This is a genomic window from Rahnella woolbedingensis, from assembly GCF_003602095.1.
Classification (GTDB): Bacteria; Pseudomonadota; Gammaproteobacteria; order Enterobacterales; family Enterobacteriaceae; genus Rahnella; species Rahnella woolbedingensis.
This window is the reverse complement of the sequence record NZ_RAHH01000015.1, coordinates 1-57,671: the sequence shown is the minus strand read 5'-3', so window position 1 is coordinate 57,671 and position 57,671 is coordinate 1. Positions and strand designations below refer to the sequence as shown.

Genomic DNA, 57,671 nt, shown 5'->3' with positions numbered 1-57,671 from the left:
ATTGAACCCGACAATGCGGATATCCGGTTACTCCAGCAACTGGTTGAGCAGCGCCGTCAGTTGGTTGAAGATAAACGCCGTTTTGTGAACCGGATAATCAACACGCTTAAACAGTATTATCCCCAGCCCCTGGATCGGGGTAGCTTACTATTGTGTGAGCTGATTATCCGGTGGCCCAGTCTGCAACAACTGCAACGAGCCAGGCGCGACACGGTCCGCAACTTTCTTAATGCCAAAGGTGGCCGCGCAATGGCTCTTACCGAGCAACGTGTTGCGAGTATTGATAACGCGATCCCATTGACGACAGACCCGAGCGTTATTTAGGCTAATGCTTTGATGGCAACAGCACTGGCGACACAAATTAAAGTCGTGAGTGAAATCATCAAAACCTATGACGAACGAATCGAAACGCTGTTTGACACGTTGCCAGATGCGGGGCTGTTCAAATCACTCCCGGGCATGGGGCCGTGTATGGGCCCACGAATGCTTGCTGCACTTGGTGATAACCGTGACCGGTTTAACAGCGCTGAAGAAATTCAAAACTACGCAGGTATTGCCCCGGTGACAGAACGAAGTGGCCAAAAATCCTGGGTACACTGGCGATGGCAGTGTGCCAAGTTCGTCAGGCAGACCTTTGTTGAATGGGCTGCCAAGGCAGTTAATTCATCATACTGGGCCAGACTTTATTACCAGGGGCAGCGAGAAAAAGGGAAATCGCATCAATCAGCCATCCGGGCTTTGGCGTTTAAATGGATAAGGATCATTTACCGCTGCTGGAAGACCAGAACCCAGTACGATGAAGCGAAATATTTGCTGGCTCTCGAAGCGCGACACTCGCCCTTACTGAAGCCATAAAAAGCTTGTCGAATGTCTCAGGGCGTGAAGCGGAAGTTCGCATTTTCGCTCATGCATCGATAAATGAAACATGTTTCCAGTTTACAAAAAAAGAGCGCGGTGTAATCGAACAATATAATCTGCACTCGGATTGGATCGTTTATCGCCCATTCGCTCCTGAATTGCCTGAACAGCAATATCCCGACGCGCAGGTAGCCGTGTTTTTTCCGTTGCGGCAAGCGCTGACTCCATTTCATCATATGTGAGGTCAGTACAGTAGCAAGGTGCACCCGGCTGTTGACGCCATGACTCCTCAACAGTACCTGCATCGAAGGCGTCGAACCCCGTATCACTGACAAGACTCATAACCATTTTCTTGTGTGCTTCGATATTCCCTGCCACCGGAATTGAAATACGTTCCGCCGTGCCTTCTGCAGTACCTTTTGTAGCGAGGGAATCTGAACCTATTGCATTCCAGGCCTTCACCAGCGGACGGTTCAGGAGATGAGCCACCCACGCGCTTTCGACCTGACCATCTGAGAACGCATCAATGTTGCCGTCGCGATGTGGATAATAGTTCGACGTATCAGCGACGATAACATACTCGGGTAATGTCCGGATCAGAGGTGCGATATCCGCAAGCTTTGCCATCGGTATGGACAGGATGACAACCTGTGCATCCTGTATTGCACTGACTGCATCGGCTGCTTCAGCGCCCGTTTCAAGCACGTCGGGGGCTATCGTTTCTGGTCCGCGTGAATTTGCGACCTTAACGGAGTGACCGGCAGAGGCGAGACTGCGAGCAAGCGTTTTACCGATATGGCCTGTTCCCAGAACAGCAATCCGGTACTTTTCATTACTAATCATAATTTTCCCTTTTTGGCTCAGGCCGTTACTGCACGGTTACGTTTGACGATAGCATCATGAGTGAGTTGTTCGCCTGCAGACATAAACTCCCTGATCAACGCATCTCTGTTCAGTGGAGCGCGAGTTTTATCCGCTGCCTTAAGGGCTGCTTCAAGCTCTCCGGTTTTCAGCTCAGTACAGTAGGCTGGCGTGCCGGGCTGTTGCCGCCATGATTCGCTAAGCGTACCGGCATCTACTGCATCGAAACCGGTCTGACTGACCAGTTCAAGCGCAACAGATTTTGCTACCGGACTGTCGCCGGCAACCGGGATAGCGATACGCGACGGTGAACCGGCAGCCAGCCCTTTCTCTTGAAGCGTCTCGGCCAGAACAGCATTCCAGGCTTTGACAAGAGGGCGTTTGACTATTTCACTGGCGTACACGCTTTCAGGTTTGCCTTCATGGATCTCTTCAATGTCCCCGTCGCGGAAGGGGTAGTAATTAGAGGTATCAATGACGACGACGCTTTCCGGAACATCACGCAAGATTTCAGCCAGTTGAGCATGCTTATCAAAGGGCGTAGAGAGGATGATGATATCCACATCTCGTACGGCTTCCTTACGCTCAACCGCCAGTGCCCCTACTCTTCGCGCCAACTCTCCAATTGTTTCCGGTCCCCTTGAATTCGCCAGTTTGACCTCATGGCCCTGCACAGAGAGCTTATGTGCCAGCGTCGCACCAATGTTTCCAGCGCCAATAATGCCTATTTTCATACAAGTACCTTTTGTCTGAGTGGAGGATGATCAGTTATCAGCGGGATGGGCAAAGTCATTGAGGGTATCTCGTAACTCCTCGAGCTTTGCATCCGATAACTGACAGGCTGATTTGATTTTTTCGGTAACGCGCCAAAGCTCGCTTTGCAAAGCGAGCCCGTCATCCGTAAGGGTAATGAGAACTCGCCTTTCGTCAGCGCGATCCCGCATGCGAACTATGCGTCCGGCAGCCTCAAGCCGTTTGAGAAGGGGGGTAATGGTGCCAGTATCCATGCCGAGCTTATTCCCGATATCACCCACGGTGCGTGGGGTTCCGTTACACAACTCCAGCATGACCAGATACTGGGGAAAGGTTAGTCCCAGCGGGTCCAGCAACGGCTTATGTAACCGGTTCATGCGGCTCGCCGCACCATAGAGCGCAAACGAAAGTTGTGTCCCTATTTCCTGTCGTGACTGCATGTTCATATGCTAATCCATTATCTAGTTGATGATTATCTAGCGCACTAGATAAAAGCATATAGCAAACTTTTAGTCAGTTAAAGAGGGATGGATGAGTAATTCGTGCGGTATAACAACAAGTCAGGCTGAGAAGTTTTCAGACCGACAAGTACTATCGTTCTGGGCTATTCAACAGGTCCGCTCCTGGCACAGAGCAGCCTGAGGCAATAGCAGGCAAGACTTGAGGGCGATTTTTGACCTAATAGCAGGCCAAACCCTTCCAGTAATAAGCAGCTTTAAAATTTTCAGACAACCTAAGATGATCTCACTAAATAAGGCGACAGAAAGTCCTCTACTTCTTGTTTTCCAAGACCTAACGTGTAACTGACACCTGCAGTTTTTAAAATATTGAGTCCTGCGCCTCTATTTCCAGGGTGTGGATCTTCTAACGCTACATAGATATGTCGTGGCTTCAACTCAGCAAATGTTAAAGCACAGGAGGGGGTTCTGCCTTGAAAGGAGCAGGGTTCAAGCGTGACAAAGATTTCACATTCACCAATTGGAATCATTAGTCTTGAAATGGCGTCTATCTCAGCGTGATTATGGCCTGGAGATTGTGTGAAACCTTTCGAAACCACATTACCCCGGTGAACAATCACGCATCCTACAGGAGGATTTGGTCTGCATTCCGATAATGCGCGGCGAGAATATTCAAGCGCCAACAACATGAATTCCAATTTTTCACTCATTAACTTTCCGTATTATTGTGTGAGTTATTTACTGTCGTTTTTTAAGATATCTGGCATTAATGTCCACAAATAGTTTACTTGAATAAAAATGATGATTACCCCCCGTTTGTTAACACAATTTAGCGTTAGGTGGGTTCGCCTTTGGCACTTACCTGACCCTGCCGAGGAGCCTGCAGGCGCACCTCACAGAATGCTGGTGCCCTGCTCTTTTTTCCAGTCAGCCAGCGCTTTCTTCGTCACAAAACCGAGCGCCATCGCATTATCACTCCCTGAAATCACTCATGAATAATGCTAATAAACCCTAGTTTATTACCCTGGCTAATCCAATAATCATTCTGCGTTATTCTTTTTCTTAACAACAGATGAAGGATAATGTGATGCAAACAATCAAACTGAACAACGGTATCGAAATGCCCCTTCTGGGCTTTGGTGTTTTCCAGATGACAGACGCCGCCGGGTGCGAGCGCGCGGTGCTCGACGCCATCGAAACGGGTTATCGCCTGATTGACACCGCCGCTTCCTATCAGAATGAAACACAAGTAGGGAATGCGGTCAGGCAAAGCGGTATTGCCCGGGATGAATTGTTTATTACCACAAAACTGTGGTTGCAGGACACTAGTTACGAAGGGGCAAAAGCGCAGTTTGAACGTTCTCTCAACCGGTTGCAGCTCGATTATGTCGATTTATACCTGATTCACCAGCCCTATGGCGACGTGCATGGCGCGTGGCGAGCAATGGAAGAATTGCAGCAGGCGGGTAAAATCCGTGCCATTGGGGTCAGTAACTTCCAGCCGGATCGTCTGGCGGATCTGATGGCCTTTAACAACGTGGTTCCTGCCGTTAATCAGATTGAAGTGAACCCGTTAAACCAGCAATTACATGCGGTGCCGTGGATGCTGTCCCGTGGGATCCAGCCGGAAGCCTGGGCACCATTTGCGGAAGGCAAAAACGGCTTGTTCCAGAATCCGCTGCTGGCTGCTATCGGGGAGAAGCACGGTAAAAGCGTCGGGCAGGTAGTCTTGCGATGGATTTTCCAGCGCGGCATTGTCTCGCTGGCAAAATCTGTGCGCAAAGAACGAATGGAAGAAAATATTCAGGTTCTCGACTTCGAACTGAGCCCTGAGGAGATGAACAAAATCACCGCGATGGACACCGCCACCAGCGCGTTCTTCTCGCATCGTGATCCGGCGATGGTCGAGTGGCTTACCGCCCGCAAACTGGACGTATAATCCCGACAGATTTGCCGTCAGCGACACGGTAAAACATGTCGCTGACCTGTTATCCGGTGTAACGCAATACATCAATCATGAGAGCAAATGCCGGCGGATGTTGTTTTCTGCTCGGATAATACAGGTAATAGCCCGGAAACGTCGGGCACCACGCTTCCAGCACCTGAACCAGTTCTCCGGTTTTCACCAGGCCTTCCACCATATCTTCCGGCACGCAGGCAATTCCAAACCCTGACAGCGCCGCGTCGATTCTTTCTGACAGCAGATTAAAGGTCAGTTGCCCTTCCACGCGCACACGCAGCGGTTTTCCCTCTTTCTCGAATTCCCAGTGATACAGGCCCCCGGCGGTCGGCAGGCGCATATTGATGCACTTGTGATATTGCAGTTCATGCGGGGTCTGGGGAATACTGTTGGCAGCAAAATAGTCCGGCGAACCGATGACCACCATGCGGAAATCCGGACCGATGCGCACGGCAATCATATCTTTTTCTACGCTCTCGCCCAGACGCACTCCGGCATCGTAGCGACCATCGACAATATTGACGAAACCGTTATCCACCCGCAGTTCGACATTTATCTCAGGGTATTCTTTCAAAAACGGCTTCAGCTTTGGCCACAACAAGTTTCTTGCAGAATGTTCCCCCGCCGAAATGCGGATATTGCCGGACGTCGGGCCGTTGAGCTGAACAAGCGTTTCCAGTTCCTGCTCCAGATCCGCAAGTCGCGGTTCCAGGCAAGCAATAATCTTTTCGCCGATTTCAGTCGGTGCCACACTTCGGGTGGTACGGGTCAAAAGGCGGATATTTAAACGTTCTTCCAGCGCCTTAACAGCGTGGCTGAGCGCAGACTGCGAAACCCCCAGCTTTCCCGCTGCTTTGGTAAAACTTCGTTCTCTCGCAACGACCAGAAAAATTTGCAGTTCGTTGAAGTTTTCTTTCAGCATGGGGTATTTCCTTCATTTGCCAAAATGCCTGATATTCATATCAATGTTCTTTGACAACGAATGTAATGTTTATGAGGTGAACTGACAATGAGAAGAATGAGGGACGATCGCGGCCATTTTTTGTTCTCCGGTTAATAATACGTAATCGTCATGTTGGCTTTTGCGCTGAACTGGCCGGTAAAATTGTTGGATGTGGAATCGGTGATATTAGCTGCGGTTTGAACAATTGCCGCCTGAAAAAAGGCGATATTTTTGCCCTGCTGCGCCACACCGAGGCTTTGCTTCACGCCTGTGAGGATGGCTTTACCGTCGTTGTCATAAAGCCCGACGCCCAGACCCGTTAACGCTTTCCCGTCAGCGGTGCTATGCGCCACCAGCGTGTTGCTTGCGTTAAGTGCTGAATTCGCATCATCAAACGTTATCTCAACATTATTCGTGTAAGTACTGCATGTGAAGTTGACACCGAATCGCACAAGCGGCCCTTCAATCGGGAAAGTACCTTCGGTATGGTTATTCAGATTACCCAGCCCAACCGTCTGATGTTGATGGTCCAGCGAACAGGAAGGTGCGGCGATAAAAACACCAGAACCGATTGGCACGTCAACGGTTGCAACCCCTGACATACCGTCGATGGTGAAGGTCAGATGCGAACCCGCCGGGATTACCTGCTGCGTGTTGTATTCCATCCAGCCAAATTTTATTAATTCCACCCGCATCGATTCAATCGCATAGTTATGCACCGCGTCGAATTTGTACAATGTTTTGCCATCGTTGTACTGCGCACCGAACTGGAACAATGTGGTGTCATCTTTCCCGTTCAAGATCGGGTATTCAACACCCAGACGTTTGCCTGCGGCCAGCGCCGCCGGGGCATAACTGTCGGGAAGCGTTTCTTCGTTATACGACACCGCTTTGATGTACATCTTCATTTTGATGCCGTTATTGGCGGTTGAAGCCTCGCCCGCCCAGTCGAGTGCCTGATCATTGGCTGAACTCAGGCTCAGGGTAACAGTGCCATCAAACGAAGCCGGCGCAGAGAAATCGGCGCCGTCGGAGCTGCACGTCAGGCGCATATTAGGCAGAAACTGTGCGTAGTCCAGCGCGAGGATCACCGTGTAATCCGGCGTACCCTGATCTACGGCCACCGGGTTTTCCCGCGTATAAGGGGAAAAGGGTGCCGCACCGCCGGTATCAATATCGCAATGCAATGCCGCCAGGCCGGAAACGGGGAAAATACAGGCCAGCGTCAGCGCTGCGTATGACATACAGGTTCGGATTGCCGGCCAATTTTTCATGATGTATTTTCCGTGACGTTAGAATGTCATTGTCTGATGCTGAACGGGTGTTTCACCACCGAAGTCATTGATAACTGAATAGTTCAGCGTGCCGTTACCGGAAACGCCGGAAGGCAGTGCGTAGCGGGTTTCGCCTTTGGCTGCCGCCATCGTTGTTTTGCCTTCCACTGCCATTTTTTTCCCGCCTGCCGTCAGTGTTAGTTCAGAGAAACTGGCGTAATAAGGTGTCGGATTATTGGCAATCAGCCAGCTTTTTCCACCTTCATGGCTCACCTGCCAGGTTAATTTCCCGATGGTGTCAGCCGGTTGTCCTTTCAATGTGGAAGGACGGACAAAAATTTTCAGGCGCGTACGGATAGCCAGCTGCAACTGATTACCGGCGGCTTTACTGACCGGAGGAATTTCCTGGATCCACAGCCAGTATACGGATTCGCGATCTTGTGGAATTTTTCCCGGCAGGATAACCATGCGCAATTTCCCTTCGCGTCCGGCGCTGATTTTAAACAGTGGCGGAGTCAGGACGATCGGGATGTTTTTATCACTGCCCTGCAAATCTTCAATCCAGGACTGCACCAGATAATCATGGGCTTTATCGTCATTCAATAATTTAACCGGGGTTTCCTTATCACTTTCCAGCGCAACAATACGTGTCAGCGCCGGTCGTACTGCGGCATTTGCCGTCGCGGATAAAAGCAGCGGCGCGGCCAGTATTGTGCTCATCAGCACGGGAACCATCATTTTCATCAATTTCATTTTCAATACTCAGTGACAAACTGCATTAACTTGCTGATACCAGGGGACAGACTGGTCCTTCGGGATCGGTAAAATAAACTGGCATTGAGCGTCATTTTCCAGACTGACGTGCAATGTAGCGTCGCCCTCTGCCAGCACGCCGTTGAGGTATAACAATCCGTTATCGGCGACCATGCCTACCTGCTCTTTCCCTTGCCAGACCGCGGCACCAAAAGGCGCCGGTTTGCCGTCAGGCATTGAGAGGATAACCAGTGCCCGGCGTCCTACTTTGGTTTGGAAATGCCGGACCACCACGGCACCGTGAGTGGGGATCACGTTATCTGCGTCGTCTACCAGCTCGACGTTATCCGCCGCATGGCGGGTATCGAGAGATAAATTATTATCGCGATACGGTGAAATAGAAGGCACAACGGCGCGCCCCCAGCGGTTGGTCGACACGCCTGGCTGACCTTCTACACTGATATCTTTGGCGCCCGGCGTTTCAATAATCGCGATGGTGTCGCCAAGTTGCTGAGAGAGCACCACGCCATTTTTATAGGCCACAATCCCACCTGAAATCCCCGCCGAGTACTGGCGGCTGTTCTGACCGGCACTGGCTCCCACGTTCATATTGGCAATACTGTTGCGATAAGCGAGCGTACCTGAAGGGGAATACCCATCGCTGTCACGCTGCGCCGAGAAGGAATAATTCATCTCCCCTTCCTTCTCAGTGCCGGAAAGCGTCACTACCTGAGAATCACCTGAGCTATTACTGGTGTTATTGGTAAAGGACACGGTACTTGTGCGTTTTTCGCCTAAATCCAGCGGTATGGAGAGGTTAAGCGAAAGCTGGCGATCCGGTTTGCTGCCGTCTCCTGAATCAGAACTGCTGTTGGCTTGATAGCTGTAACTGACATTAACGTTTACGGCGCGGACGTTGAAACTGTATCCCATCGTCAGCGAGGTATCTGTAGCACTGGAATTATAGTAGTTGTCGCGCTGTAAGGTCAGATAACCACTGCCAGCAGCCCCAAGCCCCTGATTAATAGTGGCCTGACTTTCATTCTTGCGATCTGTACGCATGTCACTGCTTCCCCAGCGCCAGTCGGCATAGTCGGTAAAATCCATAAAATCAGGAGACTGATAACGGTAACCCATCAGTTGCAGCGAGGTATCCGTGCTGTCAAAACGCCGGGCATACAACAACCGCAGCGCCCGGCCAGCATCTGCGGTGCTGTCGTCCTGCGTGCTGTTATCACGGTAAGAACTGATGTCTCTTTGCGTTACTGACTGATGACGTTCCAGCGCCCAGTCCAGCGAGACGCTACCCCACGCGCCCAGATTGACTGCGCCGCCGAGGGCCATAGACTGATAACCTTCACCGACGACCAGCAGGTCACTCAGCGTGAATTTATCAAAGCCGTATTGCAGGCTGCCCTGCCCGACCAGCGGCTGATAGGAGAGTGAATCGTCACGATAACGGCCACCACTCAGGCTGTAACGCCAGGTTCCAGGCCGCAACATATTGGGCAACGATGTATAAGGCACAGAAAACTGCTGCTTGCTGCCATCGCTTTCTTCGACTGTCACATCTAAATCGGCGCCAATTTGGCCGTTGGTCAGGTCAGTGATGGCAAAACTGCCCGGAGACACCGTAGTACTGTAAATCGTGTTTCCGCGCTGGCGGATAACTACCCGCGCATTGGTGCGCGCTACGCCGCGTATCACCGGTGTATAGCTGAACGTCGAAGGCGGTAACATCTGGCTGTTGGTTTCCAGCGTCACGCCACGCACCGGCAGAATACCCAGCACGTCGCTCGATGTGCTGGCGTAAACATCCCCGACGGTAAAACGTGAAACCAGCGAGGCAATATCCCGTTCCGCATAAGCACGGTCGTGGTTATGTACCCAGCCCTGATCGGATTTATCGAACGTATCAAAACTATAAAAGCGCCAGTTGTCGAGATTCACTGCCGAATTCAGACTCAGATAAGCATTGTTACTGATGTCATTGCTGCCATCCTCAGAGCCGGAGTGATGACTTTTATTCTCTGTGTGATAAACATAACCGGCATAGCTCAGGCGCAGTGCATTCACACCGCTGTCCCATAGCGAAGGGTCGATCATCTCACTTTGTGAAGCCACATTCATCGCTGCCTGCGGTGCGTTGACCAGCAGCTGTTGCATGGATTCATCATATTTAACCGTGGCATCGGGCCATTTGGCTAAAAAGTCGTAGCAAACTTCATCGCCACTTTTCGCCAATTCCGCCAGATGATTATCTAATCCCATCTGATGCAGTAATGCCTGTGTTAAACAAGGCGTTGCACCGGGCTTTCCGTTAATGGAAATAAAATCTATTTTTGTTTTAAATAACATATGATCATTCAAAACAATATCGGCGGTTTTTACGCCAGCGGAAGTATCTTCCGGATGATAAAATTGTTGTGGAATTACCTCGTTATCTTTGCGTAAAAAATCAGCATCGAAAGCTGAGTCGTTATCTCCTGTATTTTTAGGCGGTTCAGCCGCAAATAACATGAATGAAAGAAAAGCAGATGCCATAAAGAAACCTTTCATCAATAATGAAAAATTAAGTTTACTCAAGGAAACCTGCTTTTTATTATGAATAATAAGCTTTATCTATTTCTCGTATTGAGAATAGGAATTAATAATACGTCACGTTCACGAAGCTTTTAGCACTGACATTACCGGCGGTCACGGCTGGCGTTGCGGTGTTGGCTTTATACGCCACTTTAAATTTCAGTGAAGTATTGCCCACGCTCAGCGCTTGCCCATCTGACGCGTCGCCGCCATTAATATCCACCAGTTTGGTGCCGTTGTTTTCCAAAATGGCAACACCCACGCCGCTTGCCGGGCTGGAAGCATTGTTGGCCAGAATGGCGTTATCCACGCTGTCAGGTGAGCCGCTGAAAGTAACCTGGGCATTTTTCATGGTGGTAATATCACAGTCTTTTAGGTCAATAGTGAAATCGGTCATTGCTGCATAGCCACCACCGGAACTAGAAAATGAGGAGGGAGTTACAGAGGGTAAAAACATCGTTGCCCCAGATGTCGTCGTGCCACCGTTGAAACCATTCAACGTACAGGCAGAAGCGGTCACGACACCGATAAAGGTGATATCACCATCGGCAGCAAACGCAGCCAACGGGGAAAGGGATGATGCAGAAAGAGCCAAAAGACTCAGTCCGAGAAATTTCATTTTCATAACTTTGCATAGTCCTTAATAATGATTTAATTTGCTTATCAATAAATACTTCTCGTTATTTATTCGGAAAGCATATCAATGACCCGTGAATTATAGATTAAACAGTTAAACTTAAAAATGCAGGTTTACTTAAAGACATATTTAGCCAAAGTAAATGCTTGGAAAATGTCTCGGTAAATCAACATCTCCCTTCATGAGCAGTACGATATCGGCGAGGGGGTTTCTATAATGACAAATAATTAAATAACTAATCGAGAAGTATTAGGTCGAAAATATGCGATTAGGAAATATAAAAGAACACTAAATTAAACTGACTGGCAACAATAAGATAACAAAAAATTGGGGAAGTGTTTTCTGCCAGAATGACACCCTTGTTCAAAAACCTGATTCTATAAAAGTACGGCTGCACTTTTCGGAAACCAGGTTCAGAATGCGTTTATTGGATTTTCATGAAACCGGCTGTTCATAAAATTTAGTTTCGCGAGCCAATGCCCGTCACTTGCGGTGGCAGGCATTGTATTCAGAGACTATTTTCGGGGGATGTGAATCATTTTTTGCGTGGTGGCCATCGCGGAATCGAACGGGCTAATGCTGCGGACAATCTTGACCATAACGCTGGCACCCAACCACAGCTGATATAAACTCTCAGCCACGGTGCGGGGGGTATCATCAATCGTCAGCGATCCTTCCGTCACGCCTGTTTCTAATGCCTGCGCCAGACGCGAGATAATTCCCGACGTCCCTGACAGCAGTGTTAAACGCATCGTATCGGAAAGATCCGCGACTTCAGCACCCAGTTTCACGGCAAGGCATTTGCCCTGACAGTCGGAAAATGACTGTGATTCCTGCCATAGCTGCCAGTAGTTCATCAACCGCTGCGCCATATTCAGACCGGGCTGGCTCAGCGTACGGTCGAGATCATCCAGATAATCTTCAAAATAACGCTCAAGCATCCCCACACCAAATGCCTCTTTCGAGCCGAAATAGTGATAGAAAGACCCTTTGGGCACGCCCGCGTCTTTGAGTATTTCATTCAGTCCGACAGCCGAAAAACCCTTACCAGCCATAATACGCTGGCCTGTTGCAAGGATGTGCTCGCGGACGTCATTGTTATGGTGCTGAGTTGCAGTAGTCATAGGGTAAATTTACCAAAAAGCTAGACCAGTCGTCTATGAGCGAATGAAACGGCGACTTCTTCACTCGCGACGATACACTCGATCATCCCGCAATAACAACACTTCGCTGTCTGCTCAGCGGGGCGACAGTCAAGCCAGTCACCCCGCCTGAATCGCCGTTAAGCCCCCAGCTGCTTTATCAGCAGTTCTGCCGCTTCAGCAGAAGAACCCGGGTTTTGACCGGTGATCAGCAAACCGTCGGCAACCACATAAGAACCCCAGTCCGGTCCTTTTGAATAAATGCCACCTTTGGCGATCAGCTCTTCTTCCACCAGGAACGGCACCACATCGGTCAGACCTACCGCTTCCTCTTCTGTGTTGGTAAAGCCGGTCACTTTTTTACCTTCAACCAGTGGTTTTCCTTCAGGCGTTTTCACATGGCGCAGTACGCCCGGTGCATGACACACCAGTGCCACAGGCTTGCTTGCTGCCAGAAATGCTTCAATCAGTGCGATGGAATTTTTATCTTCTGCCAGATCCCACAACGGACCGTGGCCGCCGGGATAGAAAACAGCATCGAAATCAGCTTGTGAAACGCTGTCGAGGCGGACCGTTGAGGCGAGCTGGGCGCTTGCCTGAGCATCCGCTTCGAAGCGGTGCGTCTGTTCAGTCTGGAAATCCGGTTCATTGCTTTTTGGATCCAGCGGCGGATTGCCACCGTTTGGAGAAGCGAGGGTAATTTCTGCCCCCGCGTCTTTAAATGCGTAGTAAGGCGCGGCCAGTTCTTCCAGCCAGAAACCCGTTTTACGGCCTGTGTTGCCCAGTTTGTCGTGCGAGGTGAGAACCATAAGAATCTTCATCGTTAATCTCCAGTGGGTAGAATTATTATTAAATTAGACCGGTCGTCTAGTTAGCGAGTAAAAAAATAGTCGAACAGCCTTTGGATCCGGCCAGAACGGAAAGAGTGTGATATCGCCCGTCTGCCGTCACCTTGTCGCTAAGCTAACAACAATTAGACCAGTCGTCTAGTGGTATTTTAAAAACATTTTTCCATTCCTGCGGAACCCTCCCCGACCGGCCACACACGTGAGAGGCCGAAACCCCTGACAGTGCAGGGATCATAAGCAGCAGGTTCGTAAACTCACCGTTAAGCCAGTACTTCCGCTGACTTAACGGTGTTGTGTTGTCAGACCAACGCGGTTACTGGTCGCATTTGCCGCCGGTGATGAGATCGATATCCTTCGGGCGCAGGCGGATTTCAGCGGCGCGGCGGTGTGCCTGCATGCCTTCGGTGCGGCTCTGACGAACGGCGGGTTCAGCGACAGAGGCAATGCCGTGGTCGTCGATCCACTGGTGCGTACAGATTTTCACATACGCCCCCACCCACAGACCGCCGGTATATCGCGCTGCGGCCATCGTCGGCAGCGTGTGGTTGGTGCCGCAACATTTGTCCGAGAACACCACGCTGGCGTTTTGCCCGATAAACAGTGAACCGTAATTGCGGATTTTGCTGGCGGTGGCATGAGGATCGCGGGTATGTACCTGCAAATGCTCCGTCGCCATGTGGTCGGCCCAGGCAATCAGCTGTTCTTCATCCTGACACACCACAATTTCGCCCTGCCGCTTCCACGCTTCGCCTGCCGTCGCTGCGGTAGGCAGCGTCTCCAGCTGCCGGGCTATTTCAGCCAGCGTTTCACTGGCGATGCGCTGACTGGTGGTCGCCATGCCGACGCGGGTGTGCACGTCATGCTCGGCCTGCGCGAGCAGATCGGCAGCCAGCATACGCGGGTCGGCGCTGTCATCGGTGATGACGTAGATCTCACTTGGGCCCGCCAGCGCGTCGATGCCCACTTTCCCGAATACCTGCCTTTTCGCTTCATTCACAAAAGCATTGCCCGGCCCGACGACTTTATCCACCACCGGAACAGACTCCGTGCCCCACGCCATTGCTGCAATCGCCTGCGCGCCACCCACTTTGAAGATGCGGTGCGCGCCCGCCAGATGACAAATCGCGATCATCGCCGGATGAGCACCCGGAGGCAGACAGGCAATGATTTCATCACAGCCCGCCACCACTGCCGGTACGATAGACATCACCGGCGCCGACAGGATCGGGTATCGCCCGCCGGGGACATAACATCCCACGGTCTGGATAGGAATAATGCGGTGACCCAGATGCACACCCGGCAGCGTTTCCACTTCCAGTGGTTTCATGGTCGCCAGCTGCGCCTGGGCAAAACGCTTCACCTGCGCAATGGCAAACTCACTGTCCTTGCGGGTTTGCGGATCCAGATCGGCCAGCGTCCGGCTAATTTCCGCTTCCGATACTTCAAACTGATCCGGCGTCGTCTGGTCGAATTTCGCAGAATACTCGCGCAGAGCCGCGTCACCGCGTGTGCGCACTTGTTCAATAATCTGATGAACGGTTTCCGTCAGTGACCGGTCAGCCTGCGCATCCTGCCCCTGCGGGCGTTTAAGAAACTGCACATCATCCGCATTAATCTTACCCATGACTTACTCCTCCATTTGTCCCAGTTTGATTTGCGCCAGCAGTGCCAGATGGTCGTACACCACCCATTCATCAATGATTTTGCCTTTTACAATGTGGTAATGAGACATCCCCATCACGAACAGACGCTCGCCGGTCGGTTTGCCCAGCTCGCCATAACCGAGGTGATGCCCTTCCATAATCCAGCGCACCGCCACTTTGGTACCGCCTTCGTCACAGGGGTTGGAACAGATGTGCTGCGGCATCCACGCACCGTCCGGGATCATGCCAATCAGTGCGAGCGTCTGGTGGATAACCGCCGCCTGACCGTACAGCTCTTTCAGCAACGGACCGTGCCACTGCACGTTGGGCGCATAGACATCTTTGATTTTGCCCAGCATGCGGCGGTTATAGATTTCATGCAGCCAGCGCAGGCACTGTTCTTCGGTATCGGTGTGCGCGATGGAAACATCGCACTCCATTTCAGGCGGATACTGCCCGACCATGCGGCGGTTCTCGCCGATATCGGTCACGCGGAAACCTTTATCAAACTGCTCTTTCGCCATATCGTAGGCAATGACATCGGTATTCAGGCCGAGCTGCTTCATCACTGACATGTTGTCGCTGACCACCCACTCACGATAAATTTTATTCTCGTGGATCATGCAGTCGGCAACGGTGCGGGTAACAAAAGTACGCTGCGTCGGTTTGCCTAGATGGCTGTGTTGCGTGTGGCGGCCAGTGCCGGTCACCAGATGCGAGGTATAGAAACCATCGACGTCGTTCCCGTTCCAGATAACCTGCGTGGCCATACCGCGACGTTCCGGGAATGCCACCAGACGTTGCAGGGTGTCATGTACCACCTGCTCACGGTTATACATGGTGCCGAGCGCGTTATATAACACGCAGTTGTGGGTATAGTGGGTGTAAATTAATCCGACATCACGTTCATCCCATATTTTATGGGTGCATCGCACGATGTAATCGACAATATCGGTATAACAGTCATCAAAACCTCTTAATGATTGCGCGCGCGGTCTTTTCTCCGGGACTAAATCAACGAAGTCGCGACGCTCAACCTGTAATACAGACTCTTCGCGAGCGGATTTAGTATTTGTTTTCTCAGCAACTACCGGTGTTTTATTTGTGGCTTCGGTTGAAGACATATAACCTCCTGCGTTGTATTGATGCGCCGTGGTAATACCCGGCACTGTTATTTAGGGATGAAGAACTCCCTCGCCTGAAAATGGCGATAATGCGTTTACGTTATTCTGACAACAGTCACCCCCCGATAAATTAATATCGTTTTATCAGAAGATGATTTTTCAGGGGGGAGTTCCCCCCTATTAAGTAAAGATCTACTAATTAAAAATCTGTGACCAGATGGCTAATTCATCTACCCCAAGATATTCGCGGATAATCAGACCGTCGCGCAATTCCAGCTGACTGATACCGGTGATGGCGACCGGCCGGCGCGTCGGCGTACCAAATTTTCCGTAGCCGTCATGCCAGGTGAGCATCGACCAGCGCAGGGACAGACGGATCGGCTCGTTCGCATCACGGCGCACAATCAGATGATGCAGCTGCGTTTCGCAATCGGCAAATGACGCCCGGTAACCGGATAAATAGCCGCCGATATCCTGTTCACCCGTGCGCAGCACATGCCCCGGCCCGTGCAGGGTGGCAGCCGGATGATATAACCCCGGCACCACGCCGCTGTTGCCGCCCGCCCACATCGACAGATAGCGTTCCACCAGCCCGGCCAGCGGACCTTCGACGTCATCTCCTTCCGGACCGCCTGCCCAGCGGGCATCCATTTCTTCCGGCGACACGTTCTCAAGTCCGGCTTCCTGACGCACCCGCGCCAGCTGTTGGGCGAAGTCACGCACATCCAGGCCAATCTGCGAAACAATGGCCGCGCGATCTTGCAATAACCACTCCTGACGCACCGCGCCATCGGCACAAACGCGGTCGGCCCACGTCCGCACCCACACGGATTTACCGCTCGGATGCCCGAAAAAGCCTTCGCCCTGATGCTGAATACAGGCCAGCGTACGCTGGGCGGCGTAGTACTCGTCTTGCGGTATGTGAGAACACAAAATGTCTTCGGTCAGAACCGTACGCTGCGGAAAGCTGTGCATCGCTTCCAGCGTCAGGCGCATAAACTGAGAGAGATCGTTCAGCTGCTTCTCGGGGGTATGGAACACCACCGGATTGGCATAAAAATCAGCCAGCTGGCCGATATCCTTCTGCTCCCAGACGACATGGGTCAGCGTGAGGATAAATTGCTGTATCGAATCAAACTGTGGGCTAAACCCCGGCAACCTGCTCATTCAACCTCCTGTGGCTGGAACAATGACAATCCCTCTTTTTCGACTACGCCGAAATGCGGACGCCGCGCGGAATGGCGGACGATCAGCGCACCGGTGACCACCACCTGCTCCGGCTCGATATTTTCGCTTTCAATCTGTTTCATCAGCAGCGCCACCGTGGCCGTCACCATCGCCGTCACCGGCTGTGAGGCGGATGTCAGCGCATAAGAAGGCCAGCCCGACGCACCGGTGTCGTCATAGCCAATCACCGACACATCCTCAGGAATCCGCAGCCCAAACTCATAGCGGGCGACATCCATCACCGTCAGCGCCATATGATCGTTGGCGGCAAAAATCGCATCAGGCGGTGCGGAGGACGAGAAGAGTTCCTGCGCCGCACGCGCGGTTTTCTGCGCGTCATAATCGCCCTGCACCACCCGAATATCCTGAACACCTTTCGCCTCAAGCGCGCTGACAAACCCCTGCTGGCGCGCCAGATTCACCGAGGAATCGGCAACCCCGGCCATATACGCAAAGCGCTTATGCTCACCGGCAAGCAGAAATTCTGCAATCTGGCGCGAAGCGGCGACGTTATCGGTATTGACGCTCGACGCGATGCCGGTCTCTTCGCTGCGGTTAAACAGCACCACCGGGATCCCCGCCGCCAGACACTCTTCGGAAAGCTCGAGCGAAAGCGACACGGAAGCCAGCACGATGCCATCGACCCGGTACTGCATGATCTGGTCGAAAATCCGGTCCACATTGCCGTCACGATCGCCGACAAACAGCAGCAGGTGGTAATTCAGCTCATCGAGCTGTTGCGCCAGCGCTTCCAGCACCTGCGGATAAAACTGATTATCAAAATAGGACATCACCACCCCCACAATGCGTGAGCGGGCGGTGTTCAGTGAACGGGCGATGGCATTAGGCCGGTAGCCAATCTCGCGTGCTGCTTTCAGCACCTTTTCACGGGTGGCCGGGGAAATACTGGCCCCCGGCGTGAAGGTTCTCGATACCGCTGACTGTGATACTCCGGCGAGCTGCGCGACATGTTGTGATGTCACGGGCCCAAAAGTCTTACGTTTCATTGCCGCTGTTCCTTATCAACATTCCCGTTATCGCATTAATTTCTACAAACATCTTTTACAAACAAAGTGTTGCATCAGTCTAACGTACCGTGCAGAGAACGCCAGTCTGGCGGTTTACCCCTTTGCAGGAATGTCTGTTTTTTATACTTACACCATCTTTGCATGCGTATGCAACAACCAAAAATATTTTTTTCACATTTACAATCTTAACCTTTACAAAATTGAAACCTTTTCGTAACTTCAGTTTTTGAATACGTATTCATGCAATGCAAACACGCCGTCAATTTTTACCGGGGACAGGGAGCAGCAACCAAAGGAATGAGCCGGTTAATGCCGTACTTGATTGGTCACAACCCATTAATTTTAAGAGGTTTACCACCATGTTTCGTGCACTCTTTAGTCGTTCTGAAGTCAGACTTTTTTTTGCTATCAGTGTGTTATTTTTTATCTGTATCCACAGTATCGATGCTTTTCTGGCACCGATGTTGATCAGCGAAGGCATGCAGCCTGAGATAGTGGGGATCATCATGGGCGCCAGTGGTCTGGCGACGCTGTTCGTGCGTTTTCCCATTGGCATCCTGTCGGATGTGGTGAAAAGCCGGAAGATTTTTATCCAGTTCAGTCTGTTGCTGCCGCTGGTCACCTGGCCTATTGCCTATCTGGAACCGAACGCCGTGACGCTGTATCTGGCCAAAGCGGCTGACGGGTTCACCGCCGCCACCTGGGTGCTGTACAACATTCTGTTTATTCGCTATTTCGACCGAAAAGATGCCCCCGCCGCCGTGGCGCTGCTGGCCCTCGCCGGGCCGCTGGGCGTGTTTCTGGGCAACTGTATCGGTGGTGCGCTGATCCACTTTATCGATAAAAGCATTGGTTACTTTGTTTCGAGCGCGGCGGCGCTGCTGGCGCTGATCCTCACCACCCGCATCAAAGAGTTTCACGATGCGGCAAGCGCGCCGACGCTGAAAGCCTGTATGACCAGCGCGAAACGCCAGATGGCTGATCCCTCGGTGTGGCTAATCGGCCTGCTGGCGACCATTGTGATCCTGGTGCCTTTCGCCACCCGCGATACGCTGACGCCGATTTACGCGCAGCAGCTCGGCGCTAAAGCCGGGATCCTGACCCTGCTCAGCAACATCCATCTGGTGTTCTACGCATTGGCTATTGCGCTGTGCAGCTCGGTGTTTTACAAACGGCTGGGCCTGGTGAATACCGCGCTGATAGGTATCGTTTTGCAGGTAATTTCCAGTATCGGCATCCCTTTCACCGCCAATCTTTATGTGATCTACTTCTTGCAGGCGATTGCCGGGTTCTCATTCGGTATGGCGTTCGCCGTATTTATGTCGCTGAGCGTGGTGAATACGGTTGAGGATGAGCAGTCCACGCGCATGGGGCTGTTTCAGACCATCTACTCCTGCGGAATGTTTGTCGGCCCGGTATTAATGGGGCTGATGCTGCAACATATTAATTTATCTTCCGGCTATTACCTGATTGGTGCCCTGTCCGTGGTGGCTGCCCTGCTCACGCCGATGGCGGCACGCAGCGTATATCAGCGGCAGGTAAAGAAACCGGCAGTACAGAATGAGCACGTACATCTGACACCGGCACAGGATTACGTGAAAAAAGCGTAAACATCCGGCGTTATTTAATTTCCCAACGATTTATTTCACCTGTTTATTCTGGCGGTGTCGCCACGTCTGAAACAGGCAAGGAGAACTCATGACTCAGTATTTAAAAACCAGCAAATCATTATCTGAACGTCAGCAAGCCAGTAAAGAAATCAGTATTACTGTCGAAAATATTCTGGCGGATATTGAACAGCGCGGGGATCAGGCAGTGCGGGAATTATCTTTTAAGTTTGATCATTATGACCGTAAAGATTATCGCCTGTCACAAAATGAAATTAATGCCTGTTTAAAACAGCTGACTCGGCAAAATATTAAAGACATCGAGTTTGCACAACAGCAGGTATTTAATTTCGCCACACAGCAACGTGCCTGTTTGTTAGATCTGGAAGTGGAAACACGGCCTGGCGTTATTCTCGGCCACAAAAATATTCCGATTAATGCCGTCGGCTGTTATGTGCCGGGCGGCAAATATCCGCTGCTCGCCTCGGCGCATATGTCCATTATCACCGCCAATGTGGCGGGTTGCTCACGCATTATCAGCTGCGCCCCGCCGTTCAACGGTCAGCCCGCGCCTGCCATTGTGGCCGCGCAGGCCATGGCAGGCGCCACGGAAATCTACGCATTAGGCGGGATCCAGGCGATTGGCGCGATGGCGCTCGGGACACAAACCCTGCAACCCGTCGATATGCTGGTCGGGCCGGGTAACGCTTTTGTTGCCGAAGCCAAGCGCCAGCTGTTTGGCCGCGTGGGGATCGACCTGTTCGCAGGCCCGACCGAAACGCTGGTGATTGCCGATGAAACCGTTGATGCCGAAATGTGTGCCACCGATCTGCTCGGTCAGGCCGAACACGGCGTGACCACACCGGCCATTTTGCTGACCAATTCCCTGAAACTCGCCCGCGAGACACTGCGCGAAGTGGAACGTCTGCTGACGCAACTGCCGACGGCGGATATCGCGCGTCAGTCGTGGCGCGATTACGGCGAAGTGATCGTCTGCGACAGTTACGAGGAAATGCTTCAGGAAGCAGATCGCATTGCCTCCGAACACGTTCAGGTGATGACCGATCGCGACGATTGGTTCCTCGCCAATATGACCAACTACGGCGCGCTGTTCCTCGGCCCGCGCACCAACGTCGCTTACGGCGACAAGGTGATCGGCACTAACCACACGCTACCCACGCAGAAAGCCGCGCGTTATACCGGCGGTCTGTGGGTCGGTAAATTCATGAAAACCTGCACCTGGCAGAAAGTCGTGAGCGATGAAGCCTCAACGGAAATCGGCAGTTATTGCTCGCGTCTTTGCCAGTTAGAAGGTTTTTCCGGCCACGCGGAACAGGCCAACATTCGTGTACGCCGTTACGGAAATCAGGAAGTGCCTTACGCCGGTTCCGTCCCTGCGCAAGATCTGGGGAAAGCGTCGTGATGACCGCACTTCCCCGTTCGCCGGATTTTCGTCTCGAAAACCGCCGCGCACTGGTGACAGGGGGTTCCCGTGGTATCGGTTTTGCTGCGGCAGTGGCGCTCGCCCGCGCAGGTGCGCAGGTGTGGTTAGTCGCACGCCAGGCTGCGCAGCTGCGGGAAGCCGCTGAGCTGGCCGCCACTGACGGGCTGATACTGCACACGGTGGCGCTGGATATCACCGACACCGCGCAGGTTGCGGACACCCTGGCCGGACTTCCTGATTTCGACATTCTGGTCAACAGCGCCGGACTGGCGCGCCATCAGCCATTTCTTGAGGTCAGCGAGGAAAACTACGATGCAGTGATGGCGCTTAACCTGCGGGCAACGTTCTTCCTCAGCCAGCAGGTCACCCGCCGGATGAAACAACGGCAGATTGCCGGTTCAGTCATTCATATCTCCTCGCAGATGGGGCATGTCGGTGGCCCGGATCGCAGCGTGTACTGTGCCTCTAAATTCGCGCTGGAAGGCTTAACCAAAACCATGGCGCTGGAGCTCGGCGAGGCGGGTATCCGCGTCAACACGCTCTGCCCCACTTTTATAGAGACCGAGCTCTCGCGCGAAAATCTCGCCTCGCCCGCGTTCAGTCGTTATGTGCTGGATAACATCAAGCTCAAACGTCTCGGCACGCTGGAAGATGTGATGGGGCCGGTGGTGTTTCTGGCGTCATCAGCGTCTGCGCTGATCACCGGCGCGTCGCTGATGGTAGACGGGGGATGGACAGCCACATGACCTCACTCATCAGCCCTTTCCCTTTGCTGGATAACCAAGACGTTCCGCTGGTATTGCTGGGCGGAACGTTATGCAACGCCCGCCTCTGGCAACCGGTGATCGGGCTTCTCAATGTCAGCAGCGTGCAGACGGTCACGGTCTGCGCTGCGGATTCGGCGGCGGCGCTTTCGCAACAGCTTCTGACGGTGTTGCCGCCGCGCTTTTATCTTGCGGGATTTTCCCTCGGTGCCATCGTGGCCCTTGAGATGATGGCGCAGGCACCGGAGCGTCTCGCCGGACTGGCGCTGTTATCGGTGAATCCGCTGAGCGATGCGCCCGCCAATGCCGCCAGCCGACGCGCCGCCGTGCAGGATGCCGCGCGTCAGGGTGTCGGACCCTGGCTGAGCACCACGCTCTGGTCGCGTTACGTCGCCCCCGACCGGCTGGATGATGCGGTGCTGCATCACACCATTGTGCAGATGGCGCAGGAATGTGGCACTGAGACCTTCGCCCGTCAGACAGAGATTGCCATTACCCGCGCCGATCACCGTGCAGCACTTTCGGCGTTTACCGCGCCGGTGCTGGTGCTGAGCGGCGCTCACGATGTGATTTGTACCGCTGAACATCATCAGGCGGTGACTTGCGCCGCTCCCCGCGCCCGCTGGCTAACCCTTGCCGACAGCGGGCATTTTCTGCCCTTAGAATCTCCGCAGGCGGTCGCCACCGCTCTTCGTCACTGGATACAGGAGTCTTATCATGAGAAAAAATCCGCTTAAAGCGGCGTTCCGCCAGCAGCAGCCGATCATCAACGGCTGGCTGGCCATTCCCTCCGGTTACAGCGCGGAGATAGCCGGACATCAGGGCTACGATTGTGTCACCGTGGATTTACAGCACGGCATGATCGACTTCGCCAGCGCACTGTCTATGTTGCAGGCCATTTCTGCCACGCCCGCCACACCGCTGGCACGGGTAGGCAGCAACGAACCGGCGCAGATTATGCGGCTGCTGGATGCCGGTGCCTGGGGCATTATCTGCCCGATGATTTCCACTCCTGAACAGGCGAAACAATTTGTCGCGGCCTGCCGTTATCCCCCACTCGGTAACCGTTCTTTCGGCCCTGCGCGTGCGCTGCTTTATGGCGGGAAGGATTATCCGCAATACGCCAATGAAGAGATCCTGACGCTGGCGATGATTGAGACGCGTGAAGGGCTGGAACATCTGGATGCCATTCTCGACACCGACGGGCTGGATGGCGTTTTCATCGGCCCGAACGATCTCTCTTTAACGCTCACCGGACAGGCCAGCGCGGAATCCCAGAATCCTGAGATGCTTGACGCCATCGAACGCGTTCTCACCCGCTGTCACGCTCATCAAAAACTCGCCGGGATCTTCTGCACCTCGGGAGAAGCCGCCGCCAGCCGTCTGGCGCAAGGCTTCCATTTCGTGACCCCCGCTAATGACGTGATGCAGCTGGGTCGTGCTGCACGGGAAGCCATTGCGGCCGCACAGGGTAAAACAGCGCCGGTTCGCGGCACTTCTGGTTATTAATCCGGCTATTTATCAGGCTATTTATCAGGCTATTAAGGAGATAAGACATGCAACATATCACCCTGACACAAGAAGAAGCACAGCGCCGTCTGGTTCGTCCCGAAGACAGGGTTTCCTGTAGCGTGGCGTTTATTGACTGCAAACTGCCCGGCTCAAATCTGAAGCAAAATTTTTCCTTTGTCGGCCCCGGCGTGACCCAGTCCGCCTCTCAGGTCGTGAATATCCCCGAAGCCCATGGTTTCAACATTGGTGCGGCGGCGATGCCAAAAGGCGTGACCAACAATCTGCACCTGCATTTCACCGCCGAAGTGTTTCTGATCCACGAAGGCAGCTGGCGTTTCCGCTGGGGCGCGCACGGCGAACATGAAGCTGAGTTCAGCGCACCGGCCATTTTGTCGATCCCGACCTGGATTTTCCGCGGCTTTACCAACGTCAGCCCGCAGGAAACTAACGGACTGGTATTTACCGTCCTCGGCGGTGACAACACCGGCGGGATAATCTGGCATCCGTCGATTCTGGATGCTGCCAGCGAACACGGCCTGTACCTGAGCCGCGATAATATGCTGATTGAAGTCGAAGCCGGCAGCCCGCCACCGGCTAAAGCTGACCTGTTACCGCCACTGGCGGCGGAGCATATCGCCGCACTGCGTGATTATTCCGTCGGGGAGATGAGCCGCCGCGCCGTCACCGGCGAACAGCGCGCCTGGTCAAAACACGCTCTGCTGGATTCTGTTTTGCCCGGCCACGGAGGAGAACTGGCACCGGTGATTGGTTATGGTATTTCACAAGACCGCCGCTCTGCCCCGCCAATCCTCAATCCGCACGGATTTTCCGTTGAGTGGCTGCGAATTTCGAACCAGCATTGCGTCGGGCGGCACCTCTGCCCGGATGTGCAGGTGCTGATGGTATTTAAGGGGGCGCTGGAAGTGACCTATAACCGTGATGGCGAAGAAGTAACCATCGTCGCCGCAGAGGGTTCAGTGGTGTCGGTACCGGCTAACAGCTGGCGTCGTTATCGCGCCATCGACGGCGAAATGGAAGCCACGCTGACCACCCGCGGGGATCATCGCAAACGTCTCTACTGGGATGCAGACATCATGGCGCGGGCATCTGAGGAAGATCGTTGTGTCGATCCCGACGGCTATATCGCCACTGCCAGCCTTCTGCCATCCACCGCGCGAAGAGCGGGTGATAAAATCGCGCACGCCATCTGACCTCGTTTCAGCTACCTTCAGGGCAACTTTGCACAAGGTTATCCCCAGAATATGTGGATAACCTTGTGGGGTTGGGATAAGTGCGAAAGCATTTCTCTTCTTCTTATCCTCTTCTTAGCTGCTCACTTTCTTAAATGTCTTGTCGGCAAGGCGGTGGTGTATTTCACCTGACTGAGGGCAAAACTCGAGCGAATGCTGGCGACACCTTCAATCTGAGTGAGGCACTCGGTGATCAGCAACTGATACTTTTGCAGATTTTCCACCACGATCCGCAGCAAAAAGTCTGATTCTCCGGTCATCAGATAACATTCCATCACCTCCGGACGGTCGCTTATCGCATCGGTAAAGTGATTCAGCGAGTCTTTGTCCTGCTGCTTCAGGGACACATGCACAAAAACATTCACCGCCAGCCCGAGACTGAGCGGATCAACCAGCATGACTGAGCCACGCAGTACGCCTTTTTCTTTCATCTCCGTGACTCTTCGCCAGCAGGGAGACGCAGACAAACCGATACGTTCGGCTAATTCTGCATTGCTGATATCGGCATTTGTCTGCAGCAGATCCAATATATGCAGGCTGGTTTCATCCAGCTCAATGGCATTGTCAGGCAAAATTATTCTCCATAAACATTTTTACAGAACAGAGTTACCCATAATAGTGATTATGGCGGGCAATAAGAACAGTTTTTCCACCATCAGCAAAATAGAATATCCCTCTGATAAAAATAGAGAGTGTTCTGTATGCACCAGGAAAACAGTTCGGTAATCAACGTAAACTCCAGCCCCTCATCAATGAAGGGAACTGTGTGCTGGCTTCTGGTGATGGTGGTGTTGTGGGGGTTGAGCTGGCCTGCAACGAAACTGGCACTCAATGACGTGCCGCCCTTGTGGCTCGGGGCTATCCGGTTCGGCAGCGCCGGCGTTTGTCTGTTTATCTTCGTTGCCTTCAAAAAACAGCTGCGTTTGCCCGCAAAAAGTGACCTGCCCATTGTGCTGAGCATCGGGGTGTTACAGATGGTGGTGTTCACCGGTCTGGGCATGATTGCCATGCAATATACCGATACCAGTCATGCGGTTTTACTGGCTTATACGACGCCTTTGTGGGGCATCGTCTCCTCGTGGCTGCTGCTGCGCCATACTCCCTCGGCCATACAAATCTGCGCGCTGGTTATTGGTCTGGCAGGCATCGGTTTGATTTGTTCACCGCTGGAAATGGACTGGTCAAAACCCGGCGTGGTGATGGGGTGCGCTTTTCTGATCACGGGCGCCATCTCCTGGTCGCTGGTGATTGTGCATGTCAGACACCATAAATGGACGGCGACGCCTTTGTCTCTGGCACCGTGGCAAATGCTGATCGCCACGCTGCCCCTGATTTTTATTGCGCGCCTCATTGACGGTTCCCCGCAGGCCATTCATCTCAGCAAGGGACTCTTCGGGTTACTCTTTTTCATTGGCCCCATCGCCACCTCAGTTTGCTTCGTGATTTCTTCCGAATATGGCCGCCGGATAAGCGTTTTCGCCATGTCCAACTTCACTCTCGGCGTGCCGCTTATCGGTGCGCTGGCATCCATTGTGTTGCTGGGCACGTCCTTATCCGGCCTGTTTCTCGCCGGTCTGGCACTGGTCTTTGCCGGAGTCTCCATGACTGCATTTTCGTCTGCGAAGCGGCAACAGGGCTAACGAGGCTTCTAATACCGCCACAGGATCAGGGCGTTCCGTGGCGCTGCCTTAAGAATTTTCTATTTCTCCTACTTATGATTATACTGTATGCATACCCAGTATTCTATGGATACAGAAACAGATGTGGAAAATGAACCCTGACAAGCGGCAGCCGAACCATGTTTGCCCTCGTTGATGTGAACTCCTTTTACGCGAGTTGCGAAACCGTGTTCAGGCCGGATTTGCGCGGCCGACCGGTGATTGTGTTATCGAACAATGACGGCTGCGTGATTGCCCGCAATGCGCTGGCTAAAAAGGCGCAGATCCCGATGGGTGCGCCGTTCTTCAAGACCCGCGATGCGATCCGCCAGCACAACGTGGCAGTGTTTTCGTCGAACTACGCGCTGTATGCCGATATGTCCAGCCGCGTGATGGAAACGCTGGAAAGGCTGGCACCTGCGGTGGATATTTACTCCATCGATGAGGCCTTTCTGGATATCACCAATATCGAAAACTGCATCTCGCTGTATGACTTCGGTAAAGAGGTGCAGAAGACTATCTGGAAAGAGACGCATCTTTCAGTCGGCGTGGGGATTGCGCCCACCAAAACGCTGGCAAAACTGGCGAACTTTGCGGCGAAAACCTGGAAAGGCACCGGTGGCGTGCTGGATTTATCGCAAACTGTCCGTCAGCGAAAGCTGATGGCTCTGGTGCCGGTGGAAGAAGTCTGGGGCGTGGGGCGCCGCATCAGCAAAAAGCTCAACATGCTCGGGATCACCACGGCGCTGCAACTGGCCGACTGCCCTTCTGCACTTATCCGCAAACACTTCAGCGTAGTACTGGAACGTACCGTGCGGGAGTTGTGCGGCGAATCCTGTCTGGCTTTTGAAGAATCAGTGCCCACCAAACAGCAGATTATCTGTTCACGCTCTTTCGGCGAGCGCATTACGGATTATCAGGATATGCGCGAAGCGATCTGTAACTATGCCGTGCGTGCGGCGGAAAAATTGCGCGGTGAGCATCAGTATTGCCGCTACGTATCGGCGTTTGTGAAAACCAGTCCGCACGACCCGAAAGTGCCCTATTACAGCAATCATGCGGGGATCAAACTTCTGACGCCGACGCAGGACAGCCGCGATATCCTCGCCGCTGCCGTACGTTGTCTCGAGCAAATCTGGAAACCCGGCTATCGCTATCAGAAAGGTGGCGTGATGCTGGGTGACTTTTTCAGTCAGGGCGTCGCGCAGCTGAATCTGTTTGATGAATATCAGCCCAAAAGAAACAGCGAACAGCTGATGGCTACGCTTGACGAAATCCACAAAAAAGGCACCGGCAAAGTCTGGTTCGCCGGTCAGGGGATCCAGCGCGGCTGGTCGATGAAACGCGAAATGCTGTCACCGGCCTATACGACACGATTTAATGAGCTGGTGAAAGCGAAAGTGTAGTCCGGGCAAAGGCCCGGACTGTGGATAACCGGCTTGGGTTATTTCAGGTTTTCGTTAAAGAACGCGGTCAGTTTCGCAAAGGGGATCAGATCGGTCCGGTCGTAAAGGTCGACATGACCGGCACCCGGTACGATGTATAACTCTTTCGGCTGGCCCGCACGTTTATAGGCATCCTCACTGAATTCTTTTGAATGAGCCTGATCACCGGTGATAAAGAGCATCGGACGCGGCGAAATAGTCTCAATATCGTTGAACGGATAGAAGTTCATGAATTTTACGTTGCTGGTCAGCGTCGGGTGCGTCGTCAGCGCGGAAGATGATCCTGCTGGCGTAAACTCGCCGCGCGGCGTGCGATAGAAATCATAAAACTCTTTGGCCACCGGCGGAGAATTTTCATCAATTTTGTGCGGCGTCCCGCTGGTATACTTCGTTTCGCCGCCCGTGAATTCGGTATAGCGTTGCTCCGCAGCCTCAGCAATGACTTGTTTACGCTGCGCAAGGGTTAACGAGTTATTGAGCGCGTGACGATTCGCTGCCCCCATGTCATACATGCTGACCGTCGCAATCGCTCTCATGCGCGGATCAATTTTCGCCGCACTGATAACGAAACTGCCGCTGCCACAAATCCCCAGTACCCCGATACGATTTTTGTCGATATACGGGCGTGTACCGAGATAATCCACGGCCGCGCTGAAATCCTCGGCATAGATATCCGGCGAGACTGCATTACGCGGTTTACCCTCGCTTTCGCCCCAGAAAGAAATGTCTATCGCCAGCGTCACAAACCCCTGCTCAGCTAACTTTTGCGCATACAAACTGGAGCTTTGTTCTTTCACCGCTCCCATCGGATGCCCGACGATAATGGCCGGGTTTTTCGCGCTTTCATTCATGCCTTTCGGGATAAAAAGACTCCCGGTCACATTCATCTGATACTGGTTTTTAAACGTCACTTTTTGCAAAGTCACTTTATCGCTTTTATAAAAGTTATCTGCACCTTCAGACATATCGGCAGCCGTGGCAGCGAACGAGCTGACCAGCAGCCCTAACAACATCGTAAACACTTTCATGGAATTATCCTTAATCAGGCATTGCGGTGAATGGACATCAGTTCGTCCGGTGAATAATTGCAGTTATGCACGTTGTTCATTACGGGAAGTGAGATAGGTCAGTCCGGAGGCCACGAGCAGCAACACAGCGCTGACGATGAACGTGCTCCGCCAGCCGGTGTGATCAAAAGCAAATCCCCCTGCCGTTGCCCCCAGCGCTATCGAAAGTTGCACTACCGCGACCATCAGTCCGCCACCCGCTTCGGCGTTGTCAGGGAAGGTTCTCGCCACCCAGGACCACCAGCCAACAGGTGCCGCGGTTGCAACCAAACCCCACAAAGCCAGCAGAATGATGACGAACCAGAAAGAATGCCCCAGCACCATCAGCATGACGGCGACCCCGGCCATTAGCAGCGGAATAACGATGAGCGTGAGATAAAAACGCTTTTCCAGAAACGCGCCGATAAGCAGTGTTCCGGCGAAACCCGCGACGCCAATCGTCAGCAAAATGAGCGACAGCCTGTCGTCGCTGACCCGTGTGATGGTTTCCAGAAACGGACGCACGAACGTAAACAGTGAAAACTGTCCCATAAAGAAAATCCCGCACGCAGCCATACCCGCCGCAATCAGCGGATTGTTGAACAGACGCAGCACATTTCCCGTCGGGCGTTTACCGCTTTCCGGCGCCATTGAAGGCAGACTGATCCACTGCCAGATAAAGGCAATCAGCGCGACGGGGACGAGACACAAAAAGGCTCCTCGCCAGCCGATGACGCCCCCCAGATAACTGCCCAGCGGTGCGGCGATCACAGTAGCCAGTGCATTGCCGCCGTTAAAAATCGCCAGTGCGCGGGAGACCTGATCCTGCGGAACCAGCCGCATAGCGACAGCGGCTGACATTGACCAGAATCCGCCAACGGCCACGCCGATCAGGGCGCGTCCGGTCATGTACGTCATATAGCCGGGCGCTAAAGCAATCAGCCCGCCGGAAAAAGCCATCAGTAGCGTCAGCCCTAAAAGCAGCGCCTTGCGGTTGACGTTACCCGCCAGCCGGGAAATCGACAGGCTGGTTATTACCGCAAAGCCGCCTGAAATGGCGATCCCCTGCCCGGCGAGCCCTTCGCTGACACCCAGATCGCGGGCTACCGGCGACAGCAAACTCACTGGCATAAATTCCGAGGCCACCAGCGCAAATACGCACATCGTTATCGCCCATACCCCGTTCCAGTGCGCGGAGGTTTGGGTGTTTACTACACTTCTCTGGGCTGCTGTCGTCACTCGCGGTTCCTTTTTATCGTTCGCAGGATGAATTTTTGGCAAGCCGACGTCGCTTCTCACTAATGAGAATAAAAGATAAAGATCATAAAGTTGACGTCATAAAACGGAGGAATTATTCCGGTTCTTTCGTATTCTGGCTTGCTAAAAATTCTACACGACGGGTATATTCCTACTAGGTTATGAATACTTAATGGGTCTATAAGCTCAGCTTATTAATCGAATTGAAGAAGGTGCGATGAAACGTAATCTCAATGACCTTATAGCGTTTGTAACCGTTGCCCGCGAAGGCAGTTTCACCCGCGCGGCAGCGCAGCTGGGTGTCACGCAGCCAGCCCTGAGCCAGACCATTACCGCGCTGGAAAACCGCATGGATATCCGCCTGCTGACGCGGACCACGCGTAATGTTTCACCGACGGTGGCGGGCGAGCGGTTATTGCAGGCCATCGGCACCCGTTTCGATGAGATTGAAGCGGAACTCGATATGCTGACAGAAATGCGCGACAAGCCTGCAGGCACAGTTCGCATCACCTGTGGGCCGCATGTTCTTTCAACCATTCTGTTACCGAAGTTATCAGCACTGCTGCGCGAATATCCCGAGATAAAACTGGAGTTCGATGCCAACCACGGTTTTCGCAACATTGTCGCTGACCGGTTTGACGCAGGGGTGCGACTCGGTGACACCATCGATAAAGATATGATTGCCATGCCGATAACCCCTCAGTTGCGCATGGCCGCGGTGGCATCGCCTGAGTATTTGCGTTCACACGCCATCCCCCTGACGCCGCAGGAGTTGCTGCAACATAACTGCATGAATATGCGGATGGCGACGTCGGGCGGGCTGTATGTCTGGGAGTTCGATAATGATGAGGGGCCGGTCAATGTGCGTGTTAACGGACAGCTGACATTCAATACTTCTGCACCTATGGTCGACGCTGCATTAGCCGGACTGGGGGTCGCGTTTTTACCGGAAGAAGAGTTCGAACCCCATATTGCGCAAGGACGTCTGATTCGGTTTCTGGAACCTTATTGCCTGCCTTTCCCCGGTTATTACCTCTATTACCCGAGCAGAAAACAGCATTCGCCCGCATTTTCACTGGTGATGGATGCGTTAAAGATTGAGCGTTAATTTCGTTTTCAGGACAGAGAAAGCCATCATTGCAGGCGAAAGTCTAGTCCGGGCATCACCCGGACTGTTTTCAGACTGACCGGAGAATATCAGCCAATATCTTCCCCGTTTGTCTCAATCACTTTCTGATACCAGTGGAACGATTTCTTACGGTAACGGTTACCGGTGCCGGAAATTTTATCGTCGAGATCGACGTAAATCAGGCCATAGCGTTTGCTCATCTCGCCGGTGGACATGCTCACCAGATCAATACAGCCCCACGGGGTGTAGCCCATCAGGTCCACACCGTCTTCGATGGCTTCTGCCATTGCTTCAATGTGCTGGCGCAGATAGCTGATGCGGTAATCGTCGGCAATGAAGTGGTTTTCATCCGGTTTATCGACGGCACCCAGCCCGTTTTCAACAATAAACAGCGGTTTTTCGTAGCGGTCGTACAGCTGATTAAGGGCAATGCGCAGGCCAACCGGGTCGATTTCCCAGCCCCAGTCACTGGCTTCGAGGAACGGATTACGCGCACCGCCGAGCAGGTTACCCTGCGCTGATACCGCGTCCGGATTGGTTTTGTTGATGGTAGAAGACATGTAGTAGCTAAAACCAATGTAATCCACCGTATGCTGTTTAATCAGCTCTAAATCCCCCGGCTGAATATCCAGTTCCACACCCTGTGACTGCCACAGACTTTTGGCGTAGTAAGGATATTTACCGCCTGCCTGCACGTCGGCGCAGTAGAAATTAAACGCCTGAGTCTCTTTCAGGGTTTCCAGCTGATTAACCGGGTTACAGTCGTAAGCATAGTGGGTGGCAAACAGGATCATGCAGCCGATCTGGATTTGCGCATTGGTTTCGTGGGCAATTTTGACTGCCAGACTGCTGGCGACAAACTGGTTATGCCATGCCTGGAATTTGGCCTGCGCCTCCAGCGCGCCGGTTTTCACCGTCAGCCCCTGGCTCATGATCGGGAAATGCGCTGCGCTGTTGATCTCGTTGAAGGTCATCCAGTACTTCACTTTATGACCGAATCTGGTCAGCACTGTGCGGGCGAAACGCTCAAAGTGACCAATCAGTTCACGGTTTTTCCAGCCGCCAAATTCACTAGCCAGATGCAGCGGCATCTCGTAGTGAGAAATCGTGATCACCGGCTCGATACCCTGCGCGATACAGGCGTCAATCACCTGATCGTAATGCTTCAACCCGGCTTCGTTAGGCTCCTGCTCAACGCCGTTCGGGTAGATGCGTGTCCAGGCGATAGAAAAACGGTAACATTTGAATCCCATTTCCGCGAACAGCGCGATATCTTCCTGAAAACGATGATAGTGATCGATGCCTTTATGATTCGGATACGTATGGTTTGCGGGATCAAGGGTAAAATCAAATTCCGGTGAGGAAACGATCTTCAGACGCTCTTTGCCACCCGGAATGGCATCGACGATGGACAGCCCTTTGCCATCCTGATCGTACGCGCCTTCCACCTGATTGGCCGCCGTTGCCCCGCCCCACATGAAGCCTTGCGGAAACTTACCTTTCATAAAAAACTCCCTGAACGTGTTTGACTGATCCCTCGGGTCATTTAACAATGAATAATTTACCTGTCAAAAGATGGCTGTGCCACAAAAGTTACGGTAACGACCGGGCTGGCTGGCGTGGAGTGCGCGTGATCTAACTCACAGATTTCCCTGCCTTAATTTCCCTCTGAACCGCTCATCCCGTGTGATAACCGCTTATCTCCCTCTGTGACCGCTGACCAAGTTTCCGCCCTCTGCCCCTGGGATTTTGACACCCTGTATAAGCAGGAAACGTGCGAGACAAACAGCACAAGTCAACAGATCCCCCGCTCTCTGACAGCAATCCTTAATAAAGAAACAGAGAAGGGTATTTCGTCATTTTTTCAAAATAACCGGGTTATTTATGAATAAAAAAACATTACTCAGGCATATACCGTGGATGATTGTGGCCCTCCTCGGTGCATGCTGTCTGGGCGTCGTCGCTTTGCGGCGGGGTGAAAACATCAGCGCCTTATGGATAGTCGTGGCCTCTGTCTCGGTTTATCTGGTGGCCTATCGCTATTACAGCCTGTATATCGCGCAGAAGGTCATGAAACTTGACCCTTCGCGCGCGACGCCAGCGGTTATCAACAATGACGGTCTGAACTACGTGCCGACCAACCGCAACGTACTGTTCGGCCACCATTTTGCCGCCATCGCCGGGGCCGGTCCGTTAGTCGGGCCGGTACTTGCCGCGCAGATGGGGTATTTGCCGGGCGTGCTGTGGTTGCTGGCGGGTGTGGTTCTGGCCGGTGCGGTGCAGGACTTCATGGTGCTGTTCATCTCTTCACGCCGTAACGGCGCATCTCTGGGCGAGATGATCAAAGAAGAAATGGGGCCGGTGCCGGGCACTATCGCGCTGTTCGGTTGTTTCCTGATCATGATTATTATTCTGGCGGTGCTGGCACTCATCGTGGTGAAAGCGCTGGCAGAAAGCCCGTGGGGCGTGTTTACCGTGTGTTCTACGGTGCCGATTGCGCTGTTTATGGGCATCTACATGCGCTTTATCCGGCCAGGGCGCGTGGGTGAAATCTCGGTCATTGGCGTTGTCCTGCTGGTTGCTGCCATATATTTCGGCGGCGTTATCGCCCGCGATCCGTACTGGGGTCCGGCGCTGACGTTCAAAGACACCACCATCACCTTTACCCTGATTGGTTATGCGTTCGTCTCTGCCCTGTTGCCGGTCTGGCTGATTCTGGCACCGCGTGACTATCTGGCGACGTTCCTGAAAATCGGCGTGATCGTCGGGCTGGCGATCGGGATTGTCATCCTCAATCCTGAACTGAAAATGCCTGCGCTGACGCAGTACATCGACGGTACAGGGCCGTTGTGGAAAGGCGCGCTGTTCCCGTTCCTGTTTATTACGATTGCCTGCGGCGCGGTGTCCGGGTTCCATGCACTGATTGCCTCCGGCACCACGCCTAAACTGCTGGCCTGCGAAACCGATGCACGGTTTATCGGTTACGGCGCCATGCTGATGGAATCTTTCGTAGCGGTCATGGCACTGGTCGCGGCATCGATTATCGAACCGGGTTTGTATTTTGCGATGAATACCCCGCCAGCCGGGCTCGGTATCACCATGCCAAACCTGCACGAACTGGGTGGCGAAAATGCACCGATGATCCTGGCGCAGCTGAAAGACGTCACGGCGCACGCCGCGGCAACCGTCAGTTCATGGGGATTTGTGATTTCGCCAGAGCAGATTATGCAGACTGCGAAAGACATCGGCGAACCTTCGGTACTGAACCGCGCAGGTGGCGCACCTACGCTTGCCGTCGGGATTGCGCATGTGTTCCACAAGATCATGCCGCTGGCGGATATGGGCTTCTGGTACCACTTCGGTATTCTGTTTGAAGCGTTGTTTATCCTGACCGCTCTGGATGCGGGTACACGTTCCGGCCGCTTTATGTTGCAGGATCTGCTGGGTAACTTTGTACCGTTCCTGAAAAAAACCGATTCACTGGTCGCCGGGATCATCGGCACAGCGGGTTGCGTCGGGCTGTGGGGTTATCTGCTGTATCAGGGCGTGGTCGATCCGCTGGGCGGCGTGAAAAGTCTGTGGCCGCTGTTCGGGATTTCGAACCAGATGCTGGCTGCCGTCGCGCTGATCCTCGCCACCGTAGTTCTGGTCAAAATGAAACGCACGAAGTACATCTGGGTCACTATGGTGCCTGCCATCTGGTTGCTGATTTGCACCACCTGGGCGCTGGGTCTGAAACTGTTCAGCACCAATGCGCAGATGGAAGGCTTCTTCTATATGGCCGGTCAGTACAAAGCACGCATCAGCGCAGGTGGCGCTGACCTGACACCGGAACAGATCAGCAATATGCATCATATTGTCATCAACAACTACACCAACGCCGGGCTGAGTATTTTGTTCCTGATTGTGGTGTACAGCATCATTTACTACGGGATCCGCGCCTGCCTTCAGGCGCGTAAAACCGACAAACGCACCGATAAGGAAACGCCTTACGTGCCGGTTCCGGCAGAAGGAATAAAAACCGTCTCCGGTCACTAACCGTTGGCCTGAAAGCCTCGCACACGCGGGGCTTTTCCACACAGATTCAAAGGAGGATGTATGTTTGACAACTTAGGTGCAGCGAAGAAATACCTCGGCCAGGCCGCACGTATGCTGGTGGGCATACCGGATTATGACACCTACGTTCTGCATATACAGACTAACCACCCGGACACCACGCCGATGACCTACGAGGAGTTTTTCCGCGAGCGTCAGCAGGCGCGGTACGGCGGGGACGGTAAAGGCGGAATGCGTTGTTGCTAAGAGGATGCGGCTATGAAGAGGAATGAACCATGACACCGATTGCAGTCACAGTATTAACCGGTTTTCTGGGTGCCGGGAAAACCACGCTTTTGCGCCAGATCCTGCATACGCAGCAAGAGATAAAAATTGCGGTCATTGAGAACGAATTTGGCGAGATGCCTATCGATAACCAGCTGATTGGCGACCGTGCCACGCGTATCACTACCTTGTCCAACGGCTGCATCTGTTGCACGCGCTCGGGCGAGCTGGAGGCGGCGCTGCTGGATTTGCTCGACAGCGTGGATAAAGGCGAGGTGCTGTTTGACCGGCTGATGATTGAATGCACCGGCATGGCCGATCCCGGCCCGATCCTTCAGGCATTTTTCGCGCATGACGTTATCTGTGAACGCTATGTTTTAGACGGCGTTATCACGCTGGTAGATGCCGTTCATGCCATGTCGCAGCTGGATCAGTTCCCGCTGGCGCAGTCGCAGATTGGTTATGCCGACCGCATCCTGCTGACCAAAACGGATGTGTCCGGTGAATGCACGGCACTGACGGACCGGCTGCAACGCATTAATGCCCGCGCGCCGGTGTACAAAATGGTTCAGGGCGATATCGATCCGGCGCTGTTATTTGATACCCGTGGATTTATGCTGGAAGAAAACGTGGTCGCCGCCAGACCGCTGTTTCATCGCGTGGCGGCGGAGCAAAACACCGTTTCCTCAATTGTGGTGGAACTGGATTATCCGGTGCCGCTGACGGCGATATCGCAGGTGATGGAAGAACTGCTGGCCAGTTTTGCCGACAATCTGATGCGTTACAAAGGCATGTTGTGGATAGAAGACCAGCCGTGCCGCCTGCTGTTTCAGGGCGTACAGCGCCTGTACAGCGCCGACTGGGATCGCCCGTGGCAACCGGACGAAACACCGCGCAGCGCGTTAGTCTTTATCGGTATGCAGTTGCCCGAGACAGAGATCCGCGAAGCCTTTGCCCGGCTGAAACCGGCCTGCCTTATCTCATAAAAACCGGCGGGGATTACAACCCCACCGTCTCTTTTAATGATTTCAGATAACGACGGCTGACCGGCACAATCTGCCCATCGCGCAGTAACAGTTCCGCCTGATTTTTATCCTCAAGGCGGATTTCTTTCAGATAATCCATATTCACCAGATACTGCCGGTGACAACGTAACAACGGCGTGCGGACTTCAAGCGTGCGCAATGTCAGTTCCGTAAAGGTCTCTTTGCCATCCTGTCCGGTCACGTACACCCCGCCGATGCGGCTGCTGACATAGGCCACATTTTCCATTTGCAGTAACCAGATACGGTTACTGCTGAGGCAGGGAATAAACTTCAGCGGCTGCTGGAATTGCGGCAGCAGGGAAATATCCTTTTCCTGATAACCAAGACGCAGTCTCGCCAGGGTTTTCTGTAGCCGCGCCGTCTGGATCGGTTTAAGCAGATAATCAAACGCGCACTGTTCAAACGCCTGCACCGCATACTCCTCAAAGGCGGTGAGAAAAACGATATGCGGGCGATGTTCCTGATCCAGCATACCGACCATTTCCAGTCCGCTGATACGCGGCATCTGAATATCCAGAAACACAATGTCAGGGCGGATTTTATGGATCATGCCGATAGCTTCAATGGCGTTGTTACATTCACCGACAATTTCAATATCGCTTTCGTCCTCAAGCAGCAGGCGCAAGTTCTCCAGCGCCAGCGGCTCATCATCGATAATCAGAACTCGTAACATATTGCTCCCTCAGACGGCAGACGAAGAGTCACCCGGGTAAAATCATCAGGCTTACAGCTAACGGTAATCCCGTAATCATCGCCAAATCGCGCCCGTAAACGCTTATCCACCAGACTCATACCCAGTCCGTCACTGCTCTCTTCCGGCTGATATAGCCCGGCGTTATCTTCCACTTCGACAATCACCATCTGCCCCTCGCTGTAGGCACGGATCACAATATTGCCATTGCTCAGCAGCTGAGAAGTGCCGTGTTTGATGGCGTTTTCCACCAGCGGTTGCAGAGTAAAAGCAGGCAAGCTCTGACTGGAAAAGGCCTCAGGAACCTGCAAATCCACCTTCAGCTGCGTCGGAAATCTTGCCAGCTCGATTTGCAGATAGGCATTCACATGCTCAAGTTCATCCGCCAGCGTGACGGCTTCGGAAGAGCGTTTGAGATTTTTGCGAAAGAACGTCGAGAGATACTGCACCAGTTGCCCGGCCTTATCGCTGTCGTGGCGGATCACCGCCATCAGCGTGTTAAGGGCGTTAAACAGAAAATGCGGATTCACCTGCGCGTGCAAAAGTTTGATTTCAGCTTGCGCCAGCAGCGCTTTTTGTTGTTCAAACTTACCGGCGAGGATTTGCGCCGACAGCAACTGAGCGATGCCCTCACCCAATGTGCGGTTGATGGAACTGAACAGCCGGTTGCGGACTTCATATAATTTGATGGTGCCGATCACCCGCTGATTCTCACCGCGCAGCGGGATCACAAGCGTTGAACCCAGCTTGCAGTTGGGATGCAGTGAACAGCGGTAAGGCAGCTCATTACCGTCGGCGTACACCACCTCATCGTTCTCAATGGCGCGCCAGGTATATTCGGAAGCTATCGGTTTGCCGACCAGATGGTGATCGTCGCCGATACCGGTAAAGGCCAGTAATTTCTCGCGATCGGTAATCGCCACGGCACCGATATCCAGCTCTTTAAGCAGCACCTGCGCCACTTTCATGCTGTTCTCTTCGTTAAAACCGAGCCTTAAAATACCTTCGGTTGAGGCCGCCACCTTCAGCGCCGTCGCCGAAAAAGCCGAGGTATATTTTTCGAACATCGCCCGCTTATCCAGCAGAATGCGCATAAACATCGCAGCGCCGAGGGTGTTGGTCACCATCATTGGCGCGGCAATACTGCCGACCAGATTTAGCGCATCGTGAAACGGACGGGCAATAAGCAGGATGATCAGCATTTGCAGCATTTCAGCGACAAACGTCACGCCAGCCGCTACCAGAGGATTGAACAGTTTATCGATGCGGCCACGCTTAATTAACACGCTGTGAACCAGACCGCCTATTAATCCCTCGGCGATGGTTGAAATCATGCAGCTCAGCGCCGTCATGCCGCCCATCGAATAACGGTGGATCCCGCCGGTCAGGCCGACTAATCCCCCGACCACCGGCCCGCCAAGCAATCCGCCCATCACCGCGCCGATGGCACGGGTGTTGGCAATCGAGTCTTCGATATGCAGCCCGAAATAGGTGCCCATAATGCAAAAAATGGAAAACGTGATATAGCACAACAGCTTGTGCGGCAGGCGCACCGTGACCTGAACCAGCGGAATAAATAACCGCGTTTTACTCATCAGCCAGGCAATCACCAAAAACACGCACATTTGCTGTAACAGCAGCAAGATCAGATTAAATTCGTACATTCCCGGAGCATCCAAAATACAACAAGCCGGTAATATATCTTGCTCAACAAAAATTTACCTTGAAGCCGCCCGAAGAACGGGAATGCAGTTGTTGACGGATTACGTTTTTATATGAATCAGCAATGAGAGTATAAAGCAGCGCTCATTTGCGTCCCCACTTACTGGAAATCCTCATAAGTGGCGTCAGGCTCATTCCCCTTGCGCAGTTTGCCGGCGATATCCGTCAGCGCGGCGGTATCCTCTGTGGTCAGGAATTTCAGAAAATATTGTCTGACTGCGGCGGCATGTAGCGGTTCTGCCTCAGTTATTTGCCTGATGCCCTCTTCGGTTATGCACACCATCACGCCCTGCCCCGACCGGTTCTCACGGGTCACGACTTCGCGGGTCTCCATCCTGCTCAGCTGATGTGACAGGCGGCTTTTGTCCCAGCCAAGAAACTGCTGAATGTCACGCTGCCGGAGCTCTCCGTGGCGGGTCGCTTTCAGCAGAGCCAGGATGGCAAAATCCTGCCCGGAAATGCCGGTCGCTTTCTGTAACTCGCTGGCAATTCTGGATGAAATCACTTCAGCCATCCGGCGAAAACCCCGCCACGCCATGAGTTCCTGATCGGTTAATTTTTCTGTTTTCATAGCCACAGTTTATCATACAAGGTTGACATATCAACCCGAAAGGATAAGCATGTTGACATATCAACTCAGGCGTCATTCCCGCCTGTTCAACATTCTTAAGGAAACAAAATGACACAACCTATCACGATTATTGGCGCAGGGCTTGGCGGATTAGTCCTCGCCAGAGTACTGCATGTTCACGGCATCGCGGCGACAGTTTATGAGGCAGATGCCTCGGCAGGAGCACGCTCTCAGGGCGGAATGCTGGACATTCATGACTACAACGGACAGCTGGCACTGAAAGACGCCGGGTTATACGAAGAATTCACCCGGCTTATCCATGCAGGCGGTGAAGCCACAAAAGTCTACGACAAAAACGGCGCGCTGCTTTTTGCCGAAGGTGATAACGGAACCGGCAACCGTCCGGAAGTGCTGCGCGGCGAACTGCGCCAGATCCTGCTGGGATCCCTGCCCGCCGGAACCGTTCAGTGGGGGCACAAAGTGACGTCGGTAACGGCCAACGGCGTCGGGAAGCACGTTGTGAGATTTGAAAATGGGTCAGAGACAATCACCGGACTTCTGGTGGGCGCGGACGGCGCGTGGTCCAGGGTTCGCCCGCTGGTTTCGGCCGCGACTCCGGCCTATACCGGTAATGTCTATGTGGAAATCTGGCTGCGGGATGCCGATAAACGGCATCCGGCGGGCGCACAGGCGGTCGGCGGCGGGTCGATGTTTGCCGTGGCTCCCGGCAAAGGCATTCTGGCGCACCGCGAACCTGACAGTGTGTTGCATACCTATGTGTCGCTGAACAAACCTCTGGACTGGCCGGAAGGTATCGACCGCACTACAGCCAAAACTTCGCTGGCTGAAGTGGCCGCCGAATTTGCAGGATGGGCACCGGAACTGTTATCGCTGATAACAGAAAGTGATACCGCCCCTGCTTTCCGCCCTGTTTACTCGCTGCCTTACGGGCACGAATGGCAACATGTTCCCGGTGTCACCCTGATTGGCGATGCGGCACATCTGATGGCACCGAATGGTGAAGGGGCAAATCTCGCCCTGTTTGATGGTGCAGAACTGGGCAAAGCGATTGCCGCCAATCCGGACGACTTAAGCGCCGCTATCCTCGAATACGAAAAACAGCTGTTCCTGCGCACCGCCGCCGTTGCCGTGGAAACTCAGGAACTTTTAGTGACCTTATTCGGCGCTGACTCCCCGCAAAGCCTGGTGGAAATGTTTACACAGCCGCAGTTCTGAAAAGCAAAGACGTACCTTATTTGGTAAGGTGCGTCTGAAGATTGCAGGATGATTATCCCGTCACCGCAACGTAGCGCCGCAATTGATTATCAGCAAACAGCCACAATCACGGTTGCTCACCGCTGGCTGATAAAGCAAAGGTTCCCACCGGCGTGACGGGCAGATATTTTTGATAATAATCGTGATAGCTTTTCACAGGATCAATATCTTTAAATAAGTCAGGATAAAGAGATTTGGCGATAAACTGCACCATCGTGAAATCAACCAGCGTTCGCGATGCGCCCTGGTAAACGCCGAAGAGTTTGCCATTTTTTATTGCCGGTAATGAACTCCAGCCATTACGTTGCGCGAACCCGTTGAGTTTTGTTCTCGCCGTGGCTTCATTGACCCCAATACCCATTTCTAATGCGTTATCAACCTTATTATTTTCCCTGCCGGAAATAAAAATGACATCAGGTTTAGCGACCAGTAATTGCTCGGGATTAATTTCGCCCCACTGTTTTACAAAAGGTGCCGCGATATTCTCACCGCCAGCGAGACGCAGCATCACACCCCACATATTTTCGCCGTAGGTAAATGAATACTCCGCCGGACCTTTATTGCCAAATTCAATGTAAACTTTTGGCTCAGGCAGGTTTGCCTGTTTGATCCGGTCTTCAATCAGCGCGAGGTTATTTTTATAAAGCCGGGCAAGTTCATCCGCGCGGGCGGTCTGGCCGGTTAATACCCCGATAATTTCCGTGGATTTCACATGATTTTCAACCGTCTGGTCGTTGTAATCGAGCACCACAACCGGAATGTTCAGGCTTTGAAGTTGCGTAACTTCATACTTCAGTGCGGCGTACTGCCAGCTGGCTAAAATGACGACATCCGGTTTCAGGCTGATCACTTTTTCCAGTGACACATTGTGCAGGTCGATTTCACCTATATCCGGGATGTCGGCAATGGACGGGCGGTGTTTAATATACATATCCCAGTTGGCCGGAACCTTACCATGCCAGGCTTCGCGGGAAATGCCGACAATATGATCAAAGGCCTGTTCACCGCCAACGGCCATATAATCTTCAAAATAAAAACCTAATACCGCTCTTTTTACCGGAGTATTTAGGGTTATTTTATTTCCCAGTACATCGGTCAGTGTGGTGGTTGCCGCACTGGCCTGTCCGGCGATCACGACTGACAGCATGAAAAGCAAAGTATGAAGAAACTTCATTTTATTCCCTTAGGTATTGTAAGATTATTATCTGAGGATGAAATCCATTTTTAAAGATACGATTTATTCCACGTTTTATTTCACTTAAGTCACTGCAAAAATGTAATTCCGCCGCGTCATTATCGCGGTGATATATTATACATTTGGTCGGGTTCATGAGTACAGTCCGGATGCGGCGTTGCCGCTGACAGGCCGGCCACGACATATCGTCTGATGCCCACTTTGAAAACGAACGCTGATATTCACCTTATAACGCTTCTCTGAGGCTGAGCTATAATTCAGGTTTTACCGATGAGAAGGATACTTATATGGCTCCCGTCGCAAGTCTATCAGGTGGCATAATATTTATTATCATTGGCATAGTGATGCTGTGGTTATTAATCAAGGCCTATAAAGCCAATCAGAACAAGAAGTTCTTCACGCCGAGCAAATGCATGTTGCTCATCGGAACTGTCGTCTCTTTCGTTATTTCCATCGTATTTTTCACCTCCTCATCCTGATTTCAGCCGGATATTTTCCGTTAACGCCCCGGCCATAACCGGGGCCAGTCATCCGGCAAGTTATGCGACAAGTCCCCGGCTCCGTCATCCTCGTCTATGATTATTATTCGTTTGCTAACTGACCGTTTCATCGCCCATTTTTATGCGAGGTAAAGAGATGTATTTCAGCGCATTCACCACCAGCTGGGGGGCTAATTTCATTGCCGCCGGTACGGTTCACTTTCGGGTCTGGGCACCGGGTCAGGCGAAATTAACCCTGCGGCTCTCGGGTCAGGATAAAGAAATGACCGCCGCTGAAAACGGCTGGTTTGAGACCGAGGCTACCGGTGTGTCTGCCGGTGAGGCGTACCAGTTTGTGCTGGCGGATGGCATGACGGTGCCTGATCCGGCTTCACGTAGCCAGCAGGCGGACGTTAACGGCCCTTCGCTTGTCATGTCATCAGAAAGCTATCAGTGGCAAAACCCTGACTGGGCAGGACGTCCGTGGGAAGAATCGGTCATTTATGAACTGCATATCGGCACGTTTACCCCGCAGGGAACGTTTCGGGCAGCGATGGAAAAACTGCCTTATCTCGCCGAAACCGGCATCACCATGATAGAGGTGCTGCCGCTCGCGCAGTTTGGTGGTCATCGTGGCTGGGGATATGACGGTGTTTTGCTTTATGCGCCGCACTCCGCTTACGGCACGCCGGATCATTTCAAAGCGTTTGTCGATGCGGCACACGGTCACGGCATTTCCGTGGTGCTGGATATCGTGCTCAACCACTTTGGCCCGGAGGGCAACTATCTGCCTTTGCTGGCACCGCAGTTCTTCGATCCGGTACGCCAGACGGCCTGGGGCGCAGGCATCGCCTATGATCAGGATGGCGCCCGTCAGTACATTCTGGAAGCGCCGCTTTACTGGCTGAAAGAGTACCACCTCGACGGGCTGCGTTTTGACGCCGTCGATCAGATGGAAGATGCCTCCGAACCGCACATCCTGCCGCAGATCGCCCGGCGGATCCGCGCTGAAATCACCGATCGCCCCCTCCATCTGACCACCGAAGACAGCCGCAATGTTACCTTGTTGCATCCGCGCACGCCGGAAGGCGAGGTTCCGCTGTTCACCGCCGAATGGAATGACGATTTGCATAACGCCATCCATGTTCTCAGCACCGGCGAAACGCATGCTTACTATCAGGATTTCGCCGCTGACCCTACGGGCATGGCCGCCCGCGCGTTTGCTGAAGGGTTCGCCTATCAGGGGGAGATTTCCCCGCAAAGCGGCAAGCCTCGCGGGGAAAAGAGCCACGGTCAGCCCCCGGTTGCCTTTGTGGATTTCATTCAAAACCACGATCAGATTGGTAACCGCGCACAGGGCGACCGGCTTATTACGCTGGCCGGTGTGCGCAAAACACGCGTCCTGCTGGCGGCGTTACTGCTGTCGCCCCATATCCCGCTGCTGTTTATGGGTGAAGAGTATGGCGAAACCCATCCGTTTCTGTTTTTCACCGATTTTGAAGGCGAACTGGCGAAAGCCGTTCGCGAAGGACGTGCGCGGGAATTTGAAGGCCACAGCGGATATGGCAATGAGAGCGTGCCCGACCCTAACGCCGCAAAAACTTTCGAAAGGTCTAAACTTGACTGGCAGAAGACCGCCAGCCCTGAAGGTGCGGACAATCTGGCGCTGACCCGAACCTTGCTCACGCTGCGCCGGGAATATGTGGTGCCGTTACTCACTCCGCCACAGGGCAACGTCGGCAAAATCGTGCAGGCTTGCGGGGACGTTCTCGCCGTCACCTGGACATTCCCCAAAGGCACCCTTTCTCTGGCCTTCAATCTCGGGGAAACCGCGCAGCCACTGCCGGAACAACCGGGTGACACGCTGTTTGCCTGGCCCGAAGCGACAGGAAAGTTAGAACCCGTTTCGATCATCGTCCGTCTTTCCCGGGGAGAATAAACGTGAACATACCCGCTGCGACCTACCGAATTCAGTTCCGCGATGGCATGGACTTTGACAAAGCAGCGACACTTATCCCTTATTTGAAACATCTGGGGATCAGCCATTTGTATGCCTCGCCGGTTTTTACCGCGACCTCCGACTCTACGCACGGTTACGACATTACTGACGCCAATGAAATCGATCCGATATTAGGCGGACGCGAAGGATTTGACCGCCTGTCGCAGGCATTGAAAGCGGCCGGTATGGGACTGATTCTGGATATTGTGCCCAATCACATGGCCGCGTCGCTGGAAAATCCGTGGTGGCGTGACGTCATTGAACAGGGTGAAAAAAGCCGTTATGCGCGGCATTTTGACATCGACTGGTCGCGGCGGCTTACCCTGCCATTTCTCGGCGATACGTTTGAAGAGGTGCTGGCAAAGGGTGAAATCACCCTGAAGCCGGATCCCCAAACCGGTCAGCCCGCGCTGGCTTATTTCGATGCGTATTACCCTCTCGCGCCAGACACCTATCCGTCAGGCGAAACCCCACCAAATCACGCGGCTTTAGCCGATTTACATGAGCGCCAGCCCTACCGGCTGATGTCATGGCGGGATGCGCCGCGCGAGCTCTCCTACCGGCGATTTTTTGAAATTACCGGCCTCGCAGGCGTACGGGTGGAAGATGACGCGGTGTTTGATGATACGCACCGGTTAATCCTCGAACTGGTGCATTCCGGCGCGGTGAGCGGACTGCGGGTCGATCATGTGGACGGCCTTGCCGATCCGAAAGCCTATCTCGAACGTCTGCGGGAAAAAGCCGGAGCGGAATGCTATATCACGGTGGAAAAAATCCTCGGCAAAGGCGAGCGGTTGCCTGCTGACTGGCCGGTTTCCGGCACTACCGGATATGAGTTTATCGCCGCGCTTTCCGATGTGCTGGTCGAAGATGAAAACATCGCAGTGTTGCGCAATCTGTATGAGAACGTCGTCGGCAAGCCGGTTGATATGCGCGACGAGTTACGCGCCGCCAAACTGATGATGGTCGAGAAAAATTTCGAAGGGGAATTCAACACGCTCTGCCAGCTGGCGCTGGATATTGCGGGAAAAGAATGCCACGCATGGGATGCCAATACCCTGCGCGCCGCGCTGCGGGAACTGCTGATCGCTTTCCCGGTTTATCGCACCTATGGTACATCACAGGGACTGCCCGCAGATGACGCTGCGCTGCTGCATCAGATTATCGCGAAGATAAATACCTCCGCACTCGACGTGCCTGCGGATATTCTCGATTTTCTGGCACGCATTATTTCTGCGCAAACACCGGCCTGCGCATCCGGTCAGGCCAGTCTGTTCCGCACCCGTTTTCAGCAACTGACCGGCCCGCTGATGGCGAAATCCGTGGAGGATACCCTGTTCTTTCGCCAGCATATGGATCTCGCCCTCAACGAAGTGGGCGCCGAGCCTCTGCTGCGCAAATTCTCTCCCGACCGCTTCCATCAGGAAATGAGCCGCCGTCTCGAAGAACAACCGGCCGCCCTCTCCACTACCTCAACTCACGATACCAAACGCGGCGAAGATGCCCGCGCCAGACTGTTTACCCTGACTGAAGCGCCGGAACTCTGGGCGGAAAATGTCACCCGCTGGCATCAGATGAATCAGTCTAAAGTGCTCACGTTGCCCGACGGCCCGGCACCGAAACTGACCGGCGCATGGATGCTCTATCAGGCGCTGGCCGGTGCATGGCCGGCAACGCTGCGTCCGGACGACAAAGAAGGGTTAAGTGAACTCAATGAAAGACTTCAGCTTTTCGTTGAAAAAGCGCTGCGTGAAGCCAAACTGCGCACCAACTGGGGTGACAGTAATGACGATTATGAAAACGCGGTGCTCGGTTATACCCGTCATTTGGTTTCACCGGACAATCCCGTTTTTCTGAATGATTTTTACGCCGCACTCCGGCCTTTTATCCGCGCCGGACTGGTGAACAGTCTGACCCAGACAGTGATCAAAATGATGGCACCGGGTGTACCGGATATTTATCAGGGCAGCGAATTGCTCAATGACAGTCTGGTGGATCCTGATAACCGGCGTCTGCCAGATTTCAGTGAGCTGGAACGGCTGCTGGTACAGGGAGAAAAACCGGAGTGGGACAACGAAGCCGCCTGGACGAGCGGGCAGTTGAAACAACATATTGTCGCGGTGCTCGCCCGTTATCGTCAGCAGAAGCCCGCCTTATTTTTGCAGGGTGATTATGTGCCGCTGACCGCAACGGGCGATCGCGCTGAAAACGTAATCGCGTTTGCGCGACAGGAAAAGAACGATGCCGTGATTGTCGCGGCACCGCGTCTGGTCTTTGATGAGCAAACGGTCAGTTTTAGCCAGTCACAAGGCGGATTTGATATGCAGGTGTTGCTGCCAGACTCGCTGGCTCACCGTTCCTACCGGGATCTGCAGAGCGGCAGAGAAATCACGGTCACCGACCGGATAGACCTCAGCACCTGGCCCCGTGATGAGCCGGTAGTGCTGTGTTCCGTGGTCCGCTGATTTCGCTCATTTAATCAGCAATTTTTTAGGAATAAGCGGAATAATATCCGCAGCGGTCAATTATCAACTAGTCTTAAAGTCGGTTAACAAAAGGAGAGAACCATGTCATCACATGATATCGATGCAGATGCAAACCATCTGGCAGATAAGCTCGAAGATAAGGGCAACCAGCTTGCCGGTGAAGCCCAAAAACAATTTGGCGATTTTGTTGATTCTCCTAAGCACCAGATTAAAGGCGCAGCGCGTAAATACTCGGCTCAGGCCAGTGAAGTCGTCTCTGACGTCGCGGAGAAAATCAAAGAAAATCCTCTGTCCGGCTTAATCGCGGCAGGCGCCATCGGCGTAGTTCTCGGGTTGTTGCTCGGTCGTAAATAGGTCGGCATCGTCCGGATAAAAGGCCTCCGGGCCTTTTTTTATGGTCTGTGAAAAGGGGAATGTGCGATCAAAGCCCCACTTTTGGCGTACATGCGGATTTCACCTACACATTTTCGTCACATATGATGTGTACAGTGAACCTCTCTGTAGCAACCTACAGATACCTCGCGAGTTCCCCTCGTAACTTTCAAAAACCCGTTTCCCCTGACGGGTTTTTTATGCCTTTTTCTTTCCGTTTATACGTCTCAGCACTTGAGAAAAATCCCATAAACCTGATTAAACAATCGCTGTTACGTCCAGATTTAAACAAACCTGCGGTTTTATCGCCATATTTCGCGCTGGTACACTGCATCGCAATAATTAAGATTCAGAGTAAAGACAGGAATACGTGTGAAAAAGATCATGATGTTATTGGCATTGATATTAGCGGGGTGCAGCTCGCCTGAAGCGCAAACGGTCCATGCGATTAATACGCTTTCTTATCCGACGCGTACTGCGCAGCAACCAGCCAGCGTAACGGCAAACATTTCACCCGACGATTTAGAAAATCAATATTCCAGTAATGAGTTATTAATCCTAAGACTCAGATCAAAAATTAAAGCCGCCAGCACAGACAAGATCCGTACCGAAGAGGTGTTTGATACGCATACGGATGTCGCGCAGGCATTTAACGCCCTGTCCCGTCTCGAACAGTTTCAAGCACTGAATACCGTGTATTACTCAGAAAAAGATATGAAGGGAATGGACGAAATACACCAAAAGCTCAGCCCGCTCATCTGAAAAACAGATAAAAAACCCGCCATGACGGCGGGTTCCTGAAAGACATCAACGACAGAAAAATTACCCGCGGATAAACGCCAGAATGTCCTTGTTGATCACATCAGCATGCGTGGTATGCATCCCGTGCGGATAACCCGGATAAATCTTCAGCGTGCTGTGCGCCAGCAGCTTATCCTGCAAAAGAGCCGCATCTTTATACGGTACAACCTGATCGTCATCCCCCTGCAATACCAGCGTCGGCACGGTAATGGCTTTCAAATCCCCGGTCTGGTCCGTCTCTGAAAATGCCTTAATCCCTTCATAATGCGCATTAGCACTGCCGGTCATCCCCTGACGCCACCAGTTATTGATGGTGCCTTGTGACACTTGCGCACCCTCGCGGTTAAATCCGTAGAAAGGCCCGGAAGCCACGTCCAGATAAAACTGCGCGCGGTTTGCGGCGAGCGCACTGCGTAAACCATCGAAAACGGCGATCGGCGTGCCATCGGGATTAGCGTCAGTCTTGACCATCAGCGGCGGCACGGCACTGATAAGCACCGCCTTCGCCACACGTCCCTGCGGCTGACCATATTTCGCCACATAGCGGGCAACCTGCCCTCCCCCCGTGGAATGACCAATATGTACGGCATCATGCAAATCAAGATGCTCGGCCACAGCGGAGGCATCCGACGCATAGTGATCCATATCGTTACCCTCACTGGTCTGATCCGAACGCCCGTGCCCGCGGCGGTCGATGGCAATCACACGAAAGCCTTCGGCCAGGAAGAACAACATCTGATTGTCCCAGTCATCAGCACTCAGCGGCCATCCGTGGTGGAAAACAATGGGTTGCTTGTTTTTTGGCCCCCAGTCCTTGAAGAAAATATTAACGCCGTCGTTGGTTTTAACAAATGGCATAGAATGCACTCCTCAGCAGATTATCGGGAAAACAGTACGGTATGCAGGGTGAGGTTTATAAAACGCGGATGCTCAGAAAGCGTAGCAAAGCCCGCTGAAATTGCCTGCCGCCGGACATATTTATCTCGCTGGGAGGCACTCAGCGGTGGAGGGCGTTACGCCATAATTCGGGGAGCGTGCTGATTAAGTTGCCGGTAACGGGCTGTTTTGTCTGACCGGGCTGCCAGATGGCCACCATGGTAATATTCAGTCCCTGATTGCCCACTTCCGTCTCTATTGCCTGCACATCCTTCCACGCGGATGCCTGATAATGCGTCGGTAAAAACCCCCAGCCCTGGCCATTCTCCAGCAAACACCGCAGCGTTGAGCGTTCGTTAACATACAAAGTATGACCCGAAATCTGTAACCGCTGGGCAATCTGTTCATCATGCTTGTGATGCATGACCAGCTGAGGTTTCAGGGAAAGATTGAGTAAGGTCAGCGGACGTTGCTGATGCTGAAATAACCCAATGGCGGCGTAAAAATCCAGTTCGATATGTCCCAGCGCGCACCACTCCATATCCATGCCCAGCGCACGATTGTTAGCCTGACAGACCGCAACCTGCGCCGTTCCGGCCTTCAGGGCAGCTTCGGCCTCTTCTCTCGACGCGCTCCATGCGCTGAAGCGGATCCCTTTTTCCGCCATCATCACGATCACCGCGTCGATAAACGCCTGCGATACGAAAGGATCGTAGACCATCACCAGTTCCTGTTGTCCGGACTGCGGCAGAGACTGCGCGTAAAACTCAAATGCCTGAGCCTGACGCATCAGCAAATGCGCCTGCCGGTGTAACTGCTGCCCCTGCTCCGTCAGCACCAGAGTGCGCCCCTGACGAATAAACAGCGTATAGCCCAGCGCGTCTTCCAGGTAATCAATGAGATCACGCAGCGTGGTGCGGTCTTTCCCCAGTGATAACGCGGCTTTGGACAGGTTCCCCAGCTCCGCCACACAGGCAAACGCCTCAATTTGTGAAATGGAATAACGTAATGCGGACATCTTCACTCCCTGAATACAGCCATGTTTACGGGGTATTTTCCCCCATCAGATGATTTTTTCAAACCATTTTCCCTCCCTATACTCAAGTTCCCCGATACTCTGATGGATAAGAAAAAACATGAAAACACGGAATCATCACCTCTTAAAACCTCTGATGCTGGCTATGGCCATGAGTGCAGCAGTCACGGTTATTACACCTGCATTTGCAGGGCAGACACAGGACTGCGGCGGCGTCATGCTCAGCACCTGCCCGACGCCGTTCGATAAGATGCTGCCGGATGCCAAAGACATGCTGAACTGGGATCAGGCCGCACGTGTTATTGGTTTTCGTAATGACTATCGTAATTATGCCGGTGACGTGTTCCGTCACGGCCAGGCCGCACCTTTTGTTCAGGCAGATAAACAGCTTCAGGATCCGACGTACAGCGTGAACGGTAAAACCTACACGCTTGCGGATTACCTGAAACGCGAAAATGTCACCGGTATGCTGGTGCTCAAAAACGGCAAAATCGCTTACAAATATCTGGGCGACGGCAATACCGACCACACGTTGTGGACATCCCGTTCCGTGGGCAAATCCGTGGTGTCAACGCTTGTCGGGATAGCTATCAAAGAAGGGAAAATCGGCTCAATAGATGATCTCATCACAGTCTACGAGCCCGAACTAAAGGGCACCGCGTGGGAAGGCGTGACGCTGCGCCAGCTTATCCAGCATACCTCCGGCGTGGCGTGGAATGAGGATTACGCCAATCCCGATTCGGATTTTGCTCATCTCACGCAATGTGAAGCGAATCCCGGGACTTACGATTGCGTACGTAAAATCATTACCGGGTTGAAACGGGCTCATCCGGCGGGCGAAACCTGGTCGTACTCCTCCGGCGGTGCCTGGCTGATGGGCGATGTGCTGGAAAAAGCCACCGGCAAGCCGCTTGCGAAGTATCTGGAAGAAACTATCTGGCAGCCTTACGGCATGGCGCAGGATGGCGTCTGGCATTCGTATCAGCAAGGGAAACACGATGTCGGGGCACACGGATTCAACGCGACGTTAGAAGACTGGGGTCGGTTCGGTGAGTTTGTAATGAGTGGCGGCCAGTTACCGGACGGCAAAAAAATCCTGCCTGAAAACTGGCTGACACAGGCAACTGACTGGAACAAAGCGAAAAATTCGGTTTCTGCCGGGCATCCGGACGGCATATACGGTTATCAGTGGTGGAACAACGCCGTGCCCGTCAATGCTAAAAATGTGACGCCAGCACCGTCTGAATCGTTAAAAGGTTCAATGTGGGCGCTGGGTATTTATGGTCAGGTGATTATGGTGAACCGTGCGGAAAACCTGGTGATTGTCCAGTGGTCAACATGGCCACAGGCAGAACCTGATTTCAGCGCACAGCCGCTGGAAGCCTCGCTGATGTACAGCGCGATTGCCCAACAGTTGAGATAATCAGATCCATTAACCAACAGGATTGCTGCGCGGTGATGCGCGGCAATCCTGTTTTTATCCTATGTCTGCGGTTTTACGCTGGCGGCTTCCCATTCTCCGACGTCGCTTTTCTCCGGTGTTTTAACAATCATATTGGGCAGCGCCATCTCTATCCCGTTTTCCATTAACTTTTCGATAATGCGGATGTTAATTTCCTGCTGGATATCCATGTATTTATTGTAATCGGCAGTATTAACGATATGCACCACTTCGATGTTCAGTCGGTCAGTGCCAAAACCCAGAAGATGTGCCCGGTCGAATTTCGTTTCGCCGACATCGATAATAATTTCTTTAACCATCTCACCAATATTACGCAGCTTGTCCGGCGGCGTATTGATGGCGATACCGAAATTAAACACGATGCGGCGGGTCTGCATACGTTTGTAATTATGCAGCGTCTGCTGAAGCAAAATGGCGTTCCCGCAGACAATTTGCTCGCCACTTAAACTGCGGATCCGCGTGGTTTTCAGACCGATATGTTCCACCGTACCGGCGACGTCATTGAACACCACAAAATCACCGATTTCGAACGGCTTATCAAAACCTATCGACAGCGAGGCAAACACATCGCTCAGAATGGTCTGGATGGCCAGTGCAATAGCAATACCGCCGACACCCAGACTGGCGACCAGCGCGGTAATGTTAACGCCGACGTTAGCCAGAATCGACAGCAGCATCACCGACCAGACCACCGCGCGGAATATCAGTCCGGTGATCACCAGCGTCACCGGGTTTTTGTTCATGCCCGGCTGTCTCATGATATGTCGCAGCCACGACACCACACCCTGATCGAGCCACAGCGCCATTTGCAGCGCCAGAACCAGGAACCACGCGTGACTGATGGTGTTGTAGAGATTGTCCGGCAGATTGACGAACCGCAGACTGAACAGGAATGCCGCAACAAATATCAGCAGGTTATTAGTGCGCTCGAGAACATCGCCCAATATGGACCGCATTCTGTTGGTCGCCGGATGCATCTCTCCCCAGCTCTTAACACCTTTGCGCAGAAACGACAGTAACCAGCTGAGCAGCCAGTAGGTCACCAGCGTGACCACCACCATCGACGCGACGCCTGTCCAGAATAACGGCGTCATCACCAGTGCGATAAAATTGAAATGTGACAGAAAATTCATCGTCCCTCCTCTTTTCAGCACAAACTTCCAGTATAGGAAACGAGGGTCAGCCGGGGAGAAGAATAGGAAAGTTCATAAGCCGTCAGGCATTGAGGGTAAAAAAGCATAAAAAAAACCGGCAATACTTTCGTATCACCGGCTTTTTGCTGCGCTTCAACGCAGAACTAAACCTTACTGGTTCAGCAGTTGCTGTGCGGTTTTCTCCACCAGCGCCAGCAGGATTTTCACATCTTCCAGCGTCACCGTCGGGTTCAGCAGAGTCAGTTTCAGGCAGGTCACGCCGTTATGTTCGGTCACACCAACGTTCGCGCGACCGGATTCCAGCAGCGCATCGCCGATTTTCTGGTTCAGCAAGGCGACAGCGGCATCGCTGCTGCCTGCCAGTTGCTCAGGACGATAACGGAACAGAACGCTCGCCAGCTGTGGCTTCATCACCAGTTCCAGCGCAGCCTCAGACGTCACATGCTGCGCGACTTCCTGTGCCAGCGTCACACCGTGGTCGATGATCGCGGCATACTGCTTCTGCCCTAACGCTTCAAGACCCATCCACAGTTTCAGTGCATCGAAACGACGGGTGGTTTGCAGCGATTTGGAGACCAGATTCGGCACGCCAGCGGCTTCGTCGAACTCAGAGTTCAGGTAAGCCGCCTGGTAGCGCATCAGCTCGTAATGACGCTCTTCTTTGAGCAGGAACGCGCCGCAGCTGATGGTCTGGAAGAACTGTTTGTGGAAGTCGAGGGTGATGGAATCCACTAACTCGATACCGTCCAGATAGTCGCGGTATTTTTCAGACAGCAATAACGCACCGCCCCACGCCGCATCCACATGAACCCAAATCTGATGCTCAGCAGCCAGTTCAGCAATTGCGCGCAGCGGGTCGATAGCACCGGCGTCGGTGGTTCCGGCGGTCGCCACGATCGCCAGTATCTGGTCACCATTAGCCTGCGCCTGTGCAACTTTCTCGCGCAAATCGTTGAGATCCATACGGGCAAACTCATCGGTTTTCACCAGTGTTACGCACTGATAACCCAGACCCAGCAATGCCATATTCTTCTGCACAGAGAAGTGTGCGTTTTCAGAACATAACACTTTAATTTTACGCAGATTGCCGACCAGACCATCCTGCTGAATGGAATGCCCCTGACGGGCAAAGAAGGCATCACGCGCCAGCATCAGCCCCATCAGATTGCTCTGGGTGCCGCCGCTGGTGAACACGCCCGCATCGCCAGCCTGATAACCCACCTGATTACGCAGCCATTCGATCAGTTTCATCTCAATGATGGTCGCTGACGGGCTTTGATCCCAGGAGTCCATACTCTGGTTAGTGGCGTTGATCAGCACTTCTGCGGCCTGGCTGACGACCAGACTCGGGCAGTGCAGATGCGCCACACATTGCGGGTGATGAACAGACAGACTGTCTTTTAAAAAGTATTCAATGGCACGTTCAATAGCAGCCTGGTTACCCAGGCCGTTTGGATTGAAGTCCAGTGTGATACGTTCACGCAACTGGGCAACGGTTTTACCCTGATACATTTCAGGTTGTTGCAGCCACTGCACAACAGCTTCAGTGCTCTGCGCAATGGCTTGCTGATAGGCTTCAGTGCTTTGCGCTGAACCTGCCAGAATCGGGTTTAACTCGGACATCAGAATCTCTTACTCCGCTCAGACAGGCTTGATGCCAGCCGCTAACAGCGCCTGCTCAAACTTATCGAGGAAAATACCCAGCTCATCATTAGTGATCAGCAGGGAAGGCAACAGGCGAAGAACGCAACCATTACGGCCACCGCGTTCGAGGATCAGACCCGCTTCGAAGCATTTTTTCTGCAACAGGGCAGAAAGCTCGCCGTCAGCCGGGTAGCAACCCATATGATCCTGCGCTTCGTTCGGTTTCACGATTTCAATACCGATCATCAGACCCAGACCGCGCACGTGACCGATGACCGGATAGCGTTTGTGCATATCAGCCAGTTTGCTTTTCAGCCACTCGCCCTGTGCAGCTACTTTGTCCGCTATCTTGTTGTCTTTGAGGATTTTCAGCGTGGTCAGGCCGGTCGCCATTGCCAGCTGGTTGCCACGGAAGGTCCCGGTATGGTGACCCGGCGCCCAGGCGTCGAACTGTTTTTTGATACCCAGCACGGCCAGTGGCAGACCACCGCCCACCGCTTTAGACATCACGATGATGTCCGGCTCAATACCCGCGTGTTCGAAGGCGAACTGTTTGCCGGTACGGCAGAATCCAGCCTGCACTTCGTCGAGGATCAGCAGAATGCCGTGTTCCTGAGTCACTTTACGGATGCGCTGCAACCACTCAGCCGGAGCCGGGTTCACGCCGCCTTCACCCTGAACGGCTTCCAGAATAACAGCCGCAGGTTTGCGCACGCCGCTTTCAACGTCGTTGATCAGGTTTTCGAAGTAGTAAGTTAATGCTTTAACGCCAGCGTCACCGCCAATGCCCAGCGGGCAGCGGTACTGATGCGGGTAAGGCATAAACTGCACTTCCGGCATCATGCCGTTAACCGCTTCTTTCGGTGACAGGTTACCGGTGACAGCCAGAGTGGCGTGAGTCATGCCGTGGTAGCCACCAGAGAAACTGATGATACCGGTACGGCCAGTGACTTTTTTTGCCAGTTTCATTGCCGCTTCAACAGCATCAGCACCAGACGGGCCGGTGAACTGAAGGCAATATTCTTTGCCCTGTTGTGGCAATAAAGAAAGAAGGTATTCGGAGAACTGATCTTTCAACGGTGTTGTCAGATCCAGTGTATGTAACGGCAAGCCGCTGGTAATGACATTTTGGATGCTTTGCAGCACGTCCGGATGATTATGTCCCAGAGCCAGCGTACCCGCGCCTGCCAGGCAATCAAGATATTGATTATTCTCAACATCAGTGATCCACACGCCATTGGCTTTCGCTATTGCCAGAGGCAATTTACGAGGATAGCTCCGAACATTCGATTCAAATTCAGCTTGTCTCGCCAAATAGGTTTCATTGTTTCCGTTTAATGAATTCGCACCTAAACTGTCAATACGGACTTTATCCGTCATCATATCTCTCCTACAACCGTGGGTTATTAGAACGCCACAATTGAATAAATTTGATTAAGAAAATTACTAGCCTGTGAAAAACGCGGCCAATATATGGCTTTTTTGCCCCCACCTCAATAATTTATTTTGTATAGATTTGTTTATTCTTTTGCATACGAATCAATATGTTGATGATTTAATGAACGATCGTGCTGAGTTAACCCCATTACGCGGTCATTAATAAAGGCATAAAAAGCACTTCCGGCCTGTTAAACGCGGGTTAAACACCTATTACAACAGGCACAAAAACCCTCTGCTGTCCCGCACAGGTACGGCCAGATGACCGCGACACCCCATCCCCTGGAATGCCCGTTCAGACGCATTACTGTACATAGCTATTATAGCCGCAGGGACAATGGATAAGCGCCAATAATAATTAAACCCCCAGTAACTGGCTGAATACTGGCCTGATATAAATGTTTAAATATATTACACCGATATAAATTCCACTTAGGGACAACAATATTAGGACTTTTATTACTGCCATTAATACAAGGTTATTCTGTAAGGATATAAGTGCGTGGAACGCTGACAGTCTTCATTGACGGGAAATACTTTCACTCATTTTTCAAATTCTTAACAAGGCCTTTCTTTACGGCGAAGCCCGAAAGATGAGCCGCTTGATACAGATTCATGAATACAGTTCATAAACTCTTGCAGACAACACCCTCTAATCTGATGAAAGCTCTGGCGCTACTATTATTGACACTGACTATTAGCGCTGACTACTGGCACTCAGCATCTGCCGTTACGTGTAACGAAAAATCCTGAAATCCCATAATCACAAGATGACAGGATATTAAAACATCAATCGAGGAAAAACACATGCAAAAACGTCTGCTGGGAAAATCTGGCCTTGGAGTTTCTTCAATCGGTTTAGGCTGCATGGGGCTAAGCCACGGTTATGGCCCCGCTACCGATACCAAACAGGCGGTCGAACTGATCCGAGCTGCCGTTGAACGGGGCGTGACTTTCTTTGATACCGCGGAAGTTTACGGCCCGTATCTCAACGAAGAAGTGGTCGGCGAAGCGCTGGCGCCGGTGCGCGATAAAGTCATTATCGCCACCAAATTTGGTTTCACCTTCGGGGATGACAACAAACAGCAAATCCTCAACAGCCGCCCGGAACATATCCGCCAGGCAGTTGAAGGTTCGCTGAAACGCCTGAAAACGGATGTTATAGACCTGTTGTATCAGCATCGGGTTGATCCTGAAGTGCCGATTGAAGACGTCGCCGGTACGGTGAAAGACCTGATCAGCGAAGGTAAGGTGAAGCATTTCGGGCTGTCCGAAGCGGGGGCGCAGACCATACGCCGTGCGCACGCGGTACAACCGGTGACCGCGCTGCAAAGTGAATATTCGATGTGGTGGCGCGAGCCGGAGCAGGAAATTATTCCGACGCTGGAAGAGCTGGGCATCGGTTTTGTGCCATTCAGCCCGTTAGGTAAAGGCTTCCTGACCGGATCCATCGCCGCAGATTCCACTTTCGGCAGTGACGATTTCCGAAGTAAAGTGCCGCGTTTTTCTCCGCAAGCGCTGGAAGCTAACCAGAGCCTGGTCGCGGTCCTGCATCAGATTGCGCAGGATAAGAAAGTGACGCCGGCGCAGATCGCTTTAGCCTGGTTACTGGCGCAGAAACCGTGGATAGTGCCGATCCCGGGCACCACAAAACTGCACCGTCTGGAAGAAAATCTGGGCGCGGCGGATGTGACGCTGTCAGACAGCGAACTGCGCACCATTGCCACCGCGCTGGAAACAGTGAAAGTTCAGGGCGATCGTTATCCGGCTTCACTGATGGCGCGGGTCGGGCGTTAGACGGATGTAAAAAAGGGTCCTCGCGGATAATGCTGGTCACTTAAGGTGACCAGCATTGTTTTTTAAAGGATATTTCGACCTTTTTTCTCTCACTTCCCTTGCAT

General features: G+C 52.9%; 48 protein-coding genes and 1 pseudogene (1 of these 49 running past the window's edge). 21 read left to right on the top strand and 28 right to left on the bottom strand.

Annotation, left to right across the window (positions count from 1 at the left end):
- A pseudogene (locus D6C13_RS13980) lies at positions 1 to 855 on the top strand (transposase); it begins 168 nt to the left of the window's first position.
- An 81-nt stretch (positions 856 to 936) separates the two neighbouring features.
- On the opposite strand, the gene D6C13_RS13975 reads toward D6C13_RS13980, so the two are convergent.
- From D6C13_RS13975 to D6C13_RS13960, 4 genes are all read right to left on the bottom strand, one after another.
- Entirely contained in the window at positions 937 to 1,701 is a 765-nt protein-coding gene (locus D6C13_RS13975) for an NADPH-dependent F420 reductase (RefSeq protein WP_120133336.1), read from the bottom strand.
- 17 nt (positions 1,702 to 1,718) lie between these two features.
- Positions 1,719 to 2,453 carry an NADPH-dependent F420 reductase gene (locus tag D6C13_RS13970; RefSeq protein WP_120133335.1) on the bottom strand — a complete coding sequence of 245 codons (735 nt, stop codon included), beginning with the start codon at positions 2,451 to 2,453 and terminating at the stop codon, positions 1,719 to 1,721.
- A 30-nt stretch (positions 2,454 to 2,483) separates the two neighbouring features.
- Complete coding sequence (locus D6C13_RS13965; protein WP_244212693.1) at positions 2,484 to 2,912, bottom strand: MarR family winged helix-turn-helix transcriptional regulator; 429 nt, start codon at positions 2,910 to 2,912, stop codon at positions 2,484 to 2,486.
- 293 nt (positions 2,913 to 3,205) lie between these two features.
- Positions 3,206 to 3,640 carry a bifunctional diaminohydroxyphosphoribosylaminopyrimidine deaminase/5-amino-6-(5-phosphoribosylamino)uracil reductase RibD gene (locus D6C13_RS13960; protein WP_120133334.1) on the bottom strand — a complete coding sequence of 145 codons (435 nt, stop codon included), beginning with the start codon at positions 3,638 to 3,640 and terminating at the stop codon, positions 3,206 to 3,208.
- A gap of 377 nt (positions 3,641 to 4,017) precedes the next feature.
- Here D6C13_RS13960 and D6C13_RS13955 point away from each other — a divergent pair, with 377 nt between their 5' ends.
- Positions 4,018 to 4,869: an aldo/keto reductase gene (locus D6C13_RS13955; protein WP_120133333.1), complete on the top strand. Its 852-nt coding sequence runs from the start codon at positions 4,018 to 4,020 to the stop codon at positions 4,867 to 4,869.
- Between the two features lie 49 nt (positions 4,870 to 4,918).
- On the opposite strand, the gene D6C13_RS13950 is transcribed toward D6C13_RS13955, so the two are convergent.
- The 11 genes from D6C13_RS13950 to D6C13_RS13900 form a co-directional block, all read right to left on the bottom strand.
- Complete coding sequence (locus D6C13_RS13950) at positions 4,919 to 5,812, bottom strand: LysR family transcriptional regulator (RefSeq protein WP_120133332.1); 894 nt, start codon at positions 5,810 to 5,812, stop codon at positions 4,919 to 4,921.
- Positions 5,813 to 5,943: 131 nt separating this feature from the next.
- Positions 5,944 to 7,107: a fimbrial protein gene (locus D6C13_RS13945; protein ID WP_120133331.1), complete on the bottom strand. Its 1,164-nt coding sequence runs from the start codon at positions 7,105 to 7,107 to the stop codon at positions 5,944 to 5,946.
- An 18-nt stretch (positions 7,108 to 7,125) separates the two neighbouring features.
- Positions 7,126 to 7,860: a fimbrial biogenesis chaperone gene (locus D6C13_RS13940; protein ID WP_120133330.1), complete on the bottom strand. Its 735-nt coding sequence runs from the start codon at positions 7,858 to 7,860 to the stop codon at positions 7,126 to 7,128.
- Between the two features lie 9 nt (positions 7,861 to 7,869).
- Positions 7,870 to 10,380 carry a fimbria/pilus outer membrane usher protein gene (locus D6C13_RS13935; RefSeq protein WP_244212698.1) on the bottom strand — a complete coding sequence of 837 codons (2,511 nt, stop codon included), beginning with the start codon at positions 10,378 to 10,380 and terminating at the stop codon, positions 7,870 to 7,872.
- 127 nt (positions 10,381 to 10,507) lie between these two features.
- Positions 10,508 to 11,068 (bottom strand): fimbrial protein, encoded by a 561-nt coding sequence (locus D6C13_RS13930; protein ID WP_244212692.1) that lies wholly within the window; start codon positions 11,066 to 11,068, stop codon positions 10,508 to 10,510.
- Between the two features lie 527 nt (positions 11,069 to 11,595).
- A complete protein-coding gene (locus tag D6C13_RS13925; RefSeq protein WP_120133328.1) occupies positions 11,596 to 12,204 on the bottom strand; it encodes a TetR/AcrR family transcriptional regulator in 609 nt (202 codons plus the stop codon).
- Between the two features lie 158 nt (positions 12,205 to 12,362).
- Positions 12,363 to 13,043 carry a type 1 glutamine amidotransferase domain-containing protein gene (locus D6C13_RS13920; protein WP_120133327.1) on the bottom strand — a complete coding sequence of 227 codons (681 nt, stop codon included), beginning with the start codon at positions 13,041 to 13,043 and terminating at the stop codon, positions 12,363 to 12,365.
- A 340-nt stretch (positions 13,044 to 13,383) separates the two neighbouring features.
- Positions 13,384 to 14,694 carry a histidinol dehydrogenase gene (gene hisD / locus D6C13_RS13915; RefSeq protein ID WP_120133326.1) on the bottom strand — a complete coding sequence of 437 codons (1,311 nt, stop codon included), beginning with the start codon at positions 14,692 to 14,694 and terminating at the stop codon, positions 13,384 to 13,386.
- Positions 14,695 to 14,697: 3 nt separating this feature from the next.
- Positions 14,698 to 15,837: a nuclear transport factor 2 family protein gene (locus D6C13_RS13910; RefSeq protein WP_120133325.1), complete on the bottom strand. Its 1,140-nt coding sequence runs from the start codon at positions 15,835 to 15,837 to the stop codon at positions 14,698 to 14,700.
- Positions 15,838 to 16,032: 195 nt separating this feature from the next.
- Positions 16,033 to 17,004: a nuclear transport factor 2 family protein gene (locus tag D6C13_RS13905; protein ID WP_120133324.1), complete on the bottom strand. Its 972-nt coding sequence runs from the start codon at positions 17,002 to 17,004 to the stop codon at positions 16,033 to 16,035.
- Positions 17,001 to 18,071 (bottom strand): LacI family DNA-binding transcriptional regulator, encoded by a 1,071-nt coding sequence (locus D6C13_RS13900; protein ID WP_120133323.1) that lies wholly within the window; start codon positions 18,069 to 18,071, stop codon positions 17,001 to 17,003. The genes D6C13_RS13905 and D6C13_RS13900 overlap by 4 nt, the downstream gene beginning before the upstream one ends.
- A 380-nt stretch (positions 18,072 to 18,451) precedes the next feature.
- Between D6C13_RS13900 and D6C13_RS13895 the strand changes: the two genes are divergently transcribed.
- The 6 genes from D6C13_RS13895 to D6C13_RS13870 all read left to right on the top strand — a co-directional run bounded on the left by D6C13_RS13895 (position 18,452) and on the right by D6C13_RS13870 (position 24,630).
- The gene (locus D6C13_RS13895; RefSeq protein WP_120133322.1) at positions 18,452 to 19,702 is read left to right on the top strand and encodes an MFS transporter; all 1,251 of its coding nucleotides are present in this window, start codon (positions 18,452 to 18,454) and stop codon (positions 19,700 to 19,702) included.
- Positions 19,703 to 19,790: 88 nt separating this feature from the next.
- Positions 19,791 to 21,122 carry a histidinol dehydrogenase gene (gene hisD, locus D6C13_RS13890; protein WP_120133321.1) on the top strand — a complete coding sequence of 444 codons (1,332 nt, stop codon included), beginning with the start codon at positions 19,791 to 19,793 and terminating at the stop codon, positions 21,120 to 21,122.
- Complete coding sequence (locus tag D6C13_RS13885) at positions 21,122 to 21,889, top strand: SDR family NAD(P)-dependent oxidoreductase (protein ID WP_120133320.1); 768 nt, start codon at positions 21,122 to 21,124, stop codon at positions 21,887 to 21,889. The genes hisD (D6C13_RS13890) and D6C13_RS13885 overlap by 1 nt, the downstream gene beginning before the upstream one ends.
- Positions 21,886 to 22,644 (top strand): alpha/beta fold hydrolase, encoded by a 759-nt coding sequence (locus D6C13_RS13880; protein WP_244212691.1) that lies wholly within the window; start codon positions 21,886 to 21,888, stop codon positions 22,642 to 22,644. The genes D6C13_RS13885 and D6C13_RS13880 overlap by 4 nt, the downstream gene beginning before the upstream one ends.
- Positions 22,625 to 23,416: an HpcH/HpaI aldolase family protein gene (locus D6C13_RS13875; protein ID WP_120133318.1), complete on the top strand. Its 792-nt coding sequence runs from the start codon at positions 22,625 to 22,627 to the stop codon at positions 23,414 to 23,416. The genes D6C13_RS13880 and D6C13_RS13875 overlap by 20 nt, the downstream gene beginning before the upstream one ends.
- A 47-nt stretch (positions 23,417 to 23,463) precedes the next feature.
- The gene (locus tag D6C13_RS13870; RefSeq protein ID WP_120133317.1) at positions 23,464 to 24,630 is read left to right on the top strand and encodes a cupin domain-containing protein; all 1,167 of its coding nucleotides are present in this window, start codon (positions 23,464 to 23,466) and stop codon (positions 24,628 to 24,630) included.
- A gap of 122 nt (positions 24,631 to 24,752) precedes the next feature.
- On the opposite strand, the gene D6C13_RS13865 is transcribed toward D6C13_RS13870, so the two are convergent.
- Positions 24,753 to 25,241 carry an Lrp/AsnC family transcriptional regulator gene (locus D6C13_RS13865; RefSeq protein WP_120133316.1) on the bottom strand — a complete coding sequence of 163 codons (489 nt, stop codon included), beginning with the start codon at positions 25,239 to 25,241 and terminating at the stop codon, positions 24,753 to 24,755.
- A 192-nt stretch (positions 25,242 to 25,433) separates the two neighbouring features.
- Here D6C13_RS13865 and D6C13_RS13860 point away from each other — a divergent pair, with 192 nt between their 5' ends.
- Both D6C13_RS13860 and umuC read left to right on the top strand, forming a co-directional pair.
- Positions 25,434 to 26,309 (top strand): DMT family transporter, encoded by an 876-nt coding sequence (locus tag D6C13_RS13860; RefSeq protein ID WP_208642896.1) that lies wholly within the window; start codon positions 25,434 to 25,436, stop codon positions 26,307 to 26,309.
- Between the two features lie 158 nt (positions 26,310 to 26,467).
- Positions 26,468 to 27,733, top strand: coding sequence for a translesion error-prone DNA polymerase V subunit UmuC (umuC, locus tag D6C13_RS13855; RefSeq protein WP_120133314.1), 1,266 nt, complete (start codon positions 26,468 to 26,470; stop codon positions 27,731 to 27,733).
- A 38-nt stretch (positions 27,734 to 27,771) separates the two neighbouring features.
- Here the strand turns inward: umuC and D6C13_RS13850 are convergent, their stop codons facing one another.
- Positions 27,772 to 28,800, bottom strand: coding sequence for an alpha/beta hydrolase (locus D6C13_RS13850; protein WP_120133313.1), 1,029 nt, complete (start codon positions 28,798 to 28,800; stop codon positions 27,772 to 27,774).
- 63 nt (positions 28,801 to 28,863) lie between these two features.
- Positions 28,864 to 30,057 (bottom strand): MFS transporter, encoded by a 1,194-nt coding sequence (locus D6C13_RS13845; protein ID WP_244212690.1) that lies wholly within the window; start codon positions 30,055 to 30,057, stop codon positions 28,864 to 28,866.
- A 235-nt stretch (positions 30,058 to 30,292) separates the two neighbouring features.
- Between D6C13_RS13845 and D6C13_RS13840 the strand changes: the two genes are divergently transcribed.
- Positions 30,293 to 31,183, top strand: a complete 891-nt coding sequence (locus D6C13_RS13840; RefSeq protein ID WP_120133311.1) for a LysR family transcriptional regulator — start codon at positions 30,293 to 30,295, stop codon at positions 31,181 to 31,183.
- A gap of 89 nt (positions 31,184 to 31,272) precedes the next feature.
- Here the strand turns inward: D6C13_RS13840 and D6C13_RS13835 are convergent, their stop codons facing one another.
- The gene (locus D6C13_RS13835) at positions 31,273 to 32,709 is read right to left on the bottom strand and encodes a glycoside hydrolase family 1 protein (protein WP_120133310.1); all 1,437 of its coding nucleotides are present in this window, start codon (positions 32,707 to 32,709) and stop codon (positions 31,273 to 31,275) included.
- Positions 32,710 to 33,088: 379 nt separating this feature from the next.
- Here D6C13_RS13835 and D6C13_RS13830 point away from each other — a divergent pair, with 379 nt between their 5' ends.
- From D6C13_RS13830 to yjiA, 3 genes are read left to right on the top strand one after another with little or no spacing between them, the layout of a single operon-like run.
- Complete coding sequence (locus D6C13_RS13830) at positions 33,089 to 35,242, top strand: carbon starvation CstA family protein (protein ID WP_120133309.1); 2,154 nt, start codon at positions 33,089 to 33,091, stop codon at positions 35,240 to 35,242.
- A 60-nt stretch (positions 35,243 to 35,302) separates the two neighbouring features.
- A complete protein-coding gene (locus tag D6C13_RS13825; RefSeq protein ID WP_120133308.1) occupies positions 35,303 to 35,506 on the top strand; it encodes a YbdD/YjiX family protein in 204 nt (67 codons plus the stop codon).
- 29 nt (positions 35,507 to 35,535) lie between these two features.
- Positions 35,536 to 36,510: a GTPase gene (yjiA, locus tag D6C13_RS13820; protein WP_120133307.1), complete on the top strand. Its 975-nt coding sequence runs from the start codon at positions 35,536 to 35,538 to the stop codon at positions 36,508 to 36,510.
- 13 nt (positions 36,511 to 36,523) lie between these two features.
- Here yjiA and btsR read toward each other — a convergent pair whose 3' ends face one another.
- The 3 genes from btsR to D6C13_RS13805 form a co-directional block, all read right to left on the bottom strand.
- A complete protein-coding gene (gene btsR / locus D6C13_RS13815; protein ID WP_120133306.1) occupies positions 36,524 to 37,243 on the bottom strand; it encodes a two-component system response regulator BtsR in 720 nt (239 codons plus the stop codon).
- On the bottom strand, positions 37,228 to 38,925 hold the full coding sequence (locus D6C13_RS13810) for a sensor histidine kinase (RefSeq protein ID WP_120133305.1): 1,698 nt from the start codon (positions 38,923 to 38,925) through the stop codon (positions 37,228 to 37,230). The genes btsR and D6C13_RS13810 overlap by 16 nt, the downstream gene beginning before the upstream one ends.
- Before the next feature lie 158 nt (positions 38,926 to 39,083).
- Positions 39,084 to 39,554 carry a MarR family winged helix-turn-helix transcriptional regulator gene (locus D6C13_RS13805; protein ID WP_120133304.1) on the bottom strand — a complete coding sequence of 157 codons (471 nt, stop codon included), beginning with the start codon at positions 39,552 to 39,554 and terminating at the stop codon, positions 39,084 to 39,086.
- A 108-nt stretch (positions 39,555 to 39,662) separates the two neighbouring features.
- Here D6C13_RS13805 and D6C13_RS13800 point away from each other — a divergent pair, with 108 nt between their 5' ends.
- A complete protein-coding gene (locus D6C13_RS13800; protein ID WP_120133303.1) occupies positions 39,663 to 40,790 on the top strand; it encodes an FAD-dependent oxidoreductase in 1,128 nt (375 codons plus the stop codon).
- Positions 40,791 to 40,896: 106 nt separating this feature from the next.
- Here D6C13_RS13800 and D6C13_RS13795 read toward each other — a convergent pair whose 3' ends face one another.
- Positions 40,897 to 42,003, bottom strand: coding sequence for an ABC transporter substrate-binding protein (locus D6C13_RS13795; protein WP_120133302.1), 1,107 nt, complete (start codon positions 42,001 to 42,003; stop codon positions 40,897 to 40,899).
- 657 nt (positions 42,004 to 42,660) lie between these two features.
- Here D6C13_RS13795 and treZ point away from each other — a divergent pair.
- The 4 genes from treZ (at position 42,661) to D6C13_RS13770 (ending at position 48,122) form a co-directional block, all read left to right on the top strand.
- Positions 42,661 to 44,442, top strand: coding sequence for a malto-oligosyltrehalose trehalohydrolase (gene treZ / locus D6C13_RS13785; protein WP_120133300.1), 1,782 nt, complete (start codon positions 42,661 to 42,663; stop codon positions 44,440 to 44,442).
- A 2-nt stretch (positions 44,443 to 44,444) separates the two neighbouring features.
- Positions 44,445 to 46,967: a malto-oligosyltrehalose synthase gene (treY, locus tag D6C13_RS13780; protein WP_120133299.1), complete on the top strand. Its 2,523-nt coding sequence runs from the start codon at positions 44,445 to 44,447 to the stop codon at positions 46,965 to 46,967.
- Between the two features lie 102 nt (positions 46,968 to 47,069).
- Complete coding sequence (locus D6C13_RS13775; RefSeq protein WP_120133298.1) at positions 47,070 to 47,342, top strand: ElaB/YgaM/YqjD family protein; 273 nt, start codon at positions 47,070 to 47,072, stop codon at positions 47,340 to 47,342.
- Between the two features lie 390 nt (positions 47,343 to 47,732).
- Positions 47,733 to 48,122 (top strand): hypothetical protein, encoded by a 390-nt coding sequence (locus tag D6C13_RS13770; RefSeq protein ID WP_120133297.1) that lies wholly within the window; start codon positions 47,733 to 47,735, stop codon positions 48,120 to 48,122.
- Positions 48,123 to 48,182: 60 nt separating this feature from the next.
- Here the strand turns inward: D6C13_RS13770 and D6C13_RS13765 are convergent, their stop codons facing one another.
- Positions 48,183 to 49,019 carry an alpha/beta fold hydrolase gene (locus tag D6C13_RS13765; protein WP_120133296.1) on the bottom strand — a complete coding sequence of 279 codons (837 nt, stop codon included), beginning with the start codon at positions 49,017 to 49,019 and terminating at the stop codon, positions 48,183 to 48,185.
- Between the two features lie 139 nt (positions 49,020 to 49,158).
- Positions 49,159 to 50,055, bottom strand: coding sequence for a LysR family transcriptional regulator (locus D6C13_RS13760; RefSeq protein ID WP_120133295.1), 897 nt, complete (start codon positions 50,053 to 50,055; stop codon positions 49,159 to 49,161).
- Positions 50,056 to 50,173: 118 nt separating this feature from the next.
- On the opposite strand from D6C13_RS13760, the gene D6C13_RS13755 reads away from it, so the two are divergent.
- Complete coding sequence (locus tag D6C13_RS13755; RefSeq protein WP_208642895.1) at positions 50,174 to 51,496, top strand: serine hydrolase domain-containing protein; 1,323 nt, start codon at positions 50,174 to 50,176, stop codon at positions 51,494 to 51,496.
- 59 nt (positions 51,497 to 51,555) lie between these two features.
- Here D6C13_RS13755 and D6C13_RS13750 read toward each other — a convergent pair whose 3' ends face one another.
- From D6C13_RS13750 to D6C13_RS13740, 3 genes are all read right to left on the bottom strand, one after another.
- Positions 51,556 to 52,668 carry a mechanosensitive ion channel family protein gene (locus D6C13_RS13750; protein WP_120133294.1) on the bottom strand — a complete coding sequence of 371 codons (1,113 nt, stop codon included), beginning with the start codon at positions 52,666 to 52,668 and terminating at the stop codon, positions 51,556 to 51,558.
- A 171-nt stretch (positions 52,669 to 52,839) separates the two neighbouring features.
- Entirely contained in the window at positions 52,840 to 54,312 is a 1,473-nt protein-coding gene (locus D6C13_RS13745; RefSeq protein ID WP_120133293.1) for a pyridoxal phosphate-dependent decarboxylase family protein, read from the bottom strand.
- 18 nt (positions 54,313 to 54,330) lie between these two features.
- Entirely contained in the window at positions 54,331 to 55,716 is a 1,386-nt protein-coding gene (locus tag D6C13_RS13740; RefSeq protein WP_120133292.1) for a diaminobutyrate--2-oxoglutarate transaminase, read from the bottom strand.
- A gap of 861 nt (positions 55,717 to 56,577) precedes the next feature.
- Between D6C13_RS13740 and D6C13_RS13735 the strand changes: the two genes are divergently transcribed.
- A complete protein-coding gene (locus tag D6C13_RS13735; protein ID WP_120133291.1) occupies positions 56,578 to 57,567 on the top strand; it encodes an aldo/keto reductase in 990 nt (329 codons plus the stop codon).
- Positions 57,568 to 57,671 lie beyond the last annotated feature (104 nt).

Excerpts from the sequence above, each read along its gene's own strand:
- D6C13_RS13975 (WP_120133336.1), bottom strand. The coding sequence starts at position 1,701 with ATGATTAGTAATGAAAAGTACCGGATTGCTGTTCTGGGAACAGGCCAT.
- D6C13_RS13970 (WP_120133335.1), bottom strand. The coding sequence starts at position 2,453 with ATGAAAATAGGCATTATTGGCGCTGGAAACATTGGTGCGACGCTGGCA.
- D6C13_RS13965 (WP_244212693.1), bottom strand. The coding sequence starts at position 2,912 with ATGCAGTCACGACAGGAAATAGGGACACAACTTTCGTTTGCGCTCTAT.
- D6C13_RS13960 (WP_120133334.1), bottom strand. The coding sequence starts at position 3,640 with ATGAGTGAAAAATTGGAATTCATGTTGTTGGCGCTTGAATATTCTCGC.
- D6C13_RS13955 (WP_120133333.1), top strand. The coding sequence starts at position 4,018 with ATGCAAACAATCAAACTGAACAACGGTATCGAAATGCCCCTTCTGGGC.
- D6C13_RS13950 (WP_120133332.1), bottom strand. The coding sequence starts at position 5,812 with ATGCTGAAAGAAAACTTCAACGAACTGCAAATTTTTCTGGTCGTTGCG.
- D6C13_RS13945 (WP_120133331.1), bottom strand. The coding sequence starts at position 7,107 with ATGAAAAATTGGCCGGCAATCCGAACCTGTATGTCATACGCAGCGCTG.
- D6C13_RS13940 (WP_120133330.1), bottom strand. The coding sequence starts at position 7,860 with ATGAAATTGATGAAAATGATGGTTCCCGTGCTGATGAGCACAATACTG.
- D6C13_RS13935 (WP_244212698.1), bottom strand. The coding sequence starts at position 10,380 with ATGTTATTTGCGGCTGAACCGCCTAAAAATACAGGAGATAACGACTCA.
- D6C13_RS13930 (WP_244212692.1), bottom strand. The coding sequence starts at position 11,068 with ATGAAAATGAAATTTCTCGGACTGAGTCTTTTGGCTCTTTCTGCATCA.
- D6C13_RS13925 (WP_120133328.1), bottom strand. The coding sequence starts at position 12,204 with ATGACTACTGCAACTCAGCACCATAACAATGACGTCCGCGAGCACATC.
- D6C13_RS13920 (WP_120133327.1), bottom strand. The coding sequence starts at position 13,043 with ATGAAGATTCTTATGGTTCTCACCTCGCACGACAAACTGGGCAACACA.
- hisD (WP_120133326.1), bottom strand. The coding sequence starts at position 14,694 with ATGGGTAAGATTAATGCGGATGATGTGCAGTTTCTTAAACGCCCGCAG.
- D6C13_RS13910 (WP_120133325.1), bottom strand. The coding sequence starts at position 15,837 with ATGTCTTCAACCGAAGCCACAAATAAAACACCGGTAGTTGCTGAGAAA.
- D6C13_RS13905 (WP_120133324.1), bottom strand. The coding sequence starts at position 17,004 with ATGAGCAGGTTGCCGGGGTTTAGCCCACAGTTTGATTCGATACAGCAA.
- D6C13_RS13900 (WP_120133323.1), bottom strand. The coding sequence starts at position 18,071 with ATGAAACGTAAGACTTTTGGGCCCGTGACATCACAACATGTCGCGCAG.
- D6C13_RS13895 (WP_120133322.1), top strand. The coding sequence starts at position 18,452 with ATGTTTCGTGCACTCTTTAGTCGTTCTGAAGTCAGACTTTTTTTTGCT.
- hisD (WP_120133321.1), top strand. The coding sequence starts at position 19,791 with ATGACTCAGTATTTAAAAACCAGCAAATCATTATCTGAACGTCAGCAA.
- D6C13_RS13885 (WP_120133320.1), top strand. The coding sequence starts at position 21,122 with ATGACCGCACTTCCCCGTTCGCCGGATTTTCGTCTCGAAAACCGCCGC.
- D6C13_RS13880 (WP_244212691.1), top strand. The coding sequence starts at position 21,886 with ATGACCTCACTCATCAGCCCTTTCCCTTTGCTGGATAACCAAGACGTT.
- D6C13_RS13875 (WP_120133318.1), top strand. The coding sequence starts at position 22,625 with ATGAGAAAAAATCCGCTTAAAGCGGCGTTCCGCCAGCAGCAGCCGATC.
- D6C13_RS13870 (WP_120133317.1), top strand. The coding sequence starts at position 23,464 with ATGCAACATATCACCCTGACACAAGAAGAAGCACAGCGCCGTCTGGTT.
- umuC (WP_120133314.1), top strand. The coding sequence starts at position 26,468 with ATGTTTGCCCTCGTTGATGTGAACTCCTTTTACGCGAGTTGCGAAACC.
- D6C13_RS13850 (WP_120133313.1), bottom strand. The coding sequence starts at position 28,800 with ATGAAAGTGTTTACGATGTTGTTAGGGCTGCTGGTCAGCTCGTTCGCT.
- D6C13_RS13840 (WP_120133311.1), top strand. The coding sequence starts at position 30,293 with ATGAAACGTAATCTCAATGACCTTATAGCGTTTGTAACCGTTGCCCGC.
- D6C13_RS13835 (WP_120133310.1), bottom strand. The coding sequence starts at position 32,709 with ATGAAAGGTAAGTTTCCGCAAGGCTTCATGTGGGGCGGGGCAACGGCG.
- D6C13_RS13830 (WP_120133309.1), top strand. The coding sequence starts at position 33,089 with ATGAATAAAAAAACATTACTCAGGCATATACCGTGGATGATTGTGGCC.
- D6C13_RS13825 (WP_120133308.1), top strand. The coding sequence starts at position 35,303 with ATGTTTGACAACTTAGGTGCAGCGAAGAAATACCTCGGCCAGGCCGCA.
- yjiA (WP_120133307.1), top strand. The coding sequence starts at position 35,536 with ATGACACCGATTGCAGTCACAGTATTAACCGGTTTTCTGGGTGCCGGG.
- btsR (WP_120133306.1), bottom strand. The coding sequence starts at position 37,243 with ATGTTACGAGTTCTGATTATCGATGATGAGCCGCTGGCGCTGGAGAAC.
- D6C13_RS13810 (WP_120133305.1), bottom strand. The coding sequence starts at position 38,925 with ATGTACGAATTTAATCTGATCTTGCTGCTGTTACAGCAAATGTGCGTG.
- D6C13_RS13805 (WP_120133304.1), bottom strand. The coding sequence starts at position 39,554 with ATGAAAACAGAAAAATTAACCGATCAGGAACTCATGGCGTGGCGGGGT.
- D6C13_RS13800 (WP_120133303.1), top strand. The coding sequence starts at position 39,663 with ATGACACAACCTATCACGATTATTGGCGCAGGGCTTGGCGGATTAGTC.
- D6C13_RS13795 (WP_120133302.1), bottom strand. The coding sequence starts at position 42,003 with ATGAAGTTTCTTCATACTTTGCTTTTCATGCTGTCAGTCGTGATCGCC.
- treZ (WP_120133300.1), top strand. The coding sequence starts at position 42,661 with ATGTATTTCAGCGCATTCACCACCAGCTGGGGGGCTAATTTCATTGCC.
- D6C13_RS13775 (WP_120133298.1), top strand. The coding sequence starts at position 47,070 with ATGTCATCACATGATATCGATGCAGATGCAAACCATCTGGCAGATAAG.
- D6C13_RS13765 (WP_120133296.1), bottom strand. The coding sequence starts at position 49,019 with ATGCCATTTGTTAAAACCAACGACGGCGTTAATATTTTCTTCAAGGAC.
- D6C13_RS13760 (WP_120133295.1), bottom strand. The coding sequence starts at position 50,055 with ATGTCCGCATTACGTTATTCCATTTCACAAATTGAGGCGTTTGCCTGT.
- D6C13_RS13755 (WP_208642895.1), top strand. The coding sequence starts at position 50,174 with ATGAAAACACGGAATCATCACCTCTTAAAACCTCTGATGCTGGCTATG.
- D6C13_RS13750 (WP_120133294.1), bottom strand. The coding sequence starts at position 52,668 with ATGAATTTTCTGTCACATTTCAATTTTATCGCACTGGTGATGACGCCG.
- D6C13_RS13745 (WP_120133293.1), bottom strand. The coding sequence starts at position 54,312 with ATGTCCGAGTTAAACCCGATTCTGGCAGGTTCAGCGCAAAGCACTGAA.
- D6C13_RS13740 (WP_120133292.1), bottom strand. The coding sequence starts at position 55,716 with ATGATGACGGATAAAGTCCGTATTGACAGTTTAGGTGCGAATTCATTA.
- D6C13_RS13735 (WP_120133291.1), top strand. The coding sequence starts at position 56,578 with ATGCAAAAACGTCTGCTGGGAAAATCTGGCCTTGGAGTTTCTTCAATC.